This is a genomic window from Vibrio sp. CJQ_6 (assembly GCF_043106745.1).
Classification (GTDB): Bacteria; Pseudomonadota; Gammaproteobacteria; order Enterobacterales; family Vibrionaceae; genus Vibrio; species Vibrio furnissii.
Window position 1 is genome coordinate 401,101 of the sequence record NZ_JBICMV010000008.1, and the last position, 57,671, is coordinate 458,771.

The 57,671-nt window shown below is 52.8% G+C and carries 46 protein-coding genes and 1 other RNA gene (2 of these 47 only partly in view); 20 read left to right on the forward strand and 27 right to left on the reverse strand.

The features are described 5' to 3' along the window. Window positions 1-834 carry the 5' portion of an acyl-CoA thioesterase II gene (gene tesB, locus ACF8PK_RS04135; protein WP_004725123.1) on the reverse strand. The gene continues 30 nt to the left of window position 1, outside the view, so the window shows 834 of its 864 coding nt (coding positions 1-834); it begins with the start codon at window positions 832-834; its stop codon lies off the left edge, out of view. A 138-nt stretch (window positions 835-972) separates the two neighbouring features. Between tesB and ACF8PK_RS04140 the strand changes: the two genes are divergently transcribed. Continuing rightward, window positions 973-1,419 (forward strand): YbaY family lipoprotein, encoded by a 447-nt coding sequence (locus tag ACF8PK_RS04140; protein WP_082469489.1) that lies wholly within the window; start codon window positions 973-975, stop codon window positions 1,417-1,419. A gap of 60 nt (window positions 1,420-1,479) precedes the next feature. On the opposite strand, the gene ACF8PK_RS04145 is transcribed toward ACF8PK_RS04140, so the two are convergent. Further along, window positions 1,480-1,782: a DNA base-flipping protein gene (locus ACF8PK_RS04145; RefSeq protein WP_143678791.1), complete on the reverse strand. Its 303-nt coding sequence runs from the start codon at window positions 1,780-1,782 to the stop codon at window positions 1,480-1,482. 54 nt (window positions 1,783-1,836) lie between these two features. Here ACF8PK_RS04145 and ACF8PK_RS04150 point away from each other — a divergent pair, with 54 nt between their 5' ends. From ACF8PK_RS04150 to ffs, 3 genes are all read left to right on the forward strand, one after another. Further along, complete coding sequence (locus tag ACF8PK_RS04150; protein ID WP_038150940.1) at window positions 1,837-2,574, forward strand: hypothetical protein; 738 nt, start codon at window positions 1,837-1,839, stop codon at window positions 2,572-2,574. 129 nt (window positions 2,575-2,703) lie between these two features. Continuing rightward, the gene (locus tag ACF8PK_RS04155) at window positions 2,704-4,734 is read left to right on the forward strand and encodes a GGDEF domain-containing protein (protein ID WP_392440173.1); all 2,031 of its coding nucleotides are present in this window, start codon (window positions 2,704-2,706) and stop codon (window positions 4,732-4,734) included. Window positions 4,735-4,865: 131 nt separating this feature from the next. After that, an RNA gene (gene ffs, locus ACF8PK_RS04160) (signal recognition particle sRNA small type) lies at window positions 4,866-4,962 on the forward strand. 232 nt (window positions 4,963-5,194) lie between these two features. Here the strand turns inward: ffs and ACF8PK_RS04165 are convergent. Both ACF8PK_RS04165 and ACF8PK_RS04170 read right to left on the reverse strand, forming a co-directional pair. Continuing rightward, window positions 5,195-5,338 (reverse strand): transposase, encoded by a 144-nt coding sequence (locus ACF8PK_RS04165; RefSeq protein ID WP_350226271.1) that lies wholly within the window; start codon window positions 5,336-5,338, stop codon window positions 5,195-5,197. Window positions 5,339-5,468: 130 nt separating this feature from the next. Further along, complete coding sequence (locus tag ACF8PK_RS04170) at window positions 5,469-6,677, reverse strand: MFS transporter (protein WP_014204749.1); 1,209 nt, start codon at window positions 6,675-6,677, stop codon at window positions 5,469-5,471. A gap of 506 nt (window positions 6,678-7,183) precedes the next feature. Between ACF8PK_RS04170 and ACF8PK_RS04175 the strand changes: the two genes are divergently transcribed. Then, window positions 7,184-9,190, forward strand: a complete 2,007-nt coding sequence (locus ACF8PK_RS04175) for a methyl-accepting chemotaxis protein (RefSeq protein WP_392440176.1) — start codon at window positions 7,184-7,186, stop codon at window positions 9,188-9,190. A gap of 65 nt (window positions 9,191-9,255) precedes the next feature. Here ACF8PK_RS04175 and ACF8PK_RS04180 read toward each other — a convergent pair whose 3' ends face one another. Continuing rightward, complete coding sequence (locus ACF8PK_RS04180; protein ID WP_392440178.1) at window positions 9,256-11,349, reverse strand: TonB-dependent siderophore receptor; 2,094 nt, start codon at window positions 11,347-11,349, stop codon at window positions 9,256-9,258. A 59-nt stretch (window positions 11,350-11,408) separates the two neighbouring features. After that, window positions 11,409-12,311: an ABC transporter substrate-binding protein gene (locus ACF8PK_RS04185; protein ID WP_392440180.1), complete on the reverse strand. Its 903-nt coding sequence runs from the start codon at window positions 12,309-12,311 to the stop codon at window positions 11,409-11,411. A gap of 186 nt (window positions 12,312-12,497) precedes the next feature. On the opposite strand from ACF8PK_RS04185, the gene ACF8PK_RS04190 reads away from it, so the two are divergent. Beyond that, a complete protein-coding gene (locus ACF8PK_RS04190; protein WP_238824485.1) occupies window positions 12,498-13,265 on the forward strand; it encodes an AraC family transcriptional regulator in 768 nt (255 codons plus the stop codon). Here the strand turns inward: ACF8PK_RS04190 and ACF8PK_RS04195 are convergent. Together ACF8PK_RS04195 and ACF8PK_RS04200 are read right to left on the reverse strand one after the other, a co-directional pair. Beyond that, window positions 13,249-14,778, reverse strand: coding sequence for an alpha/beta hydrolase (locus ACF8PK_RS04195; RefSeq protein ID WP_392440182.1), 1,530 nt, complete (start codon window positions 14,776-14,778; stop codon window positions 13,249-13,251). The genes ACF8PK_RS04190 and ACF8PK_RS04195 overlap by 17 nt on opposite strands. Before the next feature lie 219 nt (window positions 14,779-14,997). Beyond that, a complete protein-coding gene (locus ACF8PK_RS04200; protein WP_238529591.1) occupies window positions 14,998-15,861 on the reverse strand; it encodes an alpha/beta fold hydrolase in 864 nt (287 codons plus the stop codon). Between the two features lie 79 nt (window positions 15,862-15,940). Here ACF8PK_RS04200 and ACF8PK_RS04205 point away from each other — a divergent pair, with 79 nt between their 5' ends. Next, window positions 15,941-16,516, forward strand: a complete 576-nt coding sequence (locus ACF8PK_RS04205; RefSeq protein ID WP_392440185.1) for a TetR/AcrR family transcriptional regulator — start codon at window positions 15,941-15,943, stop codon at window positions 16,514-16,516. An 18-nt stretch (window positions 16,517-16,534) separates the two neighbouring features. Here the strand turns inward: ACF8PK_RS04205 and ACF8PK_RS04210 are convergent, their stop codons facing one another. The 3 genes from ACF8PK_RS04210 to ACF8PK_RS04220 all read right to left on the reverse strand — a co-directional run bounded on the left by ACF8PK_RS04210 (window position 16,535) and on the right by ACF8PK_RS04220 (window position 21,208). Further along, window positions 16,535-17,458, reverse strand: coding sequence for a GntR family transcriptional regulator (locus tag ACF8PK_RS04210; protein ID WP_222791448.1), 924 nt, complete (start codon window positions 17,456-17,458; stop codon window positions 16,535-16,537). Window positions 17,459-17,575: 117 nt separating this feature from the next. Then, entirely contained in the window at window positions 17,576-20,203 is a 2,628-nt protein-coding gene (acnA, locus tag ACF8PK_RS04215; protein ID WP_392440187.1) for an aconitate hydratase AcnA, read from the reverse strand. A gap of 27 nt (window positions 20,204-20,230) precedes the next feature. Further along, window positions 20,231-21,208 (reverse strand): NAD(P)-dependent oxidoreductase, encoded by a 978-nt coding sequence (locus tag ACF8PK_RS04220; RefSeq protein ID WP_392440189.1) that lies wholly within the window; start codon window positions 21,206-21,208, stop codon window positions 20,231-20,233. A gap of 283 nt (window positions 21,209-21,491) precedes the next feature. On the opposite strand from ACF8PK_RS04220, the gene ACF8PK_RS04225 reads away from it, so the two are divergent. The 4 genes from ACF8PK_RS04225 to ACF8PK_RS04240 all read left to right on the forward strand — a co-directional run bounded on the left by ACF8PK_RS04225 (window position 21,492) and on the right by ACF8PK_RS04240 (window position 23,801). Further along, window positions 21,492-22,028 carry a YbhB/YbcL family Raf kinase inhibitor-like protein gene (locus ACF8PK_RS04225; protein ID WP_392440191.1) on the forward strand — a complete coding sequence of 179 codons (537 nt, stop codon included), beginning with the start codon at window positions 21,492-21,494 and terminating at the stop codon, window positions 22,026-22,028. A 17-nt stretch (window positions 22,029-22,045) separates the two neighbouring features. Next, entirely contained in the window at window positions 22,046-22,861 is an 816-nt protein-coding gene (locus tag ACF8PK_RS04230; RefSeq protein WP_392440193.1) for a helix-turn-helix transcriptional regulator, read from the forward strand. 72 nt (window positions 22,862-22,933) lie between these two features. Next, window positions 22,934-23,383, forward strand: coding sequence for a GNAT family N-acetyltransferase (locus tag ACF8PK_RS04235; RefSeq protein WP_392440195.1), 450 nt, complete (start codon window positions 22,934-22,936; stop codon window positions 23,381-23,383). A 61-nt stretch (window positions 23,384-23,444) separates the two neighbouring features. Then, window positions 23,445-23,801 (forward strand): hypothetical protein, encoded by a 357-nt coding sequence (locus tag ACF8PK_RS04240; RefSeq protein ID WP_392440197.1) that lies wholly within the window; start codon window positions 23,445-23,447, stop codon window positions 23,799-23,801. Window positions 23,802-23,907: 106 nt separating this feature from the next. On the opposite strand, the gene ACF8PK_RS04245 is transcribed toward ACF8PK_RS04240, so the two are convergent. The 6 genes from ACF8PK_RS04245 to ACF8PK_RS04270 all read right to left on the reverse strand — a co-directional run bounded on the left by ACF8PK_RS04245 (window position 23,908) and on the right by ACF8PK_RS04270 (window position 32,562). Further along, window positions 23,908-24,468, reverse strand: coding sequence for a cupredoxin family protein (locus ACF8PK_RS04245; protein ID WP_392440199.1), 561 nt, complete (start codon window positions 24,466-24,468; stop codon window positions 23,908-23,910). 3 nt (window positions 24,469-24,471) lie between these two features. Further along, window positions 24,472-27,615 (reverse strand): efflux RND transporter permease subunit, encoded by a 3,144-nt coding sequence (locus ACF8PK_RS04250; protein ID WP_392440200.1) that lies wholly within the window; start codon window positions 27,613-27,615, stop codon window positions 24,472-24,474. Beyond that, entirely contained in the window at window positions 27,612-29,330 is a 1,719-nt protein-coding gene (locus ACF8PK_RS04255) for an efflux RND transporter periplasmic adaptor subunit (RefSeq protein WP_392440202.1), read from the reverse strand. Before ACF8PK_RS04255 ends, ACF8PK_RS04250 begins: the two co-directional genes overlap by 4 nt. Before the next feature lie 9 nt (window positions 29,331-29,339). Continuing rightward, complete coding sequence (locus ACF8PK_RS04260) at window positions 29,340-30,722, reverse strand: TolC family protein (RefSeq protein ID WP_392440204.1); 1,383 nt, start codon at window positions 30,720-30,722, stop codon at window positions 29,340-29,342. A gap of 100 nt (window positions 30,723-30,822) precedes the next feature. Continuing rightward, on the reverse strand, window positions 30,823-31,212 hold the full coding sequence (locus tag ACF8PK_RS04265; protein ID WP_392440206.1) for a hypothetical protein: 390 nt from the start codon (window positions 31,210-31,212) through the stop codon (window positions 30,823-30,825). A gap of 234 nt (window positions 31,213-31,446) precedes the next feature. After that, entirely contained in the window at window positions 31,447-32,562 is a 1,116-nt protein-coding gene (locus ACF8PK_RS04270) for a glycosyltransferase family 9 protein (RefSeq protein WP_392440208.1), read from the reverse strand. 407 nt (window positions 32,563-32,969) lie between these two features. On the opposite strand from ACF8PK_RS04270, the gene ACF8PK_RS04275 reads away from it, so the two are divergent. Beyond that, entirely contained in the window at window positions 32,970-34,601 is a 1,632-nt protein-coding gene (locus tag ACF8PK_RS04275) for a DEAD/DEAH box helicase (protein WP_392440210.1), read from the forward strand. Between the two features lie 141 nt (window positions 34,602-34,742). On the opposite strand, the gene ACF8PK_RS04280 is transcribed toward ACF8PK_RS04275, so the two are convergent. The 5 genes from ACF8PK_RS04280 to ACF8PK_RS04300 form a co-directional block, all read right to left on the reverse strand. Continuing rightward, window positions 34,743-36,698, reverse strand: a complete 1,956-nt coding sequence (locus ACF8PK_RS04280; protein WP_392440212.1) for an LTA synthase family protein — start codon at window positions 36,696-36,698, stop codon at window positions 34,743-34,745. Next, window positions 36,686-37,060, reverse strand: coding sequence for a diacylglycerol kinase (locus tag ACF8PK_RS04285; protein WP_004725154.1), 375 nt, complete (start codon window positions 37,058-37,060; stop codon window positions 36,686-36,688). The genes ACF8PK_RS04280 and ACF8PK_RS04285 overlap by 13 nt, the downstream gene beginning before the upstream one ends. A gap of 25 nt (window positions 37,061-37,085) precedes the next feature. After that, a complete protein-coding gene (locus tag ACF8PK_RS04290) occupies window positions 37,086-38,678 on the reverse strand; it encodes a phosphoethanolamine transferase (RefSeq protein ID WP_392440607.1) in 1,593 nt (530 codons plus the stop codon). Window positions 38,679-39,060: 382 nt separating this feature from the next. Next, window positions 39,061-39,675 carry a response regulator transcription factor gene (locus tag ACF8PK_RS04295; RefSeq protein ID WP_024375251.1) on the reverse strand — a complete coding sequence of 205 codons (615 nt, stop codon included), beginning with the start codon at window positions 39,673-39,675 and terminating at the stop codon, window positions 39,061-39,063. A 16-nt stretch (window positions 39,676-39,691) separates the two neighbouring features. Continuing rightward, window positions 39,692-41,509 (reverse strand): PhnD/SsuA/transferrin family substrate-binding protein, encoded by a 1,818-nt coding sequence (locus tag ACF8PK_RS04300; RefSeq protein WP_392440215.1) that lies wholly within the window; start codon window positions 41,507-41,509, stop codon window positions 39,692-39,694. Between the two features lie 169 nt (window positions 41,510-41,678). On the opposite strand from ACF8PK_RS04300, the gene dsrO reads away from it, so the two are divergent. Genes dsrO through ACF8PK_RS04315 form a run of 3 tightly spaced genes read left to right on the forward strand, consistent with a single transcriptional unit; the run spans window position 41,679 to window position 46,651 of the window. Then, window positions 41,679-42,446, forward strand: a complete 768-nt coding sequence (gene dsrO / locus ACF8PK_RS04305; RefSeq protein WP_014204772.1) for a sulfate reduction electron transfer complex DsrMKJOP subunit DsrO — start codon at window positions 41,679-41,681, stop codon at window positions 42,444-42,446. Beyond that, window positions 42,443-43,546 carry an NrfD/PsrC family molybdoenzyme membrane anchor subunit gene (gene nrfD, locus ACF8PK_RS04310; protein WP_392440217.1) on the forward strand — a complete coding sequence of 368 codons (1,104 nt, stop codon included), beginning with the start codon at window positions 42,443-42,445 and terminating at the stop codon, window positions 43,544-43,546. Before dsrO ends, nrfD begins: the two co-directional genes overlap by 4 nt. 12 nt (window positions 43,547-43,558) lie before the next feature. Continuing rightward, window positions 43,559-46,651, forward strand: a complete 3,093-nt coding sequence (locus ACF8PK_RS04315) for a tetrathionate reductase subunit A (protein ID WP_392440219.1) — start codon at window positions 43,559-43,561, stop codon at window positions 46,649-46,651. Between the two features lie 146 nt (window positions 46,652-46,797). Here the strand turns inward: ACF8PK_RS04315 and ACF8PK_RS04320 are convergent, their stop codons facing one another. Next, window positions 46,798-47,082, reverse strand: coding sequence for a hypothetical protein (locus ACF8PK_RS04320; RefSeq protein ID WP_081454426.1), 285 nt, complete (start codon window positions 47,080-47,082; stop codon window positions 46,798-46,800). Between the two features lie 433 nt (window positions 47,083-47,515). Here ACF8PK_RS04320 and ACF8PK_RS04325 point away from each other — a divergent pair, with 433 nt between their 5' ends. Continuing rightward, window positions 47,516-49,726 carry an MASE3 domain-containing protein gene (locus ACF8PK_RS04325; protein WP_392440221.1) on the forward strand — a complete coding sequence of 737 codons (2,211 nt, stop codon included), beginning with the start codon at window positions 47,516-47,518 and terminating at the stop codon, window positions 49,724-49,726. Window positions 49,727-49,786: 60 nt separating this feature from the next. On the opposite strand, the gene ACF8PK_RS04330 is transcribed toward ACF8PK_RS04325, so the two are convergent. Further along, window positions 49,787-51,202: a PLP-dependent aminotransferase family protein gene (locus ACF8PK_RS04330; RefSeq protein WP_392440223.1), complete on the reverse strand. Its 1,416-nt coding sequence runs from the start codon at window positions 51,200-51,202 to the stop codon at window positions 49,787-49,789. Between the two features lie 144 nt (window positions 51,203-51,346). Between ACF8PK_RS04330 and ACF8PK_RS04335 the strand changes: the two genes are divergently transcribed. From ACF8PK_RS04335 to ACF8PK_RS04345, 3 genes are read left to right on the forward strand one after another with little or no spacing between them, the layout of a single operon-like run. Further along, window positions 51,347-52,711: a cytochrome ubiquinol oxidase subunit I gene (locus ACF8PK_RS04335; RefSeq protein WP_044367443.1), complete on the forward strand. Its 1,365-nt coding sequence runs from the start codon at window positions 51,347-51,349 to the stop codon at window positions 52,709-52,711. Between the two features lie 15 nt (window positions 52,712-52,726). Beyond that, window positions 52,727-53,734, forward strand: coding sequence for a cytochrome d ubiquinol oxidase subunit II (gene cydB / locus ACF8PK_RS04340; RefSeq protein ID WP_392440225.1), 1,008 nt, complete (start codon window positions 52,727-52,729; stop codon window positions 53,732-53,734). Continuing rightward, entirely contained in the window at window positions 53,731-53,880 is a 150-nt protein-coding gene (locus tag ACF8PK_RS04345; RefSeq protein WP_392440227.1) for a DUF2474 domain-containing protein, read from the forward strand. Before cydB ends, ACF8PK_RS04345 begins: the two co-directional genes overlap by 4 nt. Before the next feature lie 89 nt (window positions 53,881-53,969). Here the strand turns inward: ACF8PK_RS04345 and ACF8PK_RS04350 are convergent, their stop codons facing one another. Beyond that, window positions 53,970-54,878 (reverse strand): DMT family transporter, encoded by a 909-nt coding sequence (locus ACF8PK_RS04350; RefSeq protein WP_154180202.1) that lies wholly within the window; start codon window positions 54,876-54,878, stop codon window positions 53,970-53,972. 176 nt (window positions 54,879-55,054) lie between these two features. Continuing rightward, complete coding sequence (locus ACF8PK_RS04355; protein WP_004725168.1) at window positions 55,055-55,534, reverse strand: hypothetical protein; 480 nt, start codon at window positions 55,532-55,534, stop codon at window positions 55,055-55,057. A gap of 371 nt (window positions 55,535-55,905) precedes the next feature. Here ACF8PK_RS04355 and ACF8PK_RS04360 point away from each other — a divergent pair, with 371 nt between their 5' ends. Then, window positions 55,906-56,340, forward strand: a complete 435-nt coding sequence (locus ACF8PK_RS04360; protein ID WP_392440229.1) for a GNAT family N-acetyltransferase — start codon at window positions 55,906-55,908, stop codon at window positions 56,338-56,340. Window positions 56,341-56,478: 138 nt separating this feature from the next. Here ACF8PK_RS04360 and ACF8PK_RS04365 read toward each other — a convergent pair whose 3' ends face one another. Next, window positions 56,479-57,671, reverse strand: partial view of an OFA family MFS transporter gene (locus ACF8PK_RS04365; RefSeq protein ID WP_004725170.1) — the 3' portion only. Its footprint extends 34 nt past the window's final position; the window shows 1,193 of its 1,227 coding nt (coding positions 35-1,227); its start codon lies off the right edge, out of view; its stop codon occupies window positions 56,479-56,481.

Consider the following 57,671-nt stretch of genomic DNA (forward strand, 5'->3'; position numbering starts at 1 on the left):
TTGCACGGCGGTAGCGACCAGATGGCCTTCACGGTTGTAGATTTCCCCACGCACTAAGCCGCGCGTGTTGCTCGCCGTCGGGCTTTCAATCGCATACAGTAACCATTCATCCATTTTGAACGGACGGTGGAACCAAATCGAGTGGTCGATGGTGGCCACTTGGAACTTCGGCGTCATCAGCGTCACTTCATGCGGGTGCAGTGCCGTGACCAAAAATCCCCAGTCTGAGGCGTAACCCAGCAGGTATTGGTGAATGAGTTGGTTGTTAGGCAGTTCGCCGTTGGCACGAATCCACAGGTACTGTTTGGGTTCCGCTTTTTGCGGATTCAGCGGATTGATAACGGTCACCGGACGCATCTCAATCGGCTTTTCACCGCAGAACACTTTCTTCACTTTTTCTGGCAGCAGGTGCGCAATTTGCGCCGCCAATTCGGATTCTGAGGCAAAGTTCTCTGGCCCCGGAACATCCGGCATGGTTTTCTGGTGCTCAAAGCCCGGCGCTTCACCGTGGTAAGAGGCGGTGAGGTAGAAAATTGGGCGGCCGTTTTGAATCGCTTTCACGCGACGTGTGCTAAAACTGCGGCCATCGCGCAGGTTCTCAACATCGTAAATGATCGGTTTTTCAGGATCGCCAGGATGGAGGAAGTAACTGTGAAAAGAGTGCACGGTGCGATCGGGTGCCACCGTGTAACGCGCCGCCGACAACGCCTGACCGATCACCTGACCACCGTATACTTGTGGTAAGCCAAGGTTTTCGCTTGCGCCGCGGTAGAGACCCTCTTCCAGTTTTTCTAGCTGTAGTAAGTCCAACAGCTCGTTTAATGGTTTGCTCATGGCTCCTCACCTGTTTGGTTATGTGCGTTGTTATTTTGTGAGTTCGGTCAAATATTTGTCAAGACCTAGCGTGTGTCATGACAGTTTATGAAACGGATCTTATAATGCCTGCGATTTCCTTGATTCAAGTGAGGCACTATGAAAAAGGCATTAATTTTGGCGTCATCGGTTTTACTGGGTTCGGTTCTGGTGGGTTGCCAGAACGCGGAGGAGACTAGCCCAATGACGCAAACCACACCCGCTGCCATGCAAACCGTCAGCGGCACCATGGCTTACCGTGAGCGCATCGCGCTGCCTGACAACGCGGTGGTGACCGTGACTTTGCAAGACGTTTCTCTGATGGATGCGCCAGCGAAAGTGATCGCGACTCAAACCTTTGAGACGAAAGGCAAGCAAGTACCGTTTGCGTTTGAACTGGCATACGACAGCGCGCAAATCGACGCGCGTCATACCTACAGTGTCAGCGCTCGTATTGAGCTAAACGGCAAACTGCGCTTTATCACCGACACCCATTACGGTGTGATTACTGATGAGCATAACACTAACCAAGTGAATTTGAAGCTGGTCGGCGTTCGCGCTAACTGAGTGGTTTCATGACCGCTTTCTGCTGATCACGTTCACTGTGCGATGAAGCCAATGGCAGCCTTAGGGCTGCCATTTGTATTTCTTGAGGGAAATTCTGCCCTCAGCACTGACTGCAATGCCTTCCGCGACCAGACGTTCTCGCTGTCGGTCCCAATCGGGGCCGGTGAGTGAAATCTCGCCTTTGCTATTAATCACCCGAAACCACGGCAGTTTGCTATCTTTGGGTAAGTTGCCTAAGGCTTTTCCCACATGGCGCGCGTAGCCCGGATAACCGGCCATTCGCGCAATTTCGCCGTAGGTAGAAACTTTTCCGTGCGGAATTTGGTGAATAACAGCAAAGATCTGTGCTAAAAATTGGTCCATAATGAAAGTGTCCCTAGTTCAATAGTTACCACGGAAAGGTATAAGGAGCTGGAGTTGGTATTGTCCACGTTTCAATTTCTAATCACAACGGTATTGGTCATGGTCTGTGCCCGAGCGCTCGGCTTGAGCGAGGGTGACATTCCATTCATTACCTTCGTGATTCCCGCACTCTGGATTCTGCCACGCGGTGGCGTGAGTGGCTTCGTTCTGCTGGCTGGGATGGCTGCTTTTGGCATTACCCTTCCGCACCAACCCGTTGCGCTTTCTGTGAGCATGTGGGTTCTCTTCCCCATGATGATGGTAGCGTTTTCACGAGGCAGTAATAAAGGCATTATGGCGGTCAGCGCTTTGATTGTGCTGACCTTGCAAGTGGGCATCATGGTGACGCAGTCGGCAGGAAAACTGGGCGGCGCCCCTTGGATGACCATCGTCCAGATTGTGTCGGTGATGGCTGTGTGGTGGGCGGCTGCGAGCTGGAAACCGAGCCATCGCCATAGCTGGTGGGCGCTGGGGCTAGTCATTCCGTTGTGGGTCGCTGGGCTCACATTCGCATCGGTGATTGCGTTGTGTCTGACTGGCTTGGTCGCCATATTGGAGAGCCTGTCGCAGGTCAAATCGTTTCACTGGAGCAAGCTGTTGTGCTGGACATTGCCTGCGGTGAGTTTCATGGCGGTGGTGCTGTCGCCCGACATTGACGTGCCGAACTCAGTGTTTGTGGTTTGGCTCTGTTTGTTGTCGACTGCTTGGATGACGGACTACATTTTAAAAAGCACGGAAGAACAGCCGTTGTAAACGTATGCATCAAAAATCGAATCTAGTGCAAACTTATGGGGCTTGCCATCATAAGTCCTTAGCATACGCGTGAAGTTTCGGTATTATCAGCGGTTATTAAAATTACAATTCTATAAAAAAACAACGTCAATGTTTAAAACGCTAACAACCCGCGTCTGGTTGTTGCTAATGCTGTTCTTCTTCACAGTGCTGGCTCAAGCTGCGCAACCGAAAAATGATCAACCTTATTTAGTCGCGACTGAAGCGGACGATGTCGTCACGCGTGTGCTATTTGATGCGATCGCGTACCAATTTAATATCGATATTCAGTATGTGAATTACCCCAGTTTCGATGCGATTTTAAAATCGGTCGAATCCGGTGAAAGTGATTTCGCGGCGAACGTCACCTACACCGATGAGCGCGCCAAACGCTTTGATTATTCGGCGCCCACCAATATCGAATACACCTACCTTTACAGCTACACCAACGCCACGCTGGACGAAATCAAACGTATCGGCGTGCCAAAAGGGACGATTTACGGCGAGCTGATTCGAGAAAACTATCCGCACCTGACACAAGTGGAATACGACGGGTTCAGCGAAGCCAAAGTACTGCTGGAAAATGCTGATGTGGATGGGGTCGTGGATGCGATTAACCAACTCAAACCCATGCTCACTCGCGGCTTGGATGCGCAGTTGCTCAACGATCGCATTTCGATTCAACCGGTGTCGCTGATTGTGCCCAAAGGCAAGCATGTTGAGTTACTCAAATCATTCGAAACCTTTGTGCACTCCGCCAAAGTGCAAAAACTGCTGCGTGAATCAATTCAAAAATATCAATTCGACATTCGCAAACAGGCGCTGCGCCAAGCGGTGATCGACAGTGGCGTGAATCAACAGCGCCCGCTACGCGTGAAGTTGGAGAACCTGACTCAATATGCTAATTACGGCAATGATGGCTCGGTGAAAGGCATTAGCGCCGATGTCGTATTTCAGGCGTGTGACATTCTGCTGCTCAAGTGTGATTTGGTCAGTACTGCCGATGAAACGTGGGAAAGGATGTTTGCCGACATTCAGGATAAGCACATTGATATCGTGGCTCCGATTTCTATTTCTGAGCAGCGTAAAAAAGTGGTCTACTTCAGCGAAAGTTATTACCACCCGCAAGCGGTGATGGTGAAACGTGAAGGCTACAAAGAGAATGTGTACAGCAATGTCTCGGAGCTGGTGGTGGAACGCATCGGGGTGGTGAAAGACGATTTCTTTGAAGAGCTGATGCAAATCATGCTGCCAAACAAAGGCTTAGTCACTTTCTCCAACCAAGAAGATCAGATTCAGGCGCTGCTGGACAAACAAGTCGATTACATCGTGCTGAGCAAAGCCAATTTTAATCAGATCCTGCGGGATGCCGATTCGTTGCTGCCGATTGTGGAAGATCCCATGATTGGCAGTTTCTATGCTTACGACATTGCGATTGGTTTTCCAAAGAATCCCGTGGGTGCAGCGCTGGCGCCGCTCTTCACACGTGCGATTAAAATCATCGACACTCAAAAGATCATCAAAAAATACGACTATCAGCCCGACTGGCGTGCGACGCTGTTGACCGAAAAGCGTTTTGCCCGTCACAGCCAATGGCTGTTCATTCTGTTGGTGTTGGTGCTGGTGAGTGTCGCGCTGTACCTCAATGTGCAGTCGAATACCGACAACCTGACTCGCTTGCGCAATCGCCGGTCGCTGTATCGTCGCTATCGACGCGGTTTATCGGCACGAACCACGCTGGTGTATCTCGATGTGAACCAGTTTAAACCCATCAATGACACCTACGGCCATGAAATTGGTGACAAGGTGCTCAAGCAGCTTGCGGTACGGATTCAACACGTGTGGAAAGGCAAGGGCAATGCGTACCGCATTGGGGGCGATGAGTTCATTTTGGTCGGTGAGGCGCGCGGTGAAGCATTGCAAGCCATCATCGAGCAACTGGAACATTTCCTGTTTATCTGCACCGAGCGCGATGTGAGCTTTGATGTCAGTGTTGCGATTGGTGTGTCGACGGATCGTGAGCGGTACATGTCGCTGCAAGAAGTGCTGCATCAAACCGACATTGCGATGTACAAAGAGAAGCGTAAACGGCCATTCGAGAGCGTGGTGCGCTCAACGAAAGAAGTGATGGAAGTGAATTAATCAAATTGTTCAAATGGTGGGCAGTTGACGGTAAATCAATGCTTTTCCCCCGATTTGGGGTTGCAATAGCAAGGGCGATACCGGATAATCCTCACCACTCTTCGGCGACAAGCTGAAGTGACCTATGGGGGCCCTGGTCCTCCCGCAACACTAGTTCGTGAATTTGGTCAGGTCCGGAAGGAAGCAGCCACAGCGAATGACGTGTGTGCCGGGATGTGGCTGGGGCTTCCACCCATCTGCTTCACTGAAATCATAAAACGCCCGATTAAAAGCATCATCTGTCTTTTAAGCTCATCAAGTGTCCTCAACTTCATTTTTGTTATAAACAAATTCCGGGCACAGTTTTAAGCTGATTTTCAACATTGACTGACGATAACCCCATCATTTGCATGATGAGGCGTTGCCGACTGTCGTCGCACATCACATCGCTGCTGCTTGTACCGCCACGCGCAATCTTGTGTTAGTCGACCCAACGTCGTAAAGCTGTTTCATCAACATCCATGGCGTGTGCTGCTTCAAGTGCTGAATATCGTTGGTTCAAAACCAAGCTTGCGGCATCTATTTTTAATTCAGCAGAACATGTACGTTGTGGTCGTTTTGTCATCGAATACTTTATTGTCGAGACCTTATCTCCTCATTTGGTATCCGGCATCATTAAACTACGACAGATACTGGTTTTAGGTATGTGAGCACCAAGCGATTCTGTTCTCTGGTATGAGTAAAACGCCCTCACATTACTTAATGAGCGAAGTATTTGAGTCCGCCATTGATGACGTATTGCGCACTTTAGAGAGCACCACCACACAAGATGCAAAAATGGCTAACAGACCATAACCGCATGAAATTTCCAGTAAAGAAAATGATGTAGATAGTCGTCCAGCGATTAGCGTCGGTATCGCAGCTCCCAGATAAGAGGTCGCGTAAATAACGGCAAACACGTTCGCTCTATCTTCTGTTGCAATATCAGAGACCATGGTACGAATACTGCCGGTTAATACCATGCCCTGGGCGATCCCAGCGAATACGCTGGCCAATAGAAAGGTGCTTAACCATCCCAAGTTAAGGGAAAGAATGACACAGCCTAAAAATAAGGTGAATAAAACCATCCCAGCTAGTTGCGCGGTTTTTGCTGAATATCTGCCTGCTAAAGATGCCCCGATTGAACTTGGAGCCATGATTGAGGCAAACACGAAGGCTGCAGCCACGGCACTTGTTGAATGTAATTGTTCTCTGGCCATTGCGGGTCCAAACGCCTGAAAGAACCCTCCTAACGCCCAAGTTGCAACAAAAGTACATGCGGCAATTGGGTAAGCTTTTCTTGATATCGGGGGAAGAGAAAAGCTTGGTTTCAGTGATTTTAATGCGCCATTTTTTCTGTCCATGGTTTCTTTTGCTTGGAAAAGAAGGACAATACTGGCGATGGTGAGTCCAATCACGATGAAAAACGGTAACTGTCTTGGGATTGGACCATATTCTACGAGCAATCCAGAGCCAAGGCCGCCAATGGTTAACCCTGTCATGGGGCCGCAGCTAATGACTGCGGGAGCAATCCATCTCGGTACAGTATCGGCGCAATCTACCACCCAAGCGGCCAGCGCCGTCGATGCTAATCCACAGGCCAATCCTTGTAAAAAACGCCCTGCAAGCAGCGGATATGCGCTATGTATATTCAAAAATACCAGACACGACAACCCCGCTAATAAAACCGATAAAATAGATATCGGTTTGCGACCAAAGTGGTTCGATAAGCGTCCAAAGATGATAAGAGCGATCACGGCGCCAATAAAATACACAACGGAACTGAGTGCTAAATCTGAGTACGTTAACCCATCGACCGATTGATACAATCCATACAGTGGAATCGCGGTTGCAGAGGCCACATATGTTGCCATTAGAGATAAACTCGCACCAATAAATGACAGCCTATTTGCTTGATTATGCAATTTGAACCTCCGGAATAGGGTGTAAAGGGATGAAAACGATCCTAATGAGATGCTTATGAGCGAGGAATGGAACCAATAACTATAGGGCAGATATTCGCTCCATTGATCACGGAGGCTTTAAACTTTATCAGACGTTTCGATGAACACGGTTGCCTGATGCGGTTAAAACCTTGTCTGATCGTCTTAAAGTTTGGTGTGGCTAAAAACTAAATTTGGCTTACAGATATGGCGCTGTTGGTCTGAAGACAAGCGGATTCACACCAATACTGCCATCAGTGTCACTGCAGTATTCACGAATTTTTAACGTCATTTTTATTAGTGGCATTGGTCATTATGACAATTCAATAATTCAATCATGTCGCCTTATTTAAGGTGTTTTCTGTGTATTTTTACGCACCTTTAGAAAGTTGAACTAGACTCAATGGGATAGAAAAATGCCACGATGATGTCGTCAATGTTTACTGAATAAAGAGGCTATGATGAGACTCCACTCGATAAGATTAAAGATGATGTTGCCCATTATTTTTCTCACCATTTTGGTTGTCTCCGTTTTTATCTTTATGCAAGTCATCATCAAGATCGACGAACGAGCGATGGAAAAACAAACGAAGTCTTATTTTGAAGCCATTGCCGTAGTATTGAATGCTGACCGCGATATATATCAAGCGCGATTAGCTCAAGCAGAAATGCTCTCTAATTACGGGGACAAACAACAACAGCAACAAGATTTCGAAGAAAACGCTCAACAAGTCTATGATCGTTTTCAACGTTTCCGCGAATTTTTGGCCGATGAGCCTGAGTTAATCGAGCCTTTTCGTGACTTTGACGCACTCTACGAGGCGTGGTTGCAAAGTAGTCGAAATGTATCGTCCGTTTATCGTGCAAATCAATCGGTGAATGATCGCTTAGTGATTGTTGATAAAGATTTTTTTACGATGCGCAATATGCTTGATCAAGCGGAAGCGAAGATTCGTAACCATGTGTCGGCATGGCGTGAAGACACCATTGATCGGGTGATGCTCAAGCGTTATCTGGATGCGCTTGCCGAAGTGCTGAATGCGGATCGCGACCTCTATCAATCCCGTCTCGCCCAACAGAAGTTTGTTTCTGGTATTGGCGATGCGAATCAAAATCTCAAAGATTTCCAAGACAATGCGCTGCAAGCAAATAACCGATTTCAATCGTATCGTACCTTAATGGCTTCCGAACCCGAATTAGTTCGTCCTTATGATCAATTTGATAGTATTTTTTCCGGTTGGTTTAAATTGAGTTCTGAATTAATGGATTCAAGTGAAATAAACGTTGCGGAGAATAAGAGTGATGTTTTAGTTGAAACCGATGATAAATTTGAACGGATTCGCGCGGTATTGGATCAAGCGGGAGAGGCGGTAAAACAACAAGGGCGAATAGAAGAGCAACAGACCGCAGAGGAAATCAAACAATATCAAGATATGACCATCATCATCGTCATTATCGGTTTTATTGTTGCTTTCGTGGTGAGCTATTATATTCCAAAAAGTATTACGAATAATGTCACCAATATATCGCAAAGAATTCGAGAAATATCGGATGGTGATGGTGACCTGACCGCGCGAATCAACTCGACGACGAAAGATGAACTGGGCGATTTGTCACATGAGTTTGATACGTTTGTCGGGAATCTACAAACCATTATGAAGACGGTCCAGTTGAAGAGTTCTGCGTTAGGTGACTCAACGCATCAACTGGAGGCGGTCGCCAATTCGGTGAATCAAATTACCCAAAGATTGGTTGAATCCAGCGACTCCATTGTGAGCGCGGCCAGTGAGATGTCGATGGCCAATGCCCAGATGGCCGATGTTGCTTCTCATACATCGAATGAATCCACATCGGCTGCTGAACACATTGACCGGGGGCGGGGCGTGGTGAAGTCTTCGCATGTCAGCATCGATTCGCTCGTCGCGAATATTGAGGTCACGATGACGAAAGCTGAGGAACTGGAGAAAAACTCCGAGGCCATTTCATCAGTACTGGAAGTGATTCGTGGCATTGCGGAACAAACCAATTTGCTCGCATTGAATGCCGCGATCGAGGCGGCGCGTGCAGGCGAGTTTGGACGAGGGTTTGCCGTCGTGGCCGATGAAGTTCGTCAACTCGCGACCCAAACGGGTGAAAGTACCAATCAAATTGAGAAGATGATCAGTCAATTGTCGGACAGTGTTTCCGATGCGTTTATGGCGATTAAGCAGAGCAAATCGAATGCGCATAGCGCCGTGAATAACTTTGATAGTGTGATACAAGTCTTTGATGCCCTGAACGATTCACTCAGCTCCGTCAGGGCGTTGTCAGAACAAACGGCTTTGGCAACACAGGAGCAGTCAAGTGTCTCAAACGAGATCAATCAGAACTTGATTGCGATGAAAGAGCAAACTGACGGCGTGGATCGGGCGTCAAAAGCCATTCGTCAGCAGTTCAATGAACTCAATAGTGTCTACCTTGAATTAAACACTCAAGTCTCAAATTTCAAAGTATGAATCCGCTGAGTGTGTCGTCCCAATCCCCCTTAATCACCATGGATTGAGGGGGATTTCGTTCGTGATTAGAAACGGTAGTTGAGGCTAAGTTTCGCGCTGAATGGAGCGCCGTATCGAACCGTATTCGCCGCGTTTAAGTAGCTGTAGTAGATTTTATCAAACAGATTTTCTACGTTGACGCGCATGGTGACGTCGCGGTTGATCTGATAGCTCGCCATGAGATCCACAATCGCGTACGACGGTTGCTTGATGTCATCGGTGGCATGGATTTCACTTTGCCAGCGAACGTCTGCGCCAATGGTGAGGTCGGGATTCCACCCCACAAACTGGTAGTTGCTTGAAAGCTTGACTTGCTTGCGTGCGTAGTTGGTATTGACGTCGTTGCCCTCGTTATCTTCCGCCGTGAATTGCGTCATGCCGAGGTTGATGTCCATGCCTTCCATCGGACGGGCGGCAAGTTGTACTTCAATCCCTTTACTGACCGTGCCATCGACCGCTCTCTGTGCCGTGTTGGTGGTGTTTGGAATGGTGTAACCGGTGTCGTCTTGCGCGAGGTTATCTTGCTCAATTCGAAACAGGGCGCCGGAGAGCGTGATCTGCTCAGTCAGGTTGGATTTGATGCCGATTTCGTAAGTTTTGCCTTCTAATGGATCGAGGTAGTCCCCATGGCGATCTCGCTCATTTTGCGGTTCATAAATGGTTGCAAAACTCGCGTAAACACGGCTTTGTGCACTGAGATCGTATAACAGGCCAGCGTAGGGCGTGATGATGCCATTGTCGCCGTAGGTTACGTCACCGTAGTTGGTGCCTTTGCGCTGCCAGTTTGCAATTCGTGCCCCCAAAATGGCTTTGGTGTTATCCGACAAATGAACGCGAGTGGCGGTATAAAATGCCAGTTGCTGCGTGGTGAAATTGTATTCGGTGGTTTTGTCGTTTTCCCACGTTGGTTCCGCCAAGTTGCCGTTCCAAGCTAAATAGTCGTCGACCGTGGCGAATGCCACCGGATCCATGGCGTAATATTGGTTGAAGTCTTTTAAATGGCTGTAACTGGCCCCAAGCATGAACTCATGTTGACGTCCCGCCAATGCGTAATCGCCGTTCAGGTGAATGCTAACGCTGTCTTGTGTACTGTCGCCTTCGTTGTTGTACGACCACGCATACAACCCAGAACCATCCTGATTGAGCGTGCCAATATTGAGGTTGGTGAGCTTTGCGCGCTGACTGTATTGCGTGTGGTTGTAGCTCGATTTCAATTGCCAACCGTTGGCGAATTGGTATTCATAATCAGCAAAGACATTGAGGTGTTCGGTGTCCCAAAAGTTCCAATCGGTGGCTGCTGTTTTATCGCGTGAAAAATGAGTCGTCGAGCCATCAGAATACACGCCCGGAATGCCGCCCCATGCCGCACCATCGCGATCATCGGCTTGATAACTCGCGCCTAATCTCAGTAGGCTATTGAAAGACAAGTCTTTCTCGACGACAGCGTACACAACTTTGCGTTTGCTCTCATAGAGATCGACATACGATTCTCCTTGCGCATATTTCGCAACGACACGCCCCCGCAGCGTCCCGTCTGCGTTGAGCGCATTGGCGGCATCCACCATGACTTCCTGCGTGTTCCAACTGCCAACAGACGCCTGCACGCGCCCGGTCGGTGTGGTGCTATCGGCATGCTTTCTAACCAGATTGATCGAGGCCGAAGGATCGCCCACGCCGGTGGTCAGTCCCGTTGAGCCGCGCACCACTTCAACACGTTCGTAGATCGCGGTGTCGATCTGCGTTTGGCCGCTGAATCCAGCGGTGTCTCCCCAGCTGTATGGCATGCCATCGATCTGATAGTTGTTAATCTCAAATCCGCGCGATTGAAATTCGTTTCTCACGTCGTCGGTTTTCAGTGAGCCGATGCCAATCACGCGATCCAACACCTGATCAATCGAAGAGAGATGGCGTTGCTCAATGTAATCGGCATCGAGAATGGTGATCGATTGCGGCGTTTCTTCAGGTGTTAATGACAGTCCTGTCGAACTACTGACTTTGGGGCTCATCAGCTCGCTGCCAATTACCGTCACTGTTTCAACCGAATCGTCGCCAGATGCATGAGAAAGTGTGGGAATGAAAGGCAGACTCAGCACAATGGGAGCGTAAGTGAACAATTTCACAGTCAATTTCCTTGTGTTTTTATGGGTTTTAATCAAGAAGGTACTTGGGCCAAATGGTGCTAGGGCGTGTCTAGGGTAAGCAGCGCTTGTGCGGTGACTTGGGCTAAGCGTTCAATGGAGAGCGCGCTGCCAAACGTCCAACTGGGTTCGATGGCGAGAAAGTGGTTTTGCTTTACGAAGGGCATGTGCTGCCACAGGATGCTGGAAAAGAGTTTTTTCTCGTCTGTAAATGGCCGAATGTAGATGAGCACATGGGAACCGATGGCGGTTAACTGCTGGATCGGTAATGGCGTCTGTCCCCAAGCGGTTGAAGATGTCGGCATCGCGGCATCGATACCCAATTGGGTCAACGCATACTCGACAGAGGAGTTTTGCCCATAGACTGCCGCAGTGGTGGTACTTAAAAAGTGCACAATGGTGACTTTCGGGAGATGGCCGGAAAAATGTTGTTCAAGTTGTTGCTTCCAACCTTGGATCGCCTGTGCGCGTTGCTGCAACACGTGTTCGGCTTGCTTGGTTTTCCCGATGGCGTGTGCCAGCTTAAGGAAGTCTTCATCAATCGCCTTGCTATTGGCATGGTCGGCTCGAAAGGTATCAAGAATGAGCACATTGGCATCCACTGTGGCGCTCAAGATGTCATGAAGAGCGGGGCCTGCCACAATCAAATCCGGTTTGAGTGTATGGATCAGCTCCAGATTTGGCTCCGAACGTGTGCCGACGTTGATGACGGTGTTGGGCATGGACGGCCATTGAACCCAGTCGCGATAGCCTTGCGGGTCGGCCACACCAACGGGGGTAACCCCCAGCGCTAACAAGGCTTCGGCGGATGACCACGTGAGCGCAATGACGCGTTTTTCTGCGAAGGAATGAGAGCTAGATGGAGCCACATTCGCCGCGTTTCCCCAACGTGGAAAAATCAAGGTCGCAATGAACAGAAAAAACATGGGGTTGAAGCGCGACATGTGCAGGAGCCTTTCAATTTGGGTGAGCGGATCGATAAAATTTGGCGACGCCGTGTGCTGTGTGAGGGCATCGCTTTATTCTAGAGATGCATCTCATTCTCATCTTTGAGCGTTATGGAAGGAATGTACATGATTCATTGGTGATATTATTATCGTTATATTGACATTTAATACGGTTCATCGGCCATGATTATCAAGATCGACTCACTCAATCTTACCCAAACGCAAGAGACGCCTTGGCATGAGCACTCTTGGGGTCAACTGTATTGGCTAAAAAACGGCATCATCAATGTGGAAACCGGAAAGGCACAATGGGTGATCACACCGGGCTCGGTGGGGTGGACGCCCAAAGCGTGTTCCCACAAGGTGAAGATCTTCTCTTCCGTTCAAGCGTATGTGCTCAATTTGGATTATTCCGACCTCGATGGTTTTCCGTCGGAGCCCGGGGTGTATGGCATGAATGCATTTCTTAGCGCATTGCTTGAACGCATTCGTCAACTTGATGGGACGAATTCCCCGCCGAATTATATGGCGCATTTATTGGCGCTATTGGCGTATGACATTGAGCAGTTGGAAGAACTGCCTTTGGGGTTGCCTCTGCCGTCCGACCGACGGGCGCGCAACATTGCCGATGAACTGATGAAATCGCCATCGAGTGATTTAACTCAAGAGCAGCTCGCCTCGCAATGGGGCGTGAGTGTGCGAACCTTAAGCCGAATCTTCACTAAACAAACAGGGTTGACGTTTAGCCAATGGCGGCAACAGTCAAAGATCGTGACGTCGCTGACGTTGATCCAAGAAGGCATGGCGATCGCCGAAGTGGCGGAGCGTAGCGGCTACAGTAATGTGAGTGCTTACATTGAAGCATTTCGTCAGCGCTTTGGTGAAACGCCGGGTAAATTTCAAGCCAAAGCGCTCGCCCATGAAAGGCGTCAGCTCAGCGTGTTGGATTGAGTAGGGCTGCGAGCCCGTGGGCCAAGGTGACGCGCCAGCTGAAATAATCGTGGCCACACGCGATGGTTTCAAAAGTGGTGGCATACCCTTGGTGTTGCAGTATGTCCGCTAGTGTTCGATTGTTTTCCAGAATTTCATGAGAGGCGGGGTTAATTTCAAACAAGCCCGCGTTCATATAGATATCGATGGCGTGTGGTGGCGATTGGGAGACTTGTTCGGCAAACCAAGGGGACGCCTCTGATGACGCTGGCGTTGCCTGATCTGGCGACCACCAAAACGAGCCGGATTGAGAAAGCACCTTGCCAAACTGGTTGGGGTATTGAAACGCAATGTGCATCGCCGCCAAGCCACCAAAACTTGAACCACACAAAATGGTGTTTTCAGCCGTCGGATGAATCGCCAGATGTTCACACAACCAAGGCATTAACTCGGTGGCGAGAAATGTTGCGTAGGCGGCATTGGGGGTGAGTTCTTGCGCTCGCAGTTTGGGGGTGGGTGGATCAATCAACACGGCGCGAATGGGTTCGATGATGCCTTGCGCGATCATATTATCCAATATCAATGGCGTGGGCACTTTGGTCAGATAGTCGTTGCCATCAAACATCAATAGCAACGGGGAAGTCTCGTGCGGCGTGTAAACGGGGTGGGGGTGGTAAATACGCACTACGCGCGAGTTCCCCAATTGATCGCTGGCATAGTTTAGCGTTTCGATACGTCCTTGGGGAGCGTGATGGTTGTGGGTCAGGGAATCAGAGGGCGCGTCGGGCAACGTCATTGTCGAGGCGGCGCCAAACTGCGATTGATCATCCCCAAACGTGGGATGTGGATTCTGAGGATCAAGCATCAGGGTCGAGTACGCCGCAAAGTACTGTTCAATCCAGTCGTCTTCCGCTAATTGCGGCACGTTGACCGCCAAGTGGTAAGACAATCGGCTACTGCGTGGTAGCACATAACTTTTAAACCAGATGTCACTGCTCGCAAGCCGAGTCAGATACGCTTGCCCGTCATATGGCGTGCCAATCACCATCACATTGTGGGTCGATGCATCCCCCTGATAGAGAAACGTCACCACGGTTTGTCCATCCTCATCCGCTTCAACCAACGGTGTGCCTGTGCTGGCGACCTTGGCCCAAAAGTTCGCTTCCGCTTGTGTGTCATGATGCGCGATTTGCTGTGCCGTCTTGGCCAATTGCGTGCTGATGATGTTTTCCTCGAACAACACGCTTTGGTCGGATTTCAATGCTAATGCCCGCAGTTCGAGCGTCACGGTGGTCGGCACATTCGATTGGGATGTGAAATGAAACGTGTAGTCATCGGCGTGCTGCACCTGCCAAAAAATCTCGGCCTCTCTGGCACCACGCGTGATCAGGTGGTGGACAATTTCGCCTGCGCTATTGGTCACGACAACGGCATCTAACGCCTGTTCACAGCGAATCGAACCACGAAAATAGCGTGGGGTATCGATGGTGTGTTGCCATTGAGAATGCGTGATGAAGGTGAAACTGTGCTGCATGATGACCGCCATTGGACTAAAAGAGACGCATGAACTGACCCTAAGTCTGAACGTGCGACGCGCGAGACTGTTCTATCATCTTTGGGTTTTATCCGTCCAGTGATGATTGCGTGTCGGTGTTCTAAGCTCATGAAGTAAGAAATGGTCAATGTCGCTCCTTGTCTCATACAAATTGTGTGAGGAGTCATTTAAGGTGATGCAGAACAATATTCGACACCATCATGCTGCTTTTTGCTCCGCTGCAAGGGTTTTGAACCAGTCGAGCGTGACTTGCCATAAAGGTTCGGCGCTTTTGCGAAAATAGCCCATGTGACCGATTTTGCCGCCGAACAGGTTTGGGGAGAGATCCACGCGGGTGACAGATGCATGACTGTAATGTTTGACGAAAGCATCGCGAGATTCAGGCATCGCCCATCGATCATCAAGCGCATTGGCTGCCACGATCGGCGTGCGCACCGACTGATAAAGGGTTTCTATGCCTGCCATGTCGGGATCATCAAAAAAGTAATGACGGAAACGGCACCAGTAGCGCCACTGATGGAACGCCTGCTTGGGAAGATCTTCACCCATGCCCAGTCGGTTCCAGGCGCAATAGCCTTTCCACCACGTCAGCGCGGGCAGCACCACATGCCACATAGTCAGCACTTTGATTTGCTCAGACAGCGGCATGTACCCATGCCAACCCGCCCCCGTGCCATACACGTAGAATCCGGCGACTTTATGGTGATTGGGCAGTAGACCAAATGCGTGTCCGCCGTAAGAGTGGCCAATCACAAACAGCGGCACATCGTCTTGACTCATGAACTCGACCGCAGCGGCCAAGTCCCGTTTGCCCCAGTCGAGCAAATCCATGTCAAAGCCTTTCAACGTGTCGGGTTTTGATTCTCCGATACCGCGGTAATCAAACGTCAATGTTTCAAATCCTTGCCCACTCGCAAACTGAGCGAAGCGGCGATAGAAGCCCTGCGGAACACCGGTTGCGCCCGCCACAACAATGCGTCCCTGAAGAGGGCCAGTTGCCGTGAATAACTGGCCGCCGATCCGGTAATGATCATCGGTGAAAAACGACGTTGGGTTCATCATAATCTCCTTATTATAACGAGTGTCTTAATTGTGTTCTGCATGTTATCTTATGACGATTGTTATAACAAGGGTGTAACACATGACCAAAAGTAGCGAAAAAGGACGCCAAGGGGTGATTGAGGCCGCTGCGGCGATGTTAGCATTGCACGGTTTACGTGGGATCAGCATTCGTGAAGTGACAAAATTTGCGGGGGCGCCGCTGGGGTCGACGTATCACAATTTCCCGGGAGGAAAACAGCAAATTGTGACCGAAGCCATTGTTTGGGCGGGTGAACAAGCTGCTGCGCAGTTGCGTGCTTGCCTTGAATCAGACCCTCAACATGGTCTGCGCATTTTTGTTGCTCAGTGGAGGGAACGCCTCAAAAAGTCCCAGTTTCGTTCCGGTTGTCCGATTGTGGCTGCAGCCATTGAAGCGCCGCAGGCAGAAGAAGGTGAAGCGGTGAAAGCGGCGGTATCGCAGGTGTTCAGTCAGTGGCAGACATTGATTGCGGCGCACTTGATGGCGCAAGGCCACGCGGAATCATCGGCGCAAAGTCGCGCGCTGGGCATCATCGCCAGCATTGAAGGCGCCGTGGTTCTGTGCCGAGCGCACCAGAGTATTTTCCCGCTAGACGCGATCGTGGATTGTCTGCCGAAACTGATGGAAGCGGCGTAAAGGGAAAGGCTGTTTGGGCTACGATTTAAGGGCGTTTGTGCGCTGTTTCTTGGTTAACAAATGACTGATTTGGGAAACGTTTTTAATTGTGTGCTCCAGATGTTTTCTCAGTACCTCTGATGCCTCAACATTCCGTTTTTGTTCGAGTAAGTTGAGAATCTCCAGATGTTGCTGCGCGTGCGCATGATAACGCTGTCTGTCCTGCATCGAACGATAAGACAGCAAACGACGCACTCGGTGAATCCTGTGCAATGTATCGATGAAGAAAGGGTTGCCAGACGCTTCAACTAAAGCAAGATGGAAATTGACGCCGCGTTGATGGAGTTGCTCAATACTAAGGTCATCAATCCCTTGACTTAAAATCTGCGTTTCTACTTCGCGACAACGTTCGATTACTGATTGCTCGATATGATAGCCCGGTTCAAGTAGAGCTGCGGGTTCTAATGCCAGTCTCAATCGATAGGTTTGTAGCAGGCTGTCTGGTGTGGTCAACATAGGTGAAAATACCCAGCCGTATCCGGGCTTTTTGCTGGCCCAGCCTTCTTCGGATATTCGACTTAACACGCTTTGCAGTTGAGAGGCGGTCAAACTGTAACGCTTTTTGATTTGTTGTTCGGAGAATTCGTTGCCGAGTAAACCCTGAAGTCGGTCTTCGGCGATTTGGAAATAAACGTTATCCAGCAAGTCTTCCCGCTTGATATCCAGATCGACGAGAACACTCTCCAATGGTTCTTTCAATGAGACGCAGAGAAAGTAACCTTTGTTCGGTTGGCGGCAAACCACTCCTTTTTGTTCGAGCACTGCCAGCGCCTTAGTGACTGGTGTGCGAGAGAGAGAAAAATGATCAGCCAAAACCTGCGCCGAGAGATGGGCGCCCTCCGTCAGTTTCTGCTTGAAGATAAACTCGATGATCTGAGCTGGAACGGTAAATTCTTCTGACATTTAGGTTACGGTTTTTTCGATGATTTTGGTCGCTAAAGATACCCCAGACAGGGCTGAACCGCAATTCAGACGCCATCTGGGGTAGGCGGGTAAATGTGGGCTGTTTTACTCGATTGCCTATTCTGTTTTTTCGCGATGAGCTGGCGAACACTGGCCTAATATATGTTGGAAAACACCGCCCACGCGCAGCAAATCCGCTTCTAATTGTGTTTCAACAGCGGCTTGAGCGGTCATAGCAAATCCTGATTGATGTTCTGTATGACGCTGAACGAAGACCGAAATGTTCGCCTGAGGTTTAATCAGTTCTGGTAACGCTTTAATTTCAATTTTATCTCCCGGTTGCAACGACAACGCGTCGAAATCATGCTTTGAGATGACCAGTGGCAGAATGCCCATGCCAATGAGATTGGAACGATGGATGCGTTCAAAACTGACCGCTAACACGGCCTTCACGTTCAGCAGCTTTTGTCCTTTGGCGGCCCAGTCTCTCGATGAACCCATGCCGTAGCGCTCTCCAGCCACAATGACGGTCGGTTGGCTTTGTTGCTGATAGTGATGCGCAGCAATCCAGATTGGGTGTATCTCTCCGCTGGGGGCATGCAGTGTGTGCCCGACGGGCATGCCGGGTTGGAGCCTGTTTTCAAGGCTTTTGCTAAAGAAAGCAGCGCGCATCATCACCTGCCAATTGCCCCTTCGTGAGGCAAAAACGTTCAGATCCGCGCGATCTTCGCCTTGATTGACCAGAAAATCGGCAATGTAACTGTCTGGTGGAATCGCACTCGCAGGAGAGATGTGATCCGTCGTGACGTCATCACCGAATACCATCAGCGGATAAGCGCTGTAGTTCCCCAATGCGCTCTTGATATCAGGGCTGACAAAAGGTGGGCGACGAATCGTGGTGGAGCTCTCATCCCAAGGGAAAAGTGGGGAGTGATCCACGCTCAATTGTTCCCAACCGGGCTGAACACTGGCTTTTTCAAACTCAGTACTAAAGTCCTTGGCATCCAGCGCCGCATTGACGGTGTCCGCAATCTCTTGTCGACTTGGCCAAATATCGGCGAGATAAATGGCGCGACCTTGGGAGTCTAACTGCAAAGGCTCCGTCATCAGGTTTTTCTGCGCATCGCCTGCAATTGCCGTTGCGACCACCAGTGCGGGTGACATGAGAAAGCCCAGTTCCAAATCGGGATGGATTCGACCGGGGAAATTACGATTGCCCGAAATAGCCGCCACAGGATGAATTCGCTCCTCTTTCTGAGCGTGATTAATCACGAGCGGCAACGGCCCGGAGTTCCCGATGCAGGTCGAACATCCGTATCCGACAATGTCAAATCCCAACTCTGCCATCTCTTCCAAGAGATGTGATCGCTGCAAATATTGTTTCGCCGCTGGTGAGCCAGGAGCCAGTGAGGTTTTCACCCAGTGCGGGATTTTTAATCCATAGCGGTTGGCATTGCGAGCCAGCAAACCGGCAGCGATGAGCAGCGAAGGGTGAGAAGTGTTGGTACAACTGGTGATTGCCGCGACCGCTACCGGGAAGTGAGGTAACTCTCCTGAAAGGTGAGTGCTTGAATGATAAAGCGCTAATGCGGCGGGGATGTCATGGTAGTTGAGAAGATCCTGCGGTCGTTTCGGTCCCGCGACATGCATTGCAATTTGGGTCAGATCGATCTCAATACTTCTGGTGAAGTACGGCGTGGCGCATGGATCGAACCACAGCCCGTTATTCTTGCAATACCGTTCAATGAGGTCAATGTGCTGCTGAGGACGGTCAGTTTTGCGCAGGTAATCCAGTGTCTGTTGGTCCACCGCAAAGTAACCGGTTGTGGCCCCATATTCCGGAGCCATGTTGGCGATCACGCAGCGGTCATCCGCAGTCAGTGTAGAAACCCCCGGGCCGTAAAACTCTACAAACTCTCCGGTCACGCCTAAAGCGCGTAAGCGTTGGGTGACCACCAAAGCCAGATCCGTGGCTTGCACGGTGTCGCCTAGCTCTCCCGTTAATTTTACGCCGACGATGTCCGGAATACGCAACATGGTCGGAATACCAAACATGGCGCTTTGAGCTTCTAATCCGCCCACACCCCAGCCCAAAACACCAAGGCCATTTACCATCGGTGTGTGACTATCAGTGCCAAGCATCATATCGGGTGTTATCCAGTCCGATCCGTGCTGCTGTATCGGCGTCACGATGGTGGCGAGCTGTTCCATGTTAATGGTATGCATGATGCCCGTCCCCGGCGGATGAATGCGCACATTCTCAAACGCTCGGCTAGCCCAGCGCAGAAAGCGATAGCGCTCGGCGTTACGTTGCAGTTCCAGGTTGAGGTTCTTTCTCGCCGCATCGGGCTCGGCGTAGTATTCAACGGCTAAGGAATGGTCAACTGAGATATCCACTTGCAACCGCGGATTCAACTGGCTCGGGTTTAGGCCTTGCTCTGCGAGGCAATCTCGCAGAGCAGCCATATCAACCAGAGCTGGTGTGCTGGTTGTATCGTGCATCAACACGCGCCCCGGGTAGTAGGGGATCTCTTTCTGGCTGGTTCGCAAAGTGCGCCAGTCCATAATCGCTTCAATCAGTTTCGTTTGTTCATCTCCGCGATGATGGCGCACTGCATTTTCCAGTAAGAGGCGTAGCACATAGGGCAGTGATGCGAGCGCTGCGCCGCATGATGCAGGTAGATCGACATACTTGTAGATCGTATCGGCCCAGAGAAAGTCGTTCACAATTGGTTTGATTTTCATGGTGATTCTCATCGTCAGTGTAACGGCTTAGCGGTTGATCACGCTGTGTAGCGGTTCACCATGCAGTGAACGCAAAATATTGGAGAAGCAGAATTCAATGCGTCTCTCCCAGTTATCAATCGAGGTTCCTGCGACATGAGGTGTCACAATCACGTTTTCTCTGCCGATAAACGGGTTGTCCTTGGCGAGCGGCTCGGTGATGAAGGTATCGAGCGCAGCGCCAGCGATGAGATGATTGTCCAACGCATGCACCAAGGCTGATTCATCAACAATCGCACCGCGCGCCGTGTTGACCAGCAGTGAGCTGGGTTTCATCTGTTGAAATTCGTCGTAGCTCAGAAGCGATTTGGTGCTTTCCAGCAGTGGTGTGTGAATGGTGATGATGTCGGAAGTTTGCAGCAACTCATTGAGTGGCATCCATCGTGCGTTGTGTTGCTGCTCAACATCTAGAGGCGCTTGGCTACGCGAGTAATAGCATACATTTCCCTGAAAACCCGCAACAATTTGGGCCACCGACTGGCCAATGTGGCCGAAGCCGATAATGCCCACCTGTTTGCCTCGTAGCTCGCGCATACTCAGCGCATGCTGGTGTCCCAGCCAGATACCATGCTGCATGCTGTTGTGATGTAACGGCAATTTTCTCAGCAGGCCGAGCATCAGCAGTACCGTATGTTCAGCGACGGTCCAGGAATTGACGCTACCGTTATTGGCAACAGGGATATCGAGTTGGCGGAATTTCCCGACATCAAGCAGATCTGAGCCTGCGCTTAACAACTGAACCAGTTTGACGGCTCCAAGCACATCATAGTCATCGAGTTGCACGCTATAAACCATGACGAACTCGGCATCTTTCAGTATTGCTCGGCGCCGGTCATCAGAAGTTTGAGCATCGCAAATTTCCAATGTAAAGCCCGTGGGAGTTCGCTGTTTCATCGCCTCAATGATTTGAGGTGGAATACTTGAGCTGTTCTTGTAGAGCAGCGCGATGGTTTTGGTCGGGGACATGAAATATTCCTTATTTCTTGATCTACGAGTCGACACGGACCCTGATTAGCCTGCTTAATTGCATTTTTCATCATTAAAGTGCAATGTTTGCATTTTTTATAACAAAAATGCAATAGAGAAAATATGAAAGTGATGAGTCAGGGGAAGTTGGGCTTAGGCGGATATTTCTGATTTATCATTAAGTATCAAATATTGCTGATTGTTATGTTTGTTTGATACTTTCAGGTCGGTAATCGTCGTGATGCATGCTTACACTGAATCAGACCAACGAAGGAGAACAGCAATGAAATTTTTCATCAATAGCATCATGACCGTCAGCCTATTGGCCGCGGGTTCCGCGCAGGCCTTTCAATTGACCAGCAACGACATTCAGGAAGGTCACCCGATGGCGAAAACTTTTGAGTACGCCGGGTGGGGATGCGATGGCGGAAACCTGTCACCCCAACTGATGTGGAGCGATGCGCCAGCAGGCACCAAAAGCTTTGCCATCACTGCCTATGACCCGGATGCTCCGACAGAAAGTGGCTTCTGGCACTGGATTGCGTTTGATATTCCGGCGTCGGTGAATGCCGTGCCGCGCGGTGTCAATATCGCAAAACTGGGTGGTAAAGAAGCGCGTATCGATTATGGTGTCGCAAGCTTTGGTGGCGCTTGTCCGCCAGTCAACGACGGCATGCACCGTTATCAATTTACCGTGTGGGCGCTGCCGCAAGCATCACTGCAATTGGATGCCAACACGCCGCCTGCCGTATTTGGTTTCACCCTCAACAGCATGGCGCTGGGTAAAGCCAGACTGACCGCCACGTATACGCGTCAATAAATTCTGCGAGGGAATGGATGAATCATCAGTATCAGGTCACCGTATTTCGTGCCGGACAGCAGCAACCGCTGCGTAATGTTCGCATCCATTCTCCGAGTCTGATTCAAATAACGGCGGGCAGTAAACGACTCTTTTGGCAGGATGAACCGAGTGAACTGGGCGCGACTCAACTGTTGCTGTGCAGCTCAGGCATGTCGCTGAGTTTTGAAAACATGCCCCACAAAGGGCGGTTTTCATCGCGCATGTTCAGTTTTTTCTGCGCGCCGTCGCCCGCCATGCTTGAATTGAGCCAGCGCAATGCCGCCGAGCAAGGCTCCTCATTCATGCTCTCTCACGATGCTGCCCTGCGTGACACGCTTAATGCGCTCTATGCGTTTGACCGCCAAGCGTTGAGCGCCGAAACCCAGCAATATTGGGTGCTGGGCTTGTATCAGCAATTGGCAGAGCGCGGCGCATTGCATCACCTCTTTGCCACATCGCAAGATTCACTGACTCAAAAACTCAGTCGCTATTTGTCGCAGTCGCCCAGTCACGACCACTTGCTGGACGATGTGGCCCGCCACTTTGCGATGAGCCGCGCTACCATGATTCGAAAACTGCGCCAAGAGGGCGTTCAGTATCGAGAAGTGCTGGCTGAAGTGCGTTTGAATCATGCCCTTCGTTTAATGCAAGAAGGGCACAACAACGTCGCAATGATCGCAAGCCTGTGTGGGTATCAGTCGGAAGGCCGCTTTAGCCAGCGCTTTAAAGATAAGTTTGGTATTTCGCCCAAAGGGTATGTCAAAACACTTGATGGCCATGAAACGAGTGCCGTCTCCAGCCGATTGCAGTAAAGTGTAAGATTCACGCCGCTGCATATGCTCGCGGTTGGGAACTTTTCCTGTCGACCATTGATTTGAGGCCTCATGCAATACTTACGTGTTGAACCCGATGACATTCCGATGTCACTGCTGTTGGAAGCCGATCCGTCGCCGCAAAACATCGCAACGTATTTGCAGGACGCGTGGTGTTTTGCCGTCACGCACCACGGCGCCGTGATTGGCGCGTGCGTGGTGAAAGCGCTGGATGAGACCACCGCTGAGATTTTCAATGTGTCGGTCGCTGCGCCATTTCAGCAGCAGGGAATCGGTTCTGAGCTGCTGCGGTTTGCGTTGCATGAGCTGAAAAATAGCAACGTGCAGCGTGTTGAGCTGGGCACGGGCACTTTTGGCTATCAACTGACCTATTATCAACGGCTCGGTTTTCGGGTGGATGGCGTGCTCAAAGAGCACTTTCTCAAGCACTATCCGGAGCCGATTTTCGAACAGGGCATTCAGCATCAAGACATGCTGCGTTTGTCGTTGGATTTAAACTGACTTTGTATTCAATCGTCTTTCTATTGACTGAACCTGCCCGATTTCAACTGGAGAACAAAACGTGATTTTTACTCCCTTATCTCAACCGATGGAACATGGCCCGGCGCTGTGCGACGCGCTGAAAGATTTCCTCATCGCCAACAAAAACACCTTTCAGGACAAGTTGATCCCTGATCTCTCCTACATCGATAACATGGCGCACAACGTCAACGGCATCGAGATTCAGTCGGTGCATCATTTGGCGGAGAACCGCTATCAAATCGAATACAGCTACGATTGGGAGCTGTTTTTGGGGTGTTCGGATATCAATCAGTCCGGCATCGGCCACGACCACATTCGCTTTACCCTCAGCCCCGAAGGCCAAATCAACATGGAATACCTGTTCCCGGACGAACGCGACATTAACGGCGAGCTGTGATCTCACTGGATAGACGATACGCGCGGTGACGAAAACTATTTGATATGGAAAGAAAAAACGCACCCATTGGTGCGTTTTTTTGTGTTTCAATCGCAGGTTGCGATGTTTACAGCGTTACTTTTTTCACCATGCCCGCTTCGGCGTGGCCGGGAATGTTGCAGGCGAACTCGACGTGGTTATCGCCTTGGAAATGCCAGGTCAATTGCTTGGCCTTGCCCGGTTGTACGGTCACCGTGCTGCCGGAATCATGCATGTGTTGGCCACTCATGGTGCGCATCATATCTCGGTGGGCCAGTTGTTCTTTGGCAGAGCCGATGGAGAATTCATGGTCGATTTTGCCGGTATTCATCACCACAAATTGCACCACGTCATTGGGCTCGATCGTGACCTCTTTTTTGAAGGTGATTTTCATGTCATCAGAGAGCATCACATACACCACTTTGCTCGGTTTAGACCCGGCGGCTGGCATGCCAACGTCCGACATCTCGCCCATGTTCATCATGCCAGCGTGGTCCATACCTGGGTTCGACATGCTCTCATGCGACATCGAACCGGTTGCCATCATGCTGTGATCCATGCCGGATTGCTGGTTGTCGCCGTGCGTCATGTCGGCTAGCGCTAGTGGGGAAGTGAGGCTTAGTGCCAAAGCCAATACAGTGATTTTCATGAGTTATTCCTTTTCAGTGGTTGGTGTGGGTTGTGTTTCACGCTGTTTCCACAGCTTAAAAATGGCGGGCAGTACCAGCAGCGTCAGCAGCAATGCCGATGCCATGCCGCCAATCATGGGCGCGGCGATGCGCTGCATCACTTCAGAACCAGTGCCTTCGCCGTACATAATCGGAATGAGGCCGATGATGACAGTCATCACGGTCATCATGACCGGGCGCACGCGCAGCCCGGCGCCTTCGCGAATGGCGTCGTTGAGGTCTTGCCGTGTCAGGTTTGTTTGGCGTTCTTGAGCCTTGAGTTTGGTGTAATGCCAAGCTTGATTGAGGTACACCAGCATGATGACGCCAATCTCGACCGCGACACCAGCCAGCGCAATAAAGCCCACGCCGACGGCGATCGACAGGTGATAGTCGAGCGAATACATCAGCCATAAGCCGCCGACCATCGCAAGCGGCAATGTCGCCATGATGATCAGCACTTCTCCCACCCGGCGGAAGCTGAAGTAGAGCAGCAGCATGATGATGGTGAGCGTGATGGGCACCACCACACTGAGGCGATCTTTGGCGCGCTCCATGTATTCATATTGCCCTGACCACGTCAGTGAATACCCCGCTGGCAACTTGAGTTGATCGGCCACCACGCGCTGCGCTTCGACCACGTAGGAGCCGAGATCGCGCCCGTCGATGTCGACAAACACCCAGCCATTGGGGCGAGCATTCTCGGTTTTGATCATTGGTGGGCCATCTTCGTAACGCACGTCGGCCACATCGGCGAGTGCAATGCGAGCGCCGTTGGGCGTCACCAAGGGCAGGTTTTGCAGTTTGACCACGGAATCGCGGTAATCCTGCGGGTAGCGCACGTTGATCGGGTAACGTTCCAGCCCTTCAATGGTTTCGCCCACATTCATGCCGCCGACCGCCGTGGCTATCACTTGCTGCACGTCTTTGATATTCAGCCCGTAACGCGCCGCCGCGCGGCGTTTGATGTCGACCGTGACATAACGGCCGCCAGCCACACGTTCGGCATACACCGACGAAGTGCCCTGAATGTGGTTCAAAATCGGCTCCAGCTCAGCGCCAATGCGTTCGATGGTCGCCAGTTCCGGCCCGACGATTTTGATGCCAATCGGGGTTTTGATCCCGGTCGCCAACATGTCGATGCGCGTTTTGATCGGCATGACCCACGCATTGGTGAGGCCGGGAAACTGCACCAGATTGTCGAACTCTTTACGCAGCGATGCTGGGGTGACGCCCTCACGCCATTCGCTGCGTGGTTTCAGTTGGATCACCGTTTCGATCATGGTCAGCGGTGCGGGATCCGTTGCAGTTTCGGCGCGGCCGATTTTGCCCCACACGGTGTTCACCTCCGGCACGGTTTTGATCAGCTTGTTGGTTTGCTGCAACAGCTCGCGCGCTTTCCCAATCGAGATGCCCGGATAAGTGGTCGGCATGTACATCAAATCGCCTTCATCCAATGGCGGGATGAATTCACTGCCGAGTTGGCTGGTCGGGTAGTAGGCCGATGCCATCAACGCCACTGCCACCGCAATCACGGTTTTTGGGTAACGCAGGCTGAGGTTGAGCAGCGGGCGGTACAAGCTCACTAAGGCCTTGTTCACCGGGTTTTTGTGCTCGGGCAGTATGTTCCCGCGAATGAAATAGCCCATCAGCACCGGCACCAGCGTGATGGCAAGCCCCGCCGACGCCGCCATGGCGTAAGTTTTGGTGAAGGCGAGCGGCGAGAACATCTTGCCTTCCTGACCTTCCAACGCAAACACTGGCACAAAGCTGAGGGTGATGATGATCAGCGAGAAGAACAGCGGTGGGCCGACTTCTTGCGCCGCATCGCCAATCACTTGCCAGCGGTTTTTATCGGTCAGCGGCGTGCGCTCGATGTGCTTGTGGACGTTTTCGATCATCACAATCGCACCGTCGACCATGGCGCCAATGGCAATCGCGATGCCGCCCAATGACATGATGTTGGCATTGATGCCTTGCCAGTGCATGACGATAAACGCCGACAGAATGCCGACGGGCAGGCTGAGCGCAATCACCAGTGATGACCGCATATGGAACAGGAACAGCGCGCAGACGATGGCGACCACGATGAACTCTTCCGCCAGCTTCTTCCATAGGTTCTCGACCGCAGAATTGATCAGTGTGGAGCGATCGTAAGTCGGTACAATTTCCACTCCGCTGGGCAAACTGCCTTGCAGGCTGTCCAACTTGGCTTTGACGTTGGCAATCACTTGGCTGGCGTTCTCGCCATAGCGCATCACGATGACGCCGCCGACAGCTTCCCCTTCACCATTGAGTTCCGAAATCCCGCGGCGCATTTGTGGCCCCAAGGTAATGTCGGCAATATCGCCCAACAGCAGCGGCGTGCCTTTGCTGGTCACTTTGAGCGGCAGCGATTGAATGTCTTCAATCCCGGTCAGGTAACCGGTGGTGCGCACCATGTGTTCGGCTTCGGCCACTTCAATCACCGAGGCGCCCGTTTCCTGATTCCCGTTTTGAATGGCGGCGTTGACCTGTTGTAGCGTCAGGTTGTAGGCGCGCAACTTAGCGGGATCAATCTGGATTTGATACTGCTTGACCATGCCGCCCACGGTCGCAACTTCTGACACCCCAGCCACGGTTTGCAGCTCATACTTGAGGAACCAGTCTTGTAGGCTACGCAGCTGCGCCAAATCGTGTTGTCCGGTTTTGTCTTGCAGCACGTAGCTGTAGACCCAACCCACGCCTGTGGCGTCGGGGCCGAGCGTCGGCTTGGCGTTGGCAGGCAGTTTGGGCGCTACTTGGCTGAGATATTCAAGGACCCGCGAACGCGCCCAGTACATATCAGTTTTGTCGTTAAAGATGATGTACACGTACGAATCACCAAAGAACGAATAACCGCGCACCGTCACTGCGCCGGGCACGGCCAGCATCGCAGTGGTGAGCGGGTAGGTGACCTGATCTTCCACCACCTGCGGCGCTTGGCCGGGGTAGCTGGTTTTGATGATCACCTGCACATCGGAGAGATCGGGAATCGCGTCGACCGGCGTTTGCTTCACGCTGAACAGGCCGCCCGCGATGAGCGCAATCGTCGCGACCAACACCAGAAAGCGGTTGTGCAGCGACCAGCGAATGATGGCGTTGATCATGATTGACCTCCGCGGCGTTCAATCGCTTTCAGCACATAATCGGTGCCATTTTTCTGCACTAGAAACCGAACCGGCTGACCTTCCTTCAGCCCACTAAGATCCACCTCATCGCCGACACTGAAATTCATTTCGCCCGCATCCCAGCGCCACTCGGCAACGGGCAAGTGTTTGAGGGTGATCATGCCAAAATCGGCCATCAGCATGCTGATGTCACCGGTCAGCCACAGCTCGCCGGGAATGACGGTGTCACCGATGCGGTAATCGACCACTTGATATTGGCCGTCATCGCCTTTTTTGAGCGCGAACTCAATCGCCTGTCCGCGCTTGAACGGTGCCACGTTGATGTTGCTGGCGAGGGTAAAGTTCATCGTCATGCCCGGCCAGTTCAGTGCCGCGACAGGCTGGTGGCTGATGGTCAGCATGCGCGTTTTTTCCATCACATCGGTGACTTCACCTTTGGCCCAAATCATGTCGCTGGCGGCTTGCAGGCCATCGATGCGCGACAAGTCGGCCGTTTGACTCGATTCTGAATCGAGCAGGAAGTGCGCTGAAGTGACCACGCGGCTTTGTTCATTGAGCCCGTGGCGTACCTCAATGCGATCGCCCGCTTCACGGCCGACATCAATGCGCGCTGAGCGATACTGGCCGTTGCCTTCGGCCAGCACTACGCGGCTCATGCCACCGGAATGAATCACCGCTGACTTGGGAATGGTTAATACCGCTTCTTCCGTGACCGGTTGCAGCGAGATGTTGGCGAACATGTTGGGTTTGAGTTCGCCCTGCGGGTTCGGGAATTTCAAGCGCATGCGCAGGGTGCGGGTTTGCGGGTCGAGAATCGGGTAGACGTAATCGACTTCACCCTGCCATTCGCGCCCCGGCATTGCATCCAGCGTCATCATCGCTTGACTGCCCGCGGTCACCCAGTGTGACTGGCGCTCAAACACTTCGGCATCGACCCACACATTCTCCAGCGGGCCGGCACTGATCACCGCTTGTGCTGGCGAGAGATAGCCGCCTTCACGAATATTCAAGCTGGCGATGATGCCATCGGCTTTGGCTTTGATGTCGACAGACGACGAGGCTTTGCCGCGTTTGAGAATGGCTTGAATCTGCGCGCGGTCGACGCCGAGTGTCACCAAGCGCTCGGTCGCTCCTTTCACCAAAGCGCTGCGTCCGGTGCGATAGGCGTTGAGCAACTCTTCCTGCGCTTTCACTAGCTCGGGAGAGTAGAGGGTGAAGAGTACGTCATCTTTACGCACGCGATCGCCGACCGCGTTGACGTAGAGCTTCTCGACCCAGCCTGCCACGCGCACGTTGGTTTGCCATAAACGGCTCTCATCAAAGGCGATGTAGCCCACGGTTTCAATGCTGGGTGACAGCGGCTCGCGCACGGCTTGGGCGGTTTTGACGCCTAGGTTGTTTTCCACCGACGGGTCGATGGTGACCGTGCCCGGTTTCTGGCTCGCGGTTTGTTCGGCATACACCGGAATCAAATCCATCCCCATGGGTGATTTACCCGGTTTATCGCGTTTGTAGTTTGGGTCCATGGGCGCTACCCAATACAACGGTTCTTTGCTGCCTTCACTGGCGGCGCTGTTCATGGTGTTGTTCATGGCGTTATGTTCGGCGTTCATGCCCGTGAGATACGTTTGGACACCTACGCCCAGAGCTGCGCCGATGGCCAGCGCGATGATTGCAATATGACTGTTTTTCATGATGTGACCTTATTCCTGCTCGGCGGTTGACGTGGAGAGCTGCGGCGGACTGACGTGGTATTCGTAACTGCTGAGCAGCGCCGCGAGGTTGTTGTTGACCAGATTGCGATCGGTGAGCAGGCGCTGATATTCAAGCTGCAACGCCAATTCATCCGTACTGGCCGAAATCACGTCGTTAAACTGCGCGGTATTGTTCTGATAGCCGCGCTCGGTAGCCTGCACGCGCGCTTTGGCTTGCGGTAGCAAGGTCGAGTCAAAACGTGCCAGACGCTGAGCGAGGTTGTCGCGATCGACGCGCAGTGCATTCACTTTGGCGTTCATCTGACGGAGCAAGGTGTCTTTTTGCGACTGCGCCGCGCCAACCTGATACTGCGCTGCCGCGAGGTTGCGGTCTTGGCGGTTGCCGGTAAACATCGGAATGTCGAGGGTCAGATAGGCGCTGACCAAATCCGATGCGGGTTCGCCGCGCATGTTGTTGGCTTGGCGATAGGCATACATCACTTCCACGCCAAACTGCGGCGAGTAGGCTTCGCGCGCAATATCGACCTGCGTGCGATTGGCGGCGATGGCGGCGTCTGCCATGCGCACCACCGGATGACGGCTGAGGTCGGTGTAATAGGCGTTGTCGGTCGACGGGTGGTTGAGGGTTTGCTCCAGCTTAGGCCACGGCAACTGGTTCGATGCCTGAAGGCGATGGGCTGAAAGCAGCCAGTCTGAGCCGAGCCATTCGGAGAGCTGCGCGGTCAGGCGCTGCTGCATCTGCGCGTTTGCCTGCAGCTTCTCGTCTAGGCGTGAGACTTGCAGCTGTGCATTGAGCAGATCTTGCGCTTCGCTTTTGCCAATCGCGTAATTGGTTTGAATGAAATTGACCATCTCATTCATCAGGCTGCGATTTTCCAACAAAATGGTTTGCGCCACCTGCTGATAGCCTAGTTCAAGCCACAATTGAGTCAGCGCGTTGGCGACGTCCAGCTCGCGACCGACGACTTGAAGGTCGACGCCTTGTGCCTGTTGGGTGGCTTTTTTGTGTTGCAGATCGAGCGTGTCACCGCGCTCAAACTGCTGCATCAAGCCGACGGACAGGTTGGTCATCGCATCGTCATCGAATTGGAAGCTGTCGACGGGCAGACCAGTGACGCCCACTTTGAGTTTGGGGTCCATTAAGGTCGCACTGGCACGACCCGTTTCGCGCATCGCTTGCGCTTGTGCGTAATACTGACGACGAATGCCGTCGTTCGACAGCGCCGTCTCAATCAATTGAGACAACGCCTGTGCAGGCTGAGGTGATGGGCTGGCAGGCGAGGTTTCACTCGCCATCGCCATCGTGTTCACCCAAGCCGCAGCGCTGATAGACAGCGCCAAAAGGCATGGTTTTAATTTCACGTTGTTCATCCACAACTGAGCGCGTGACGCGCACGAGAATCTCTCCGCCTGTTAGCAGTTAACGGTTAACTGTTCGTCGAGGCGGAAACCGAGGTTCGAAAGTTGGGATTTAAGCGCTGGGGGGCCGATACAGGGTTTGCGTGCGGTGAATGACATCACCGGCACTGATGGCGTGGTATTGGGTTTGCGTGCTGATCCGCGATGGGATTGGCGCAAGACATGCCATCAACGCCAACGTGTTGGTGCAGGTGGTATCGCAGCAACTGTGCTTCATGTCATGACTGACATCGCATGAGGCGCTGGCGTGGGCATGTTGGGTGTAGGGCTGCTTTGCGTTTGAGTTATCGGTGCAATTGGCGCTGACGCGATGGGGCATCGACATCACAGGTGGCATTGCCATGTGCTTGCTGAGGGTCACATTCATGGCGGGCGAACCAGCAACAAAGCCGGACATCAGCAGCGAAGCTAATGCCAACAGTGTGATTCCGAGTGTCGTCATGAAGTTTAAGCGCATGTAAAAAGGGCAATGACATAAAAAGTGCAGCGACTATAAAGCTTCCCCCTAGGGGAAGGTCAAGCCTGTTTCTCAGATGACGGTATAACGAGGTGGAGATTCTTGACGAAAAAGCAGCGAGGACGGCTGCTTTTTCTCAGGAACATGGTGGGCGGTGACGCTTTGTTCAGATGCATCGTTCAGACACATCGTTCAGACAAACGTATCGTGCAGCCTCCCTTACGCCGCTTGCGGTAGGACTTTGGCAGCTTCTAACGTATGCAATATGGTCGCCGCGTCGATGTGTTCGAGGTCGGTGATATGGAAACAGCGTTCTCCCAGCAAACCGTACACCGCAGGATCGGTGTGGGTGTATAGGCCAATACAACTGGCTCCGGCGGCATCGGCGAGGTGCAGCGGGCCGGTGTCGCAACTGATGAAGCCGTCGGCATGGCGCAGGAAACAGGCCAGTTCACGCAAGCTTTTGCTGCGATAGGTTTGAATATCACGACACAGCGGCGCTTCAATTTCTGGGCCCATTACTTCGATCCACGTGATCGGTTGGTGATGGGCGCGTTCAAACTGGCGCAAAACGTTCAGCCATTCAACATCGGTTAACTTTTTGTCGCCGCGTGCGCCGCGGAAAAATGCCAGACACAGCGAATCGTCCGGTGCGAGCATGGTTTTGGTTTCCAACCCGGCGTGGCACTCGTCCGTGCTGATGCTCAGTTGATGGCTGTTCCACTGGGAGGCCTGTTGTGCTGATGAGTGAATTTGCGGCAGTAAGCTGAGGTTACACAGTGCCGCGTGGCTATAGGCTTTACGAACGGGGAACGTGTGGGTGAATGCAGCATCGTAACGGCTGGTGGCAGCCACTTTATTGCGCGCGCTCATCAAGGCGCACAAAATCGACGATTGCGCCGATGTGCTTGGCGACAGGCAAAGATCAAAGACCTGTTGTCGCAAACCACGCAGCGATGCGATGCATTCCGGCAGGCTGGAAAACGACAGGTTGGCAAACGCGAACGTCTCGATGCCCATATGGGCAAAGAGCGTTTGTTGCCATGGTTTGTTGAGCAGTAACGTGATCTTGGCTTGTGGATAGTGGTGCTGAACCTGACGAATGAACGGAATCAAAAATACCGTGTTGCCGACGCGGTCGTTGCTGCGCACAATCAAAATTTGTTTGACGTCGTTGGCCGCGACTAACTCAGGTTGCGCGTCACGGGTGTTTCCGAGTACCGACAGCAGCAGGTTGGCCACGTGGGTCATTTTGTTTTTACGGTAGCGATCGAATTTACGTAAGTAATTTTTGATTCGCAGTTTTGGGTTCTCACCGACCAGTTGCATCATCATTGCCCTCTCTATTTCGTTTGCCAAACACCGATTTGTCGCCTAGGTCGAATCATCATTCATTCTGATGAGCCGCTTATTCGGATGCTTCGATACATCTGCCTCGACACATTTGCCTCGATACATTCGCCGTATGACTTCAGTGATATTCATCATAGGGCGCGTGACTTAACATATGCTTAAGATGACGATGTTTTATGTCGCTGGGATGAATGTGGCGACAATTCGGGGTATGGCGGCGATGGTTTCATTTTTTGAGTAAAATCAGTCAGATAAATTGCATGGCTGCGTGGGGCGGCGGGAGTTTGCAATTACTGGTTGAACCCAAGGCTTAAAAGATTCAGAATGCCGGACTTTTGGAGTCGCATTCTGCGACGATCCACCGTTCTATTAACTATTGAGAATCAACTATGGGTTTTACCTCGTTAGGTCTATCTGCGCCAATCCTTCAAGCCATCAAGGAAAAAGGGTACGAAACACCTTCTCCAATTCAGGCACAAGCGATCCCCGCTGTGCTGCAAGGCAAAGATGTGATGGCAGCAGCACAGACCGGAACAGGTAAAACCGCCGGATTTACGTTGCCGATTCTGGAGCGTTTAACGGGTGGCCCTCGTGTGCGTGCTAATCAGGTGCGTGCGTTGATTCTGACCCCAACGCGTGAGCTAGCCGCTCAGGTACAAGAGTGCGTATTTACCTACAGCCGTCACCTGCCACTGAGCAGCGCGGTGGTGTTTGGTGGCGTGAAGATCAACCCACAAATGCTGCGTCTGCGAAAAGGTGCCGATGTGCTGGTTGCAACGCCAGGTCGTTTGATGGACTTGTACAACCAGAATGCGGTGAAGTTTGATCAACTGGAAGTGCTGGTGCTTGATGAAGCGGACCGCATGTTGGACATGGGCTTTATTCGCGACATTCGTAAGATTCTTGAGCTGCTGCCGAAAAACCGTCAGAACCTGCTGTTCTCCGCCACGTTCTCCGATGAAATTCGTGCGCTGGCCAAAGGCTTGGTGAACGATCCGGTGGAAATCTCGGTGAGCCCAGCGAACTCTACTGCGAAAACGGTCGAGCAGTGTGTTTACCCAGCCGACGTGAAAAAGAAAGCGCCGATGTTGGTGAAACTCATCAAAGACGGCAATTGGCAGCAAGTGCTGGTGTTTACCCGTACCAAACGCGGCGCGAATAAGCTGGCCGCATTTTTGAATGAAGAAGGCATTAAAGCGGCGGCGATTCATGGCAACAAGAGCCAGGGCGCACGTACGACAGCTTTGGCCGAATTTAAATCGGGCGAATTGCGCGTGTTGGTTGCGACCGACATCGCGGCGCGCGGCATCGACATTCCACAACTGCCTCAAGTGGTGAACTTTGAGCTGCCAAACATAGCGGAAGATTATGTGCACCGCATTGGCCGTACGGGCCGTGCGGGTGAAGCAGGTCGCGCGATCTCTTTGGTGTGTGCTGTAGAAGCGCCGGATCTGTTTGGCATTGAACGTTTGATTCAGCAAGTCTTGCCGCGCGCAGAACTGGACGGCTTTAAGCCGACCAACGCTGTGCCAGAATCAAAACTGGACACTCGCCCAATCAAACCGAAAAAACCGAAAAAACCGAAGAAACCGAAAAAACCAGCAGTGCAGGGCGAACGCCATGCACAAGGCGAAAAGCCGGCCTCGCAAGGCCGAAAGCCAAATCAAAACGCGGGCGGTAAGTCTAAGCCATCTCGTCAAGGTGAGGCGCGCCAAGGCCGAGCGCCAGCCAAGAGCGATCAGCCTGAGGGGGCGACATCCAAACCGCGCAGCGGCGCTCGAAACGGTAAAGCCAGCGAGCAAAACGCGGGCACAGCAGCGAACAAACCAAAGCGTCATCAACCACGCAACGGCAACAGTGCGAACAAAGGGAACAACGAGAACTCAAACAGCCGTAGCCCAAGCCGCAATAGTCAAAACCGCAGCAATAGCCAAAGCCGCGGCAATGGTCAAAGCCGCAATGGCCAAAATCAAAATGGCGGCGCGCCACGTGCCCGTCAAAATGCAGATGCCAATCGTTAATTGAACGCTTTGCTCGCAATAAAAAACGCCAGATCGTGATGATCTGGCGTTTTACTATGTGTTGTTGATGAATGGTGTGTTGTTGATGAATGTGTCTCGTGGATGAGTCGCGGCTGATGCACCGCCGCTCACGCTGCGTGATTAAGGTTTATACCACCCTTTTTGATATGCCATGCTGCCGAAGTTGGCGTAGGCATGCGCTTCTTGTGTCAGTGCGTCATCGCTTTGAGTCGGCGTGAGATTTTCCCCATCCAACAGGAAGGTTTGTGGCGCTTTGTCAGGCTGGAAGACGACCGCTTTGCCCGCTTTTAAGTACGCGAAGTTTTTGTCGTATTGCAGCATCGCGCGCGGCTGAGAGGCCGTCAGCGGTTTGGTGAAATCGTTGCCCAGCATAGGATGCTCACCAGATGCGCCAATCAACGATAGCAGTGTTGGGCCAAGGTCAATCTGGCTTGCCAGACGATCATCCACTTGGTGTGGTACATCGTGACCGAAAATTACCGCCGGAATGTGGAAGTGACGTACGGGGACAAGGCTTGCGCCATAAACCCGTGAGTCGTGATCCGCGACGACCACAAAGATGGTGTCTTTCCAGTATTCTGATTGCTTGGCTTTTTTGACAAATTCGCCCAGCGCATAATCCGAGTATTTCGCGGCGTTATTGCGCGTCTGTTTGTCGCTGTCGTAAGGCGTAATTTTACCGTCTGGATAGTCGTATGGTGAATGGTTCGATGAGGTAAACACCAAGCTAAAGAACGGCTTTCCTTGTTGGTGGAGTTCAGTAAATTCTTTGTTGGCTTGATCATACAGATCTTCATCCGATGCGCCCCAAGAGCCGGTAAAATCGACTTTGGCGAAATCGCTGCCTTGAACGATATCTTGGAAACCGTTGCCAAGGAAGAAGGTCTTCATGTTGTCGAAGTGCGCTTCACCGCCGTAAATAAACTGGGTACGATACCCTTGATTGCCAAGGAAGCTCGCCAGCGTGAAGAAGTTCTGTTGTGATTTGCCCAGTTTGACCACCGCACGTGCTGGCGTTGGTGTAAAGCCGGTGACCACCGCTTCAATCCCGCGCACCGAACGTGTTCCCGTGGCGTATAGCCGCGTGAAGTTCCAGCCTTCATCCATGATTTTGTCAAGGTTCGGGGTCAGCGGTAGGCCACCGAGTTTGCCCACATAACGGGCACCCAAGCTCTCTTGCAGCAGAATCACTAAGTTCTTTTTGCGTCCGGGAAAGCTGGTGGTGTGCATGGTTTTGGTCGGCGTACTTGGGTCGGCGAAATCCGCCGCGGGGTTTTGCATGGTGCGGTGAATTTCACGCAACAAGGTTTGCTGATCCATCGGGCCGTAGAAATCGGCGCTCGACATCTCTTTCTGCGCTAGTTTCCACGCAAATGCCACCGAATAGGCGGAGTTAATGCTTAAATCGTTGAGCAGGTGATCGGTTGAGAACGCCACCAACGCCGGGTTGATCGGGCGGTGTTCCAACGTGCCGCGCGCGCCCAGTACCACCAAACACGTTAGCACCAGTTGCATCGCCAATTGCGGTAACACGGCGCCTTTCACGTCGGCGCTCCACAACGCATCAAAGACTTTACTCAGTAGGCGAGCGGCCAAAAACAGGATGACAAACGTCACCGCAATTTCGGTTTTGTAGCCAGAGGCCAGCATCGAGAACACCTCTTTAGGATAGATCAGGTAGTCGATAAACAGGCGGTTGGGGCGCAGGTCGTATTCAAGGATAAAGGTGGGCGTGATCAGTTCAAAGAACAGAAACAGCAGGCTGCCCGCCACCAAATACACTTTGAGCGGTAGGCGAATGTAGCGCGTCGCACGCAACAGCGTGGCGGCGATGATCAGCAGCAGCGCAGGTGCAAACAGATAACCGACCGACGAGATATCGATTCGCAGGCCGCCGATAAAAATCTGGCCAAAATCGGTGGTCGAAAACACGCGCTCGCTTTGCCACACCGAGAGCATCAGACGTGACAAACTCAGCAGCAGCAAATCAATCAAAACAAAGCACAGCAATGGCAGCAGTGCACCCAATTTAAATTTGGCGCGCTCGCCAGTGAACGCAGAAATTAGTGTAGCCATAATACGGTACCCCAAACAGCCAATGAACATCCCATGGCCAAAAGAACCAGTGCCGACCCGATATTCTTCGCAACGCCAGACAGTGTGTGATATTCCAAACCGATACGATCCACCACGGCTTCGATGGCGGTGTTGACCATCTCAGCAAATAACACGAACACCATGCTTAACATCACCAGTAAGGTATGCATGGCGGGTAGATCCAACCAAAACGCGAACACGGTCAGTGGCACGAAGAGCATCAGCTCTTGTTGAAACGCCGCTTCGTGCTTACACAGCCACTTGAATCCGTTAAAACTGTGGACAAAGGTATAAACAATCCGGTGCACCCCGGTGCGTTTAATGATGACTTCCTGTTGCATTGAATGAGAACTCTATAAATAGGGGTTATGAATCTAAAAGGCAGCTTTGCGTGATATCCAGCTCGCTGTTCTGAACCTCGGTACGCACACCATAAAAACCCAGCAGGCTATGGAATAAGTTGTCGTGTGACAGCGCGCTTGTTTTCGCTTTGTCTTTGAGGCATTGCGTATTCAAGCCTTTCTGCTGTGCATATTGCTCTGGCATCCAAAGCAGCCAAGGCACGTGCGTCTGTTCGACTGGAGCAATCGCGTAAGGGGTACCGTGTAGATACAGGCCACTTTCCCCCAGTGATTCACCGTGGTCGGAAATGTAAGTCAGCATCACGTTGTAATCGTTGGAGACACTTTTCAGCTCATTGATCACTTGTGCTAACACATAGTCGGTGTAGACCAAGGTGTTGTCATACACGTTGACAATTTGTTGGTCGTTGCAGTTTTCGATATCACTGCGGTTACACGCGGGTTGGAAGGGCGCTTGTGCATCGGGGTACCGTTGCCAGTAGGTTGGGCCATGGCTTCCGATGGTGTGGAGTACCAGCAATTTGTTGCGTGCGCCGTCGTCAATGAACTTTTTCGCATCGCTGAGCATGGCCACGTCAAAACAGGTCGAGCCGTTGCAGTCGTCATTTTTTAGTGAGGCGTCAATCGACAGATAGGGCAGTTTTTTCGCGACGCCTTTGTCGCCGCCGTCGTTATCGATCCAAAGCACATCAACCCCGGCGTGTTGCAGCACATTGAGCGCATTGTCTTGCGCGGCAGCGCGGGGTTTGTTGTAGCTATCGCGCGTCATGTTCGAGAACATGCATGGCACCGACAATGCGGTATACGTGCCGCATGAGGAGACGTCCTGAAACGCGATCAACCCCATGTCTTTGGTGTAGGGGTTGGTGTCGCGCTGATAGCCGTTGTAGGCAAAATTCATCGCACGAGCAGTTTCACCCAGCACCACCACCATCAGCGTGGGTTTGCCGTTTGGTGTGGCTGCAACCTTGGCATCGGTGCCCAAGGTTTGGTAGGCCAACTTGGTTTCGAAGTAGGTTTTGTTAAGGTATTTCACGCCATTGTAGAGATGCGCGGGAATAATCATTCTGTTCAGGTAGTGATTGTTTCGACCGACTGAGGCGTAGTCTTTGTAGCTGGTGGCCGCAATCAAACCAATCCCCGCGACCGCGATGATGACGATGCCCACACGCGATGCGATCGCGCGCATCCAAGTGCGGTGCGGGGTGATGCGCACCATGGCGAGGAAGAGACACGGCACCACACCAAAGCCGAACAAATAAAGAAGTGTCGCCGTGTTGAGGTAAAACGATATTTCTGAAGAGTTGGTTTCAAACACGCTTTCCATCATGGTGGTGTCGAACAGCGTTTGAAAATTGACTTCGGCATACAGCGCTGCAGCGGATGTTAGCACCACAAATGCCATAAACGGCTTGAAAAAGTATGGCCAGGCAAATGCGGAGAAAATAATAATGAAGGCGCAAGTTAGAAGAACAGGCGCTGTGTAGGCAAACAACGGATTGGAGACATCCGCACTCAAACGGAAAATAGTCTTCAGCACGGGATAATTCATCACCGTACCAAAATAGACCGCGAAAACCACAATGAGCGTGGTCATGCTCATGGGGAGACGCGGAAATGAAAGACGACTTGAGTTTGACATGAAGAATAAACCTGACGATGAAACGATGGCGCTATCATGCGAATCTAAACTTAAGATTAGCTGAAGACACCTTCAGTTTTTTTCGTCATGCAAGACCTGCAATTGCGAGCACATTAGCAATGTTGAATATTCATTCACTGAACATCATTCTGTGATCAAAAGGTTGTATTGTGTAAATTTTATGTTTGAAATATAAACTTAAGTTTATGTGTCATTTGGTCATTTTGGTGGTTGGGTGAATGAATGGCTTGTTTTTTGTGAGGGTTTTGTGGCGCGCGTGCGCCGACTTGGACGATGCCGAAAGGGTGCGGTCGGTATTCGACCGAATTCGAACGATTTAGCGCATCACCTTGGCCAGTTGGCCATAGACGTAGGCAAGTTCGGCCACGGTACTGGCAGCAAACTTTTTCATCAGATTCGCGCGATGCACTTCGACAGTGCGCTGTGCAATGCACAGTTCGTCGGCGATGCGAATATTGCGTTTACCGGCAATCAGCAGTTTGAGGATCTCTTTTTCGCGTGTCGTTAGCGATTCAAATGCGGTTTTTGCCGCCAGCAGATCTAGCTTCGATGCTGACTGTTGCAGCCCTTGCGTGATGGCGGCGGCGAGTTCGTCGCCTTTGACGGGTTTTTGAAAGAAGTGAATCGCGCCCGCTTGCAGCGCATCCACTGCCATCGGCACATCGCCGTGACCGGTCAGATAGATGATCGCCAGCGGACTGTTGGCCTCGTTGAGCCGTTGGTGCACTTGCTGGCCGCGCAGCTCGGGCATGCGGCTGTCCAAAATCACGCAGCCGGGTTTGAGCGGATTGATGTGGTCGAGAAACGCCTTGCCGCTGGCAAAGGTGGTGACGTGGAAACCGTGCTCTTGCAGCATAAATTGCAGAGAATCACGCACCGATTCATCGTCATCAACCACATAGACGGGCAGGTGTGGATTCGATTCACTCATTCATGCGCTCCTGAATTTACGCCCAATAGGGCAGAGAAAGGCTGACGATGCAGCCGTGTGGCTCGACGGACATCAGGCTGATTTGCCCGCCATGGCTTTCCATCACATCGCGACAAATTGCCAGCCCCAATCCGAGGCCATGCGCTTTGTGACTGACAAACGCTTCACTCGGGGTGCCGTGTTCCAGTCCGGTGCCGTTATCGACCACGCGAATGTACAGCGTCTCGGGCTGATAATTAGTATGTAGCGCGATTTTGGGCTGATAACTGCCGGATGCTTCACGCTCTTGATACAGCAGGCAGGCGTCGATGGCATTGCTGAGCACATTCACCAGCACTTGCTGCATACCGACGCGGTCTGCTTCTACGGCAATGACGTCGCCTTCGCTGCTGCGGCTGATCGCCACCTCGTATTTTTGCAAGCGGTAGTGCATCAGTTCCAGTGTTTCGTCGAGCAGGGTTTCGATGTTGCACGGCTGCTTTTCAAGGCTGCGTTTTTTAATCAGGTTACGTAGCCGATTGATGATCGCATCGGCGCGATCGACCTGTGCCTGAATCTTTTCAAACACCGGCGTGATCTCTTCTGTCGGGCGCTGCTTTGCCACGCGCAGCAAACCGCCTTCACTGTAATTACGAATCGCCGCCAGCGGCTGATTGATTTCATGCGCCAAGCTGCTGCCGAGTTCGCCCACAATCGCCACGCGCTGGGCGTGTTCCAACTGTTCGCTTTTCTCTTTGAGGCGCCGCTGCGTTTTCTCCAGTGCTTGTTGGCTTTTGCTAAACCGGTATTCGAGCCAGAAGTGGTAGGCGTTCAACACCACCACCACGATAAACAGCGCCCAAGCCCACTCCTGATGAAAACGCAGCCAGCGGATCGCCTCTTTCCACCACGGCTCCTGCAATGGATGCAGATCGAGCGCCTGATAGAGTTTATCGATGGACAGCAAGCTGACGGGCGAGCTCCAACCGGACGCGCCCGCGGCGATGGCGGCCGGGCTTTCGGCAGGCATCGCAAGCAGCGCGCGGGTGACTTGTTTGGCGAGAGGCGCCGATGCGCGGTCGGTTTTGGCAAACGACCAATTCGGATAAAGGTGAGTCGAGACCTGACAATGGAAATCTGCGTTGGTGTCGACGTTGAGCACGCGATAGCGATTGGCCTCCAGCAGTCCTTCACGGGTCATGGTTTCCAGCAAACACGCGGGTACGACCGCCGCCTCGACAAACCCATCACGCAGCTGATAGAGGTTGGCGTCAATCGGGAACCCCAAAAAGCGCACGTTGGCGAAAAAATCATTCGGATGAAAGCCAAGTTCTAACACCTGATAGCGCAGCGTGAGGTAGCCACCAAAAGCGCGCTCGGAGACCGCCGCCATCGAATGTCCGGCGATATCCGCCAGTTGCTGATAAGGGGATTCGGCTCGCACCACCAACGCCGAGCCGATGGCGTCGTTAGAATGACTCGGCGCGCGATTAGTGAGTGTTGCCATCCACGACAGCTCGTACTGCCTGCCGAGGCGCACTGCCTGACCGGGGTTGGTGACGATAAACTCCATGCTCTGTGATTTCACCGCATTCAGCATGCCGTCTAAATCGAGCGGATGCAGCACAAACTCGGCATCCGGAATGTGTTGATTGAGCCAATCGATGGTCGGCTGCCAGCGCTGCTTTGCTGCCAGATTGCCGCGAATCGCCAACACCCCAACATCAACGACAGGCTTGATTTTGGAAGACTTAACTTGATTGGCCGCCTGTTGTGCCGCGATGCTTTGCGCGCTCAACAAGCACAACCCCAGCAGGATGGGGAACATCAAACGGCAAACTAACGAAGTGAACATGCGGTCTTCATCCCTGAATGCATCAATTGGCGACTAGGATAACAGCAACCCGCATCATGCCCCATTTGTTTTAGATCAATGAACCGCCGGGTATGTGGAAAACCACAATACCGACCGCGTCGCGCATTGCTGACAATCAACTCACCCAACCCAATTCAGTAGGTGAGTGATGGATTCCACCAAACGACGTTTTCTCAGCGCGGTGACCGCTGGTGCTGCGTTAATCCCCGTAACCGGGATTGGCACGGCAACGGCCAGTACCGTGATACGCAATAACCAAGCGCCGGACCGCAAAGGACAAATTGGCAAACGCTATGCAATGTTGATAGACCTGCGCAAATGCGTGGGCTGTCAGGCCTGCACGGTCGGATGCAGTGTCGAAAATCAGATGCCTATCGGCCAGTTTCGCACCACCGTCAAACAGTACGAAGTGACCTTAACCGATGGCTCGCAGGCGACTCAGCAGGTGAAAGCGTTCACGCTGCCGCGCTTGTGCAACCACTGCGATAACCCGCCGTGCGTGGCGGTGTGTCCGGTACAGGCCACTTTTCAGCGTGAGGACGGCATTGTGATGGTGGATAACAGTCGCTGTGTGGCGTGTGCCTATTGTGTGCAGGCGTGTCCTTACGATGCACGGGTGATCAACGAACACACCCTGACGGCGGATAAATGCACCTTCTGTGCGCATCGTCTGGAACAAGGCTTACTGCCAGCGTGCGTGGAAACCTGTGTCGGCGGCGCGCGCATCATCGGCGATTTGAACGATCCGCATAGTCAGATTCGCCAGCTAATGGCGCAGCATCAAGGCGAACTGAAAGTGCTGAAACCGGAAGCTAATACCCAGCCGCATGTGTTTTATCTCGGCATGGATGAACGCTTTACCTCGCACATTCAAGGCAAAGCCGCCATTTACGAGCCGCTAGGAGGCCACGCATGAACATCACCGAAGTGTTGGTTGCGCCGCAAGCGATCGCCTGGCTACCGTGGGCGGTGCAGTATTTCTTCTACATTGGCTCGGCGTACGCCGCGGCCATGCTCTTTTTGATTGCGTTGCTGTTTGAAAGGCGCAGCAGCCACCGCTTACGTGCCGCGCTGGTGCTTACGTTGGCGATTGGCGCCATGGTTGGCCCGTTGGCACTGACTGGCGATTTGCATCAACCCGGCCGAGCGTGGCACTTCTACGCTTACATTACGCCGTGGTCGTGGATGTCGCTGGGCTCGCTATTTCTGCCGCTGTTTTCAGCGCTGGCGGTGGCGACGGCTTGGCTCTATCTGCGCGCCGATTTGATTGCGCTGCAGCAAAGCCGTAGTTTGGTGTTGCGCTGGGTTGGTCAACTGTCGCTCGGACAATGGCGCACCTCGCGCCGTTTGATGCTGCTGGTGGCGACGCTGACTATGTTCTCGGGGCTGTCGATTGCGCTCTATACCGGCGCGGAAATTGCCGCCGTGAGCGCACGTCCGCTGTGGCATCAACCCGCCGCGCCGCTGCTGTGGTTTGTCACCGCGTTTCTGGCCGTCGTCGGTTTTAGCTTGTTTGTTTATCTGCTGGTGCCGAAAGCCATTTCGGCGCAACTGAGTAGCTTTGATCTCAGTTTACTGAAGAAAACCGTGTCGCTCAGTGCGATGCTGGCGCTGATTTTAGTGCCAATTTGGGCGGCCAATAACCCAACGTTTTCACTGTATGAAAATGCGCAATGGACGCAGCATCTGGCGCTGCTGACTGCGGCGCTGCTGGGTTGTATCGCATGGGCATTTTTGAGCTTGCATGAGCGAACCCGCGGGTTGGGCTTGATTGGCATGATGGCACTCAGCCTTGTCGCTGCTTGGTTGGTGCGCTGGGTCACCATGATGCAGGTGCAGACCATTCCTAAGTTCGATGTCGGGCCTTATCCGTATGAATTGCCTTGGGGCGCCAATGGCGCGCTCGGCATCGCGGGCATGTTCGGTTTGTGGCTGGCGCTGGCACTGCTGGGCAGTGAACTGGTGCAACATCGCGCGCAAACCCATCCCTCATCCGTACTGACACACCACGAGTAGGAGAAACAGAACATGGACAACAAACGCCGTCAGTTTTTGAAGTCGGGCCTTGCCGTCGGTGGTGTGGGCGCATTTGCCGCCGGGTACGCAACCACCACTAAACACATGGTCGAAGGGATTGTGGAGGGTAAAGCCGGGCAGGCCACCCGCGATCCGCATCATGGTAATTCGCTGGAGCCGGAATACCGCGTTAATCGCAGCGGCAGTCTGATCCCCAATCCGAATCAGCGCGTCGCGCCCTCGATGTGTTTTGGCTGCTGGACGTTGTGCGGCCTGCGCGTGCGCATCGACAATCGCAACGATGACATACTGCGCATCAGCGGTAACCCGTATCATCCGCTGTCGCAGCAAAATGCGATTCCGTTTGCGACGCCGGTCAAAGACGCTTATCTGAGTATGGCGGGCGAAGCGGGGTTGCAAGGCCGTTCAACGGCGTGCGCCCGCGGCAATGCGATGCTGGACATGCAAAACAGCCCTTACCGAATCACGCAGCCGCTGAAACGGGTTGGCAAACGTGGTGAAGGGCGCTGGGAGCCGATCAGCTACGAGCAGTTGATTGAGGAGATAGTAGAAGGGGGTGACTTGTTTGGCGAAGGGCACGTTGAGGGGTTGCGTGCCATTCGCGACCTCACCACGCCGCTGGATGTCGACAATCCGGAATATGGTCCGAAAGCCAACCAGTTGCTGGTGACCAATGCCAGTAACGAGGGGCGGGATGACATCATCAAGCGCTTTGCGTTTAACAGTTTCGGCACGCGCAACTTCGGCCATCACGGCTCGTATTGCGGCTACGCGTTTCGTGCCGGCAGCGGCGCATTCCTCAACGATTTGGATAAATACGCTCACCTCAAACCGGATTTCGACCACGCCGAATACATTCTGTTTATTGGCATGTCGCCAGCGCAGGCGGGTAACCCATTCAAGCGTCAGGCGCGCCAGCTTGCCAATGCGCGTAGCGAAGGCAAACTCGAATACACTGTGGTCACGCCCAGCTTGCCAGCGGGGTCGTCGAGCTTAGCGGCGGGCGATCGCAACGATTGGCTGGCGATCAAACCGGGCACCGATTCTGCGCTGGTGCTTGGTATGATCCAGTGGATCATCGCCAATCAACGTTACAACCAAACATTTCTGGCTCAGCCGGGCGTGGCCGCGATGCAGCGTGCCGGCACGGCGCACTGGTGTAACGCGACCCATTTAGTGATCAGTGACGAGCAGCATCCGCGTTGCGGCAGCTTCCTGCGCGCATCGGATGTCGGGTTGCCGTTTGACGGTGAAGCACGTTCAGACAGCGATCCGTATGTGGTGGTCAATGCAAGCCGCGACGAGTTTGCGCTCCATACCGAACCACACGAAGCGGCGCTGTTTGTCACGCGAGAGGTAATGGTCGCGGGCACGTCCGTCACGGTCAAATCGTCGCTGCAACACCTTAAAGAGCAGGCGTTTAAATACGATCTGGCCTATTACAGCCAGCAGTGTGGGATTAGCGAGGCGCAAATCATCGCGCTGGCACAGCGCTTTACCAGCTATGGCCCCAAAGCGGTGGTGGACACCCACGGCGGCAACATGCACAGCAACGGGTTTTACAACGCGTTCACCATCATGATGCTCAATGCCATGGTGGGAAACATCAACCGCAAAGGCGGTGCAATGGCCAAAGCGGGCGGTTATTCGACGTCGGGAGACGGCCCGCGTTACAACTTCAACCAGTTTGCCGGCAAGGTTGCGCCCAAAGGCATTTTCCTGTCGCGGAGCAAATTCCCGTATCACAAAAGCAGTGAATACCGGCGCCGCGTAGCGGCCGGCGAGTCGCCTTACCCAACACGTGCGCCGTGGTATCCGATATCCGCGCCGCTGCTGACCGAACACTTGTCGGCGGCGATGGACGGCTATCCGTATCGCATCAAAGCGTGGATCAACCACATTGCCAATCCGATCTACGGCGTGCCGGGGCTCAAAGCGCTGCTGGAAGAAAAACTCAAAGATCCGAAGCAGTTGGGGCTGATCGTATCGGTCGATGCGTTCATCAACGAAACCACCACGCTGTCGGACTACATTGTGCCGGATACCGTCACGTACGAAAGCTGGGGCATGGCCGGGCCGTGGCATGACGTACCCGTCAAAACCGTCACGGCGCGCTGGCCGGTTGTGGCGCCGCGCACGGCCAAAACGGCGGATGGGCGCTCGATCTGTCTGGAAAACTTTTTGATCGACGTGGCGAAGAAAATGCAGCTCGGCGGTTTTGGTGACAACGCCATTGCTGATGCCGATGGCAACTGGCACGGCATTCACAGTGCGGAAGATTTCTACCTGCGTTCGGCAGCCAACCTGGCGTATGTCAAAGGCGGCGTACCGGAAGTGACGGCGGAAGACATCGCGTGGTCGGGGCTGGAGCGCCTGATGCCCGCCATGCAGCAGGCACTGACAGCGGACGAAATGAAGCGGGTGGCGTACATCTTTGCGCGCGGCGGTCGGTTTGAGGATGCGACCGAAGCCTACAAAGGCGATACCATGAAATACAAATGGGTCAATCCGGTTGCGATCTGGAACGAAAAGCTGGCGATGTCGCGCAATACTATGACTGGCGAGCGCTACAGCGGTTGCCCGACCTGGTATCCGCAAAAACTGGCCGACGGCACGCCGCTGGAAGTGCGTTATCCGCCGCACGAGTGGCCGTTCAGCCTGACCAACTTTAAGTCCAACATTCACAGCGCGGTGTCGAATTTGTCGCCCCGTCTTAATGCGATCAAAGGTGACAATCCGGTCTACATGCATCCACGCGATGCCAAGGCGGCGGGGATTGCAACGGGCGATCAGTTTGTGATTGAAACGCCCAGCGCGCAGATGACGGCGGTGGCGATGGTGCTGGAGGGTATTCGCCCCGGTACGCTCGGTTTCGAGCACGGCTTTGGCCATACCGAACTCGGCGAGCGGGCGCACTGGATTGGCGACAAGCAGCAACCGGTCAACATGAAGCGCAGCGATGGCGTCAACATCAACGATATCGGTTTGATTGACCCAACCCGGCAAAGCCCCGGTGTGCTGCTCGACTGGGTGGTCGGCGCGGCGGCTCGCCAATCTTTACCAGCGCGGATTCGCAAAGCGTAGCACAAACCAATTCACACACGACTTACCACGCCACATTACACCACACAGGCGCAGTGAGCTTATGCCGCTGCGCCTTTTCATCTTCATCGGTGTCGTGTCGATGAGCCCTGACGTTGCTGGTGAACAGTGGCGTTACCGGCGAATGATTACGACTCAGTGACCGCGATTCGGCCATTGCGCACTAAGGCGCGGCGCACGTTTTTGCACAGTTTGCCAAATCGGTTGAGTTCGTCGAATGAAGGCGGCAGGCCGCGTGTCACTTGGTGTTGCCAATAGCTGAGTTCGCTATCGACCAGTTCCATCAGTTTTTTCGGGCAGCCGACACAGGTGTTGTCGGGGCCGCAGACAAAGGTGTCTTGTTGATAAAGCGGGAATTCCTTTTGCACCGCATCAATGATCTGCTGCATGGCAGTCAATCGATCGGGTTTCATGGCGTCAGTATCATCAGTGGTAAAGATGTGATTCTACTCGCCCGCACAAAAATCACCACACTCCTGAAGGGGTAATGTTGGCCACTGTGTTTCAAGCAATCTAATGTACATTGTTTCACGCGATTCGCTGAAGGAAAATGAGACTGATTTCGCGTCAATTATTTGTTATATCCATCAAGAAAATGAGGTTTAATTGACCGTTTTTGGGCGATAGCCCCTGCATTTATGGTGTCAATGAATTGACCCATTTTTATGAACCACGTTACTATTCAAAAAGTCACTAAGTCAAAAACAGACGAAGCACCGAATTCTGGTGATGCTCACCCAGAGTGACCGTGCCGGCCATTATTTCCTGTGGCTGTTTATTCTGGTCGAGATGATCAGAGACGACCCTTTCACCCTTAAAAAAAACAAATCAATGGGATAGGACGCGTTGGAAAGTTTGAAGTTCACTGACAAAAGTCGTTTTGTCAGGTCGACACAATCCTTGCTGCTGGCCGCCGTGTTAGGGCTGCTCTGGATCCTGTCACGCCACGATTTCGTGACGTTTCATGCCATCATTGAACTGACGACCGTGTTTGTCTCCGGCATGATTGCCTTAGCAGGCTACAAAGCTTCGACCCACAAGGATGCACGTCCGCTCGCGTTACTCAGTACCCTGTATTTATGCGTCGCGTTTGTCGATTTGGCACATACCCTCAGTTACAAAGGATCGCTCTTTGCTGAAGGGCTGGGCAACAATCCGCCCACGCAATTCTGGATTCTGGCCCGTTTGGTGGAATCCATGGGCTTGGCGCTGGTGTTCCTTTGCCCATTTCAATGTCGCTACGTCGAGCAGTACATCAAGGTGCTGGTGCTGGCGACCGTGACTGGTGTTTGCGCCATCTATCCACTCGAAATTTTCCCGGATGCTTTTCTTGATGGCCAAGGACTCACGCCGTTTAAAATCTACAGCGAATATGTGGTCATCAGCTTTGTATTGTTGGCGGCCATTGGCGTTTGGATGCGCCGCCGCAGCTACCAGTCGCTGCAAGTGCATTATTTGATGATCTCGTTTGCGCTCACGATGGGGGCAGAGTTTTGTTTTACCCAATATGCCTCGGTATATGGCGATGCCAACGCGGCAGGGCATCTGTTCCGTTTGGCGTCGAACTACTTCCTTTATCGCGGCATTTTGGTGGATCAGAATGTCACGAGTAATTCGCTCTACAAGGCCAATCCGCTGCACATTACCATTGTGGTTCTGACCTGCGTGATTTGGGGAACGGTAGCGCTGAGCGTGCGCTACATCGAGAAAGAGGCCAAGCAGCGCGACGACCTTTACCTGTACCAACAGCGGTTGCAAGGGCTGGCCATCTCGCTGCAAGCGGCGCTCGATAGCAAATTCAGACTGACCGACAGCTTGGAAGCATTCGTGCAGTCTCGCCCCGACTTTACGCCAGAAGAGTTCACCATTTTTGCGGAACGTATGCTGGAGAAAACCCCTTACATCACCAGTTTGCAATTGGCGCCGCAAGGCATTGTGACCTACGTGACGAATGTCGAACGCAATCAAAAAGCCGTCGGCCACAATTTGTTGCAAGATCCGAAACGCAAGAACGGCGTGATGAAGGCCATTACCTCGCGCAGCACCATCGTCGATGGCCCGTTAACCTTGCGCCAAGGCGGTCAGGCATTGATTGCACGCGCGCCAGTTTACCTGCCGTCCCATGATTTGACGCAGCGAGATGTATTCTGGGGCTTTGCGACAGTCATCATTGATTTAGAGGTGTTGCTGCAATCAACGCCCATCACCGCATTCGATCGCGAATTTTCGCTCGCGATGCGCGCGGTGAATCCGGTGGGCGATGTGAATGCGGTGATTTTTGGCCGCGCTGAAACCGATGCCAACCCGATTCTTTCCACCGAAATTGCCCTCAGTAACAGTCGCTGGGTGCTGTCGATGAATGGTCGCCGAGCCGCGTATGTCATGCATACTGGCTTTATTTTGTCGTCGTGGTACTGGATTTATTTGTTGCTCTCGACTGGCGTGATTGCCATTGGGTTATACCGCATTCTGACGCACCGCGTGCAAGTGACCAAAGCCGTTAGCGATGCGACGGAGCATTGGCAGCAAGAAGTCGAACGACGCCAAGAAGTGGTGGAGTTGGAACGGCGACTGGCGACGCAAGATGAGTTAACCGGCCTTGCGAACCGCCGTCATTTCTACGATTTAGCGCATGATCATTTAGCCCAAGCGCGTGCGCAGGGGCAGCCATTTACGCTCTATTACATGGATTTGGATGGCTTTAAGGACGTTAACGACAGCTACGGCCATTCGATGGGGGATGAAGTGTTGAAAGTGGTCGCACATCGCCTACAAAACAGTGTTCGCGCGCAAGACATTGTCGCGCGTTTTGGCGGGGATGAGTTTGTCGCGATTCTGCGCAACACCGACGATGATTGTTTCTATAAATCGCAACAGATCATTGAGGCGATCAGCGCCCCGATTGTGATTGACGGTTCCCCGGCGTTAATCGGGATCAGCATTGGTGCGGCGGTGTATCCGACTCATGGCGAGACCATCGAAGCCTTGTTGGTGAAAGCCGACAGTGCGCTGTATCAGGCCAAACGCCGTGGCAAAAACTGCCTTGTCGTCGCTTAGTGTAGCTGCTTCATGTGGTTACTGAGCTAGTCGCTTGGCAGTAGCGCTTAAAGCAGCGACTTAATCTTCCGCCATCTGCTGGCGAATCAATTCCCCTAAGCGAGAAATCGCCCGCTGGCGCTGCTCGGTCAGTTCAAACGAGCTGTTGAGACGAAAACAGTGGGCAAACTGCTCGCCCGGGCTAAACATTTTGCCCGGCGCGATGGTGATCTTTTCTTGTAGCGCGCGCTGATACAGCGCCATCGCATCCATGCCTATCGGCAGTGCAACCCAGATAAAATATCCCCCATCAGCATCGGTGATGCTCACTTCGGGCGGAAACGCCTGATGAAGCTGTGCCAGCATCGCCTTTTTCCGTTCGTGAAGTTTGCGCCGCAGTTGGCGCAAATGCTGTTCGTAATTGCGTGTGGTGAGGTAGTTCGCCAGCGCAAGTTGGATCGGCACGCTGGTGGTCAATGTGCTCATCAGTTGCAGTTTTTGAATGCGCAGGGCGTGCTGACCTGCGGCCACCCAGCCGATGCGAAAACCGGCGACCAAGGATTTGGAAAACGACGAGCAGTGCATCACGTTGGCGCTGCGATCCCACGCTTTGGCAGGCAGTGGCGCTTCCTTACCCGCGTAGAGTTCGCTGTAGACATCATCTTCAATTAAGGCCACTTGATAGCGGCAGAGGAGCTGCACCAGTTGCTGCTTTTTTTCGGCGTTGAGCGTAAATCCGAGCGGATTTTGCAGCGTGCTCATCAACCAGCACGCTTTGACCGAATGCGATTGCAACGCCCGTTCAAGGGAGTCGAGGTCGATGCCGTGCTGCGGATCGGTGCGAATGAAGAGCGCTTTCAGCCCTAAGCGTTCAAGGGTTTGCAGCGCGCCATAAAAGGTGGGCGATTCCACCACCACCCAATCGCCGGGGCGCGTCACCGCTTGCAGGCTAAGGTTGAGCGCTTCCAGCGCGCCTGCGGTGATCACGATTTCATCCGGTGAAATGTTGATGCCACGGGCTGCGTAACGTTTGGCGATGATTGAGCGCAGCGTGTCGTTGCCCGGCGGCAGGTTATCGAGCGCACTAGACACCGGCATGCTACGCGCGGCTGCCATCAGCGACTTGTTGACCTGATGGCGCGGATAGAGGCTGGGGTCGGGATAGGCGTGACCGAACGTCACCATGTGCGGATTACGCCCCGCTTGCAGTACATCAAAGATAAAATCGTTGATGTCGATTTGCTCCATCGATTCGATGGCGCGCGGCACGGTGTTGGCCGCTGGGGCCAATTGTGGTGACACGCAATACCCACTGCGTTGGCGCGATTGAATCCAGCCTTGCGATTCGAGCACTTGGTAGGCGTGCAGCACCGTCATCAGGCTCAAACCCGTGTGCTCAGATTGCTTGCGTAGCGACGGTAACTTATCGCCCGCCTGCCAGATACCAGCGTCAATTTGATGCTTGATCTGTGCCACCAACTGTTCGTATTTCGCCATCGCTCATCCCTTTCATTGAAACTCGGAATATAACACTTGGTTTTCATCACTGTTATAGAAAAGCGACGAGTTTCTGTATCTGTTCGCAATTTTTGTGGCGACATACCATGCCTTCCACAATTAAAAAGATACTGGAAGGAAGTTATGTTCAGTCTCGACGCTTTCATGCTTGCTCGTATTCAATTCGCGTTTACTGTTTCGTTTCACATTATTTTCCCCGCCATCACGATTGGTCTGGCGACCTATCTGGCGGTGCTCGAAGGGCTGTGGCTAAAACGCCGCAATCCCGATTACAAAACCCTTTACCATTTTTGGTCGAAAATCTTTGCGGTCAACTTTGGCATGGGTGTGGTGTCTGGTTTGGTGATGGCTTATCAGTTTGGCACCAACTGGAGTGGTTTTTCGGACTTCGCCGGTTCGATCACCGGCCCGTTGCTAACGTACGAAGTGCTGACGGCATTTTTCCTCGAAGCCGGATTTCTCGGCGTGATGCTGTTTGGCTGGAAACGGGTGGGGGAACAGTTGCATTTCTTTGCCACCTGCATGGTGGCGCTTGGCACCATCATCTCCACATTCTGGATTCTGGCGTCTAACAGCTGGATGCACACGCCGCAAGGCTATGAGATTGTCGATGGCCGCGTGGTGCCGGTCGATTGGTTGGCGGTGATCTTCAACCCCTCTTTCCCATACCGCTTGCTGCACATGGGCGTGGCGGCGTTTCTCAGTACCGCCCTGTTTGTCGCAGCATCGGCGGCGTGGCATTTGAAACGGGGCAATGCCAGCAGCGCGGTGCGCAAAATGTTTTCCATGGCGCTGTGGATGTTGGTGGTGGTGACGCCGATTCAGATCCTGATTGGCGATCTGCATGGCTTAAACACATTGGCACATCAGCCCGCGAAAATCGCTGCGATGGAAGGCCATTGGGATAACAGTGATGGCGAACCGACGCCGCTGATTTTATTCGGCATGCCGAATATGGAGACCGAGACCACCGATTACGCGCTGGAAATTCCTTATCTGGGCAGCTTGATCCTCAATCACAGCCTGAGTAAACCGATCCCGGCGCTGAAAGAGTTTGCCAAAGCAGACCGACCGAATGCCACTGTGGTGTTCTGGGCGTTTCGCATCATGGTTGGACTCGGCATGTTGATGTTGCTGCAAGGGCTTTGGAGCGTGTGGCTGCGCCGGCGCGGCACACTCAATCAACATCGTGGCTTTCTGCGGTTGTGTGTTTGGATGGGGCCGAGCGGGTTAATTGCGATTCTGGCGGGGTGGTTTACCACCGAAGTGGGCCGTCAGCCGTGGGTGGTGTATGGGCTGCAACGCACGCGAGATGCGGTGTCCGCCCATGGCGATTTGCACATGAGCATCAGCCTGATTGGGTTTGTGCTGGTGTATGGCGCGGTGTTTGGTTTTGGCTATCTGTACATGATTCACCAAATCAAGCAGGGGCCGGATGCTGCGCATTCACCTGAACATGAACAGCCGTTTTTGTCCGGTCGCATTTAATTCAAGGAGCCTGAGATGGGATTTGATTTATCAATCGTGTGGTTTGGCATCATCGTGTTTGCCACGCTGATGTACATCGTCATGGATGGATTTGATTTGGGCATCGGCATTTTGATGCCGATGGTGACCCGCGGCGAGGCACGGGACACCATGGTGAACTCGGTCGCGCCGGTGTGGGATGGCAACGAAACTTGGTTGGTGTTGGGCGGGGCGGCGCTGTTTGGCGCGTTTCCGCTCGCCTACAGCGTGATCATTGATGCGCTGACCATTCCACTCACACTGATGTTGGTGGCGCTGATATTTCGCGGCGTGGCATTTGAGTTTCGTTTTAAAGCGTGGGCGCATCATCGCGTGTTTTGGGATCGCGCCTTTATGGTTGGTTCGGTGGCTGCGACCTTCTGCCAAGGCATGGTGGTCGGCGCGGTGATTCAAGGCATAGCGGTTGAACAACGTCACTACGCGGGCGGTGCGTTTGATTGGCTGACGCCGTTCTCGCTGTTTTGTGGCATAGGCTTGGTGGTGACGTATGCGCTGCTCGGCGCGACCTGGCTCATCATGAAAACTGAGGGCCATTTGCAGCAGCGATTCTTTGGCATGGCGCCGCGTATTCTGACGATGCAATTGGCCGTGATGATCGCGGTGAGTGCGTGGACGGCGTTGGCGCAGCCGAGTATTGCCACGCGCTGGTTGAGTGTGCCGAACGTGGTGTGGCTCTCTGCGGTGCCGCTGGCTACGGGTTTACTGGCTTGGGCGGCCTATCGCGCATTGGCGCGCCATGCGGATCGCCTGCCGTTTGTCGCCACGCTGGGCATGGTGCTGCTGGGCTTTGTTGGCTTGGGCATCAGCCTGTGGCCGAACATCATTCCGCCGTCGGTCACGTTGTGGCAGGCCGCGTCACCGCCGCAAAGCCAAGGCTTTATGCTGGTGGGCGCGCTGTTCATCATTCCCTTTATTTTGATGTACACCTTTTGGAGCTATGCCGTGTTTGGCGGCAAAGTGAAAGACGGGGAGGCGTACCATTGAACAAACCACATCAGGCGTCTGAGACGCCCACGACATGGAAACAGTGGTTGTGGCTGGCGGGCATTTGGTGTGTCAGCGTGGCCACGCTGGGCATTGTCGCGACGCTGTTTAGAGCCTTGATGACCGCAGCCGGTCTCAGGGCTTAACCGAAGTGTAGAGCTTACTTTTAGCTCTTTGTCCCCGGCAAGAGGCTTCGCCGGGGACTTTTTTATTGGGCAACATCTTCCTGTCAGCGCTAACTGAGCAGAATGCCGAGGAAGATCAGCGCCATGCCGCTGATTTGATACAAATGCAAACTCTCGCCGAGCAGCGCGATGGAGAGCAACACGCCAAATACTGGAATGAGGTGAATGGATAATCCGACTTTAGCTGGCCCCAAACGTTCGACGCCCGCAGTGTAGAGCAGATACGCCAGCACCGAGGGCACAATCCCCACGTAAGCCAGCGCAAGCAGCGTGTGGTTGTTCCAGTTTGGCAACGCGCCAGAATGCACTTCCCACAGGTAAAACGGCAGCACCACCAACAAGCCAAGGAACATCTGCACCGACATCAAACCAATCCGGTTCATTTCTTTTGGCATACGCTGAATCACCAACGTGTAGATGGCCCAACTGACCATCGCTAGAAACACAACCATGTCGCCCTGATTAAAGCTCAATGAGGTGAGGTTCGACCACTCGCCGCGCGAAATAATGCTCAGTACGCCGACAAACGAAATGCTCATCCCCAGCCACTGTTTGGCGCTGAGGGTGAGTTTAAAAAACAGCGAGCCAAACAGCATGATCAGCAGCGGAATGAACGAGTTCAGGATCAACGCATTGCTGGCGGTGGTGGTTTGTAAACCAAGATAGATCAGCGAGTTAAACGCCGCGACGCCGGTAATGGAAGCGATGACAATCCGCGTGCGGTATTGCCAGTAAAGCCGCCATTCACGACGCAACGTTTTGTAGGTAAACGGCAGCAAGATCAGGCTGGCAATCAGCCAACGATCAAACGACAACGTGAGCGGTGGAATATCGCCGCGCACCGAGCGGCCGACAATAAAGTTCCCCGCCCAGAAGAGCGGTGGCAGCGCAAGCAAACAGAGCGTAACCCACAACGTGCTTTTCGGGCTGGATTTGAGGCGTTTCACAAGACTGGTCATGACATCCTTTTCATTTTTCTTATGCAGGAATCATGACGGTACTGGCAAAGCGTTCGAAATGCCATGAGGAATTGGGGCTTGATGTGCAGAAAGTGATAGATCTTCGGTATACGTTTGAAACGAAAGTAAAAAATAACCCGCACGCGGCGGGTTATCGAATCATCTTTCGGTGAGGGTTACACGCCTGCGCGTTTCAGCAGACCCGCCATCAGCGGAGAGCTGGATTTCACCTGTTTGGATTTGTTTTGGAAGCTACGCGCCAGTTGCGGATCGTCGATGTTTTTCGCGATGTACGCCAGTGCGTGGTAGAAATCGGTGCCCGATTTCACTTTCGATTTATCGTTCATCGGCGCCAGCAGTTGCACCATCGCGGTGCCAGTCATTTTTTTCTCAGTCGCGTATTTTTGAACCGCGTCAAGGAGCAGATCCAGGTCTGCCATCGATTCTGCGCTTTCAACGCCTTGTTTTTGCATCTCTTTACGGTTGCGTTTACGCAGCTGCTTAATCACGAAAGCAGGTTGGTTCATTTTTTTAAAACCAAAGTAGCCAGCAGCCAGAACGATGACGATGCCGCCGATCACGTAGCCCCAGATAGAGGAGCCGGAAGATTCAACAACAGGTTGGATAGAGTCAATGCTCGTCGTCAGGTCAGACATATTAATGATCCTTTGAATGGTGCTTCGATACCGAAGCGAATACTAAATCGGGCAGGGAAGAAGGTGTAATGCGGTGAATCAAGAATTCATAAAAAGCACGTTTTCTGCCTCATTTCCCCTTTATTAGGCTTTTTTCCCCTTAAAGCAAGGGGCGTGTCTCCACTAATGATGTTTTTCTGTTTAATAAGTGGAATGGATCACGCAAAGGTCACTATTTGAACATCATTGGCGCGTGATTTCGAGCATCTTTTTTCCCTGCGCACTAGGTTGCAGCCCAATAAAATCAAGGTGTGACGCTATACCGATGGCGTGGAATTATGCCATGATGCATCGAGGCGCAAACGCGCATCTTCAGAAAATCAGGAGCTTATGTGGTCACTATTCGAGAAATGGACATCTCAGATTATGATGCGGTCATCGCGATTTGGCGTGAAACCGAGCATTTATCCCTGCGTGATGTCGATTCGCGCGACAGCATCGCGGCGTATTTGGCCCGCAACCCGGGCTGTAGTTTTGTCGCCATCAAGGACGGCGTGATCGTTGGGACGGTGCTGGCTGGCACCGATGGTCGCCGTGGTTATCTGCAACATTTGGCGGTCAGCAGTGGCTTGCGCGGGCAAGGCATTGGTGAGCGATTGGTTGACGCAACCGTTGATGCGCTGGCCGCGCTGGGGATTCATAAAACCCACCTGTTTGTGTATCACACCAATCACAGCGCACAAGGGTTCTATCAGAAACTGGGTTGGTGCGCGCGCGATGAGGTGCGTATGTTTTCGTTTAACGCTTCCGAACATCTCAATGCGTGATGTACCACAAGCGTGATGGGATCACCTATCACGATGGGATCGAAAATCAATCAGTGGCTGCCTAACAGCGTGGTTCGCCGTCCATAAAAAAAGGTCACCGAGGTGACCTTTGTCGTGTGTTGAGCTTGGGATGGCGGGTTAGCTGTTGCTGTGCGCCATCAGGTCTGAATGCATGCGAGGTTGTGTGTGTTGTGGGAATTTGATCAAGGCGGCCATGACCAGCGAGATAATCAACAAACCGAACATCACGTAGAAGGTGGCGCTGAAACCACCCAAGGTGGAGGCGATCATCGAGCCTGCAAAGCTACCAACGCCGAATCCTAAGTAGATCACCCCGTAGGTTTTGGTCAGGTTGTTGAGGCCAAAGAAATCACTCACCAATGAAGGGAACACGGTGATGGTGCCGCCAAAGCTAAACGCGATGCATGCCACGGCGAAGTAGAAGCTCAGGCTGTGCAAGTGCAGGAATAGCAGCGATGCGGTGCCGACCAAACAGACGAACAGGGCAAAGGCCAGCACTTTAATGCGCGCCATTTTGTCAGACAAAATACCCAGCACCAGACGGCCCCCTAAGTTCGCGACCGCAATCACGGCGACGGAAGTGGCGGCGGTGGCGATGGTCAGGTGCACGTAGTTTTCACCGATGTCTTTTGCCACACCAATCACGTACAAACCACTCATACATACGGTCAGGAACATGACTGCCAGCATCCAGAATTGTGAGGTTTTCATCGCTTCATTGAGCGTGAAGTCGTTGTCGTCGGTCGTTGCTTGCGCAGTAGCGCTGACTTGTTTTGGCGCGTCGGTCATCATCAGGCCACCGATAATCACCATCACCATCGCAATGGCGCCCCAAATTTCAAAGGTTTGTTCCAGCGCCATGTGTGTCAGCAAGTACATGTTGATGTATTTAAAGCCCAAACTGCCCAAACCGTATGCGCCAATCGCACACGCTGAGGCCAACCCTTTGCGTTGTGGGAAAAACTTCACGCAGTTCGACAGGGTCATCAAGTAACCCGTACCGTCGGCAAAGCCGACCAAGAGACCGGCGAAGACGTAAAGCAACATCAGGTTCGATGCATGTGCGGTGAGCAGCAAGCTCCCGCCAAGCAGCACGCCTGCCGCCAGTGTGACATTGCGAACCCCAAAGCGTTCTTGCAGTTTGCCGGAAATGGATGACGCCACCGCCAGTGCCAAACTCAAAATACCAAATGAGAACGCGATTTGGCTGATGGGTTCTTCCAGCTTATTGGCTAACGGTGAGTTAAAGAGGCTCCACGTGTAAACAGAGCCCAGTGCAAACTGGGTAATGATGGTACCGGCTAATGTCA

Coding starts and splice junctions, on each gene's coding strand:
- ACF8PK_RS04140 (WP_082469489.1), top strand. CDS start 973: ATGAAAAAGGCATTAATTTTGGCGTCATCGGTTTTACTGGGTTCGGTT.
- ACF8PK_RS04145 (WP_143678791.1), bottom strand. CDS start 1,782: ATGGACCAATTTTTAGCACAGATCTTTGCTGTTATTCACCAAATTCCG.
- ACF8PK_RS04155 (WP_392440173.1), top strand. CDS start 2,704: ATGTTTAAAACGCTAACAACCCGCGTCTGGTTGTTGCTAATGCTGTTC.
- ACF8PK_RS04165 (WP_350226271.1), bottom strand. CDS start 5,338: ATGACAAAACGACCACAACGTACATGTTCTGCTGAATTAAAAATAGAT.
- ACF8PK_RS04175 (WP_392440176.1), top strand. CDS start 7,184: ATGATGTTGCCCATTATTTTTCTCACCATTTTGGTTGTCTCCGTTTTT.
- ACF8PK_RS04185 (WP_392440180.1), bottom strand. CDS start 12,311: ATGTCGCGCTTCAACCCCATGTTTTTTCTGTTCATTGCGACCTTGATT.
- ACF8PK_RS04190 (WP_238824485.1), top strand. CDS start 12,498: ATGATTATCAAGATCGACTCACTCAATCTTACCCAAACGCAAGAGACG.
- ACF8PK_RS04195 (WP_392440182.1), bottom strand. CDS start 14,778: ATGCAGCACAGTTTCACCTTCATCACGCATTCTCAATGGCAACACACC.
- ACF8PK_RS04200 (WP_238529591.1), bottom strand. CDS start 15,861: ATGATGAACCCAACGTCGTTTTTCACCGATGATCATTACCGGATCGGC.
- ACF8PK_RS04205 (WP_392440185.1), top strand. CDS start 15,941: ATGACCAAAAGTAGCGAAAAAGGACGCCAAGGGGTGATTGAGGCCGCT.
- ACF8PK_RS04210 (WP_222791448.1), bottom strand. CDS start 17,458: ATGTCAGAAGAATTTACCGTTCCAGCTCAGATCATCGAGTTTATCTTC.
- acnA (WP_392440187.1), bottom strand. CDS start 20,203: ATGAAAATCAAACCAATTGTGAACGACTTTCTCTGGGCCGATACGATC.
- ACF8PK_RS04220 (WP_392440189.1), bottom strand. CDS start 21,208: ATGTCCCCGACCAAAACCATCGCGCTGCTCTACAAGAACAGCTCAAGT.
- ACF8PK_RS04225 (WP_392440191.1), top strand. CDS start 21,492: ATGAAATTTTTCATCAATAGCATCATGACCGTCAGCCTATTGGCCGCG.
- ACF8PK_RS04230 (WP_392440193.1), top strand. CDS start 22,046: ATGAATCATCAGTATCAGGTCACCGTATTTCGTGCCGGACAGCAGCAA.
- ACF8PK_RS04235 (WP_392440195.1), top strand. CDS start 22,934: ATGCAATACTTACGTGTTGAACCCGATGACATTCCGATGTCACTGCTG.
- ACF8PK_RS04245 (WP_392440199.1), bottom strand. CDS start 24,468: ATGAAAATCACTGTATTGGCTTTGGCACTAAGCCTCACTTCCCCACTA.
- ACF8PK_RS04250 (WP_392440200.1), bottom strand. CDS start 27,615: ATGATCAACGCCATCATTCGCTGGTCGCTGCACAACCGCTTTCTGGTG.
- ACF8PK_RS04255 (WP_392440202.1), bottom strand. CDS start 29,330: ATGAAAAACAGTCATATTGCAATCATCGCGCTGGCCATCGGCGCAGCT.
- ACF8PK_RS04260 (WP_392440204.1), bottom strand. CDS start 30,722: ATGAACAACGTGAAATTAAAACCATGCCTTTTGGCGCTGTCTATCAGC.
- ACF8PK_RS04265 (WP_392440206.1), bottom strand. CDS start 31,212: ATGACGACACTCGGAATCACACTGTTGGCATTAGCTTCGCTGCTGATG.
- ACF8PK_RS04270 (WP_392440208.1), bottom strand. CDS start 32,562: ATGATGATGCAACTGGTCGGTGAGAACCCAAAACTGCGAATCAAAAAT.
- ACF8PK_RS04275 (WP_392440210.1), top strand. CDS start 32,970: ATGGGTTTTACCTCGTTAGGTCTATCTGCGCCAATCCTTCAAGCCATC.
- ACF8PK_RS04280 (WP_392440212.1), bottom strand. CDS start 36,698: ATGGCTACACTAATTTCTGCGTTCACTGGCGAGCGCGCCAAATTTAAA.
- ACF8PK_RS04285 (WP_004725154.1), bottom strand. CDS start 37,060: ATGCAACAGGAAGTCATCATTAAACGCACCGGGGTGCACCGGATTGTT.
- ACF8PK_RS04290 (WP_392440607.1), bottom strand. CDS start 38,678: ATGACCACGCTCATTGTGGTTTTCGCGGTCTATTTTGGTACGGTGATG.
- ACF8PK_RS04295 (WP_024375251.1), bottom strand. CDS start 39,675: ATGAGTGAATCGAATCCACACCTGCCCGTCTATGTGGTTGATGACGAT.
- ACF8PK_RS04300 (WP_392440215.1), bottom strand. CDS start 41,509: ATGTTCACTTCGTTAGTTTGCCGTTTGATGTTCCCCATCCTGCTGGGG.
- dsrO (WP_014204772.1), top strand. CDS start 41,679: ATGGATTCCACCAAACGACGTTTTCTCAGCGCGGTGACCGCTGGTGCT.
- nrfD (WP_392440217.1), top strand. CDS start 42,443: ATGAACATCACCGAAGTGTTGGTTGCGCCGCAAGCGATCGCCTGGCTA.
- ACF8PK_RS04315 (WP_392440219.1), top strand. CDS start 43,559: ATGGACAACAAACGCCGTCAGTTTTTGAAGTCGGGCCTTGCCGTCGGT.
- ACF8PK_RS04320 (WP_081454426.1), bottom strand. CDS start 47,082: ATGAAACCCGATCGATTGACTGCCATGCAGCAGATCATTGATGCGGTG.
- ACF8PK_RS04330 (WP_392440223.1), bottom strand. CDS start 51,202: ATGGCGAAATACGAACAGTTGGTGGCACAGATCAAGCATCAAATTGAC.
- ACF8PK_RS04335 (WP_044367443.1), top strand. CDS start 51,347: ATGTTCAGTCTCGACGCTTTCATGCTTGCTCGTATTCAATTCGCGTTT.
- cydB (WP_392440225.1), top strand. CDS start 52,727: ATGGGATTTGATTTATCAATCGTGTGGTTTGGCATCATCGTGTTTGCC.
- ACF8PK_RS04350 (WP_154180202.1), bottom strand. CDS start 54,878: ATGACCAGTCTTGTGAAACGCCTCAAATCCAGCCCGAAAAGCACGTTG.
- ACF8PK_RS04355 (WP_004725168.1), bottom strand. CDS start 55,534: ATGTCTGACCTGACGACGAGCATTGACTCTATCCAACCTGTTGTTGAA.